Genomic DNA, 57,671 nt, shown 5'->3' with positions numbered 1-57,671 from the left:
TGGACGTATGGGCCGTCAGCTTATTCAGGCGGCACTTCAGATGGATGGCGTCGCGCTTGGCGCGGCCCTGGAGCGTGAAGGTTCTTCACTTCTGGGGACAGATGCCGGTGAGCTGGCGGGCGCAGGCCACACGGGCGTTACCGTGCAAAGCAGCCTGGAGGCGGTAAAAGAGGACTTCGATGTATTCATCGATTTTACCCGCCCGGAAGGAACGCTCTCGCATCTGGCGTTTTGTCGTCAGTACGGCAAAGGGATGGTGATCGGCACCACCGGTTTTGACGATGCGGGTAAGCAGGCTATCCAGGATGCATCAAAAGAGATTGCGATTGTCTTCGCCGCAAATTTCAGCGTGGGCGTTAACGTCATGCTGAAGCTGCTGGAGAAGGCCGCGAAGGTGATGGGCAACTATACCGATATCGAGATCGTAGAAGCTCACCACCGTTACAAAGTTGATGCGCCATCAGGTACGGCGCTGGCGATGGGCGAAGCGATTGCTCATGCACTCGATAAAGACTTAAAAGACTGCGCGGTCTATACCCGCGAAGGTTACACCGGCGAACGCGTGCCTGGCACCATCGGTTTCGCAACCGTGCGAGCGGGCGACATCGTCGGCGAACACACGGCGATGTTCGCCGATATTGGCGAACGTGTAGAAATTACGCATAAAGCCTCAAGCCGAATGACGTTCGCCAACGGCGCCGTGCGTTCCGCTTTGTGGCTTAAAAGCAAGAAATATGGCCTTTTTGATATGAGAGATGTGCTCGATCTCAACAATTTGTAAGCATTATTACCCATCGTGATGTGGTTATTGCAGTCGTAATTGTTTGATTGCATAGGGCAATATTTTATTGCCCTTTTATTTTAACTGTTTCAGTGTAAATAATTTCATAAACCTCTAAAAGAGTACCTATTGTTGAGTTTTATCGTTACTGAAATGTAAATTTTGACCATTTGGTCCACTTTATTGTCCTCTATCGCGTTATTTTTTATTAAACCCGGCGCGCAAGCGTTTTCTGTAGTGATTTACCTGATCTTTTTGTCGCTTAAGCTTCACTCGCCTCGCCAGATACGCAAAAGACTAAACAAAATATCCGTTTTAAGTTGACTTTTACCCACCAAATCTCCAGAATGCCGCCGTTTGCCAAAAATCCGCTGGCAACACATTTGCATTGATCCATGACACGGTTATGAATTAATATGCAAATAAAGTGAGTGAATATTCTCTGGAGGGTGTTTTGATTAAGTCAGCGCTATTGGTTCTGGAAGACGGAACCCAGTTTATCGGTCGGGCCATAGGGGCAACGGGTTCGGCGGTTGGGGAAGTCGTTTTCAATACTTCAATGACCGGTTATCAAGAAATCCTCACTGATCCTTCCTATTCTCGCCAAATCGTTACTCTTACTTATCCTCATATCGGCAATGTCGGCACCAATGCTGCTGACGAAGAATCCTCTCAGGTACATGCGCAAGGCCTGGTCATCCGCGACCTGCCGCTGATTGCCAGCAACTTCCGCAATACCGAAGACCTCTCTTCTTACCTGAAGCGCCATAACATCGTGGCGATTGCCGATATCGATACCCGTAAGTTAACGCGTCTGCTGCGCGAGAAGGGTGCACAGAACGGCTGCATCATCGCGGGGGATAACCTCGATGCGACGCTGGCGCTGGAAAAAGCGAAAGCCTTCCCGGGTCTGAACGGCATGGACCTGGCGAAAGAAGTGACTACTGCTGAAGCCTACAGCTGGACTCAGGGTAGCTGGACGCTGGAAGGCGACCTGCCGGAAGCGAAAAAAGAGAGCGAGCTGCCGTTCCACGTGGTGGCCTACGATTTCGGCGCCAAGCGCAACATCCTGCGCATGCTGGTTGACCGCGGCTGCCGCCTGACGGTGGTTCCGGCACAAACGTCTGCCGAAGACGTGCTGAAGATGAATCCGGACGGTATTTTCCTGTCCAACGGCCCTGGCGACCCGGCGCCGTGCGATTACGCCATCGCTGCCATCAAGTCCTTCCTGGAAACCGACATCCCGGTATTCGGCATCTGTCTCGGCCATCAGCTGCTGGCCCTGGCGAGCGGTGCGAACACCGTCAAGATGAAGTTCGGCCACCACGGTGGTAACCACCCGGTCAAAGACATTGATAACAACACGGTGATGATCACCGCGCAGAACCACGGCTTTGCCGTCGACGAAGCCTCAATGCCGGCTAACCTGCGCGTGACCCATAAGTCGCTGTTCGATGGCACCCTGCAGGGTATCCACCGTACCGATAAGCCAGCGTTCAGCTTCCAGGGCCACCCGGAAGCCAGCCCGGGCCCACACGACGCCGCACCGCTGTTCGATCACTTCATCGAACTTATCGAGCAATACCGTAAGACCGCTAAATAATCAGGAGCCGAGAAGACAATGCCAAAACGTACAGACATAAAAAGCATCCTGATCCTTGGCGCTGGCCCGATCGTGATCGGCCAGGCCTGCGAATTCGACTACTCCGGCGCGCAGGCGTGTAAAGCCCTGCGTGAAGAGGGCTACCGGGTTATCCTGGTGAACTCCAACCCGGCAACCATCATGACCGACCCGGAAATGGCCGATGCAACCTACATCGAGCCGATTCACTGGGAAGTGGTGCGTAAAATCATCGAGAAAGAGCGTCCGGACGCGGTGCTGCCAACCATGGGCGGCCAGACGGCGCTGAACTGTGCGCTGGAACTTGAGCGTCAGGGCGTGCTGGAAGAGTTCGGCGTGACCATGATCGGTGCGACCGCTGACGCGATTGATAAAGCAGAAGACCGTCGCCGCTTTGACGTGGCGATGAAGAAAATCGGCCTCGACACCGCGCGCTCCGGTATCGCACACAATATGGAAGAAGCGCTGGCCGTCGCGGCTGACGTGGGTTATCCGTGCATCATCCGTCCATCGTTCACCATGGGCGGCACCGGCGGCGGTATCGCCTACAACCGCGAAGAGTTCGAAGAGATTTGCGAGCGCGGTCTGGATCTCTCCCCAACCAAAGAGCTGCTGATTGACGAGTCTCTCATTGGCTGGAAAGAGTACGAGATGGAAGTAGTGCGTGATAAAAACGACAACTGCATCATCGTCTGCTCCATCGAAAACTTCGATGCGATGGGTATCCACACCGGCGACTCCATCACCGTTGCGCCAGCCCAGACGCTGACCGATAAAGAGTATCAAATCATGCGTAACGCCTCGATGGCGGTACTGCGTGAAATCGGCGTGGAAACCGGCGGCTCTAACGTGCAGTTCTCGGTGAACCCGAAAACTGGCCGTCTGATTGTTATCGAAATGAACCCGCGCGTGTCTCGTTCCTCCGCGCTGGCCTCTAAAGCGACCGGCTTCCCGATTGCGAAAGTGGCGGCGAAACTGGCGGTGGGTTATACCCTCGACGAGCTGATGAACGACATCACCGGCGGCCGCACCCCTGCGTCCTTCGAGCCGTCCATCGACTACGTTGTCACCAAAATTCCTCGCTTCAACTTCGAGAAATTCGCGGGCGCGAACGACCGTCTGACCACCCAGATGAAATCTGTCGGTGAAGTGATGGCGATTGGCCGCACGCAGCAGGAATCCCTGCAGAAAGCGCTGCGCGGCCTCGAAGTGGGCGCGACCGGCTTCGACCCGAAAGTAAGCCTGGACGATCCGGAAGCGCTGACAAAAATCCGTCGCGAGCTGAAAGACGCGGGCGCAGAACGTATCTGGTACATCGCCGATGCCTTCCGTGCGGGCCTGTCCGTCGACGGCGTGTTCAACCTGACCAACATCGACCGCTGGTTCCTGGTGCAAATTGAAGAGCTGGTGCGTCTGGAAGAGCAGGTTGCTGAGCTGGGCATCAACGGCCTGGACGCTGACTTCCTGCGCGTGCTGAAGCGTAAAGGCTTCGCCGATGCGCGTCTGGCTAAGCTGGCTGGCGTGCGTGAAGCGGAAATCCGCAAGCTGCGCGACCAGTACGACCTGCACCCGGTCTACAAGCGCGTGGATACCTGTGCGGCTGAATTCTCGACCGACACCGCCTACATGTATTCTACCTATGAAGACGAGTGCGAAGCGAACCCGTCCGTCGACCGCGACAAGATTATGGTGCTGGGCGGCGGTCCAAACCGTATCGGCCAGGGCATCGAGTTCGACTACTGCTGCGTACACGCCTCGCTGGCGCTGCGCGAAGACGGTTACGAAACCATCATGGTTAACTGTAACCCTGAAACGGTTTCTACCGACTACGACACCTCTGACCGCCTCTACTTCGAGCCGGTTACCCTGGAAGACTTGCTGGAAATCGTGCGCATCGAGAAGCCAAAAGGCGTTATTGTGCAGTACGGCGGCCAGACCCCGCTGAAGCTGGCGCGCGCGCTGGAAGCGGCAGGCGTGCCGGTTATCGGCACCAGCCCGGACGCGATTGACCGTGCGGAAGACCGCGAGCGTTTCCAGCAGGCGGTTGACCGCCTGAAGCTGAAACAGCCTGCGAATGCCACCGTGACCGCCATTGAACAGGCAGTTGAGAAGGCGAAAGAGATTGGCTACCCGCTGGTGGTGCGTCCTTCCTACGTACTGGGCGGTCGCGCGATGGAAATCGTTTACGACGAAGCCGACCTGCGTCGCTACTTCCAGACTGCGGTGAGCGTTTCCAACGATGCGCCAGTGCTGCTCGACCGCTTCCTCGACGATGCGGTGGAAGTGGACGTTGACGCCATCTGCGACGGCGAAATGGTGCTGATTGGCGGCATCATGGAGCACATCGAGCAGGCAGGCGTTCACTCCGGCGACTCCGCCTGTTCTCTGCCAGCCTACACGCTGAGCCAGGAGATTCAGGACGTGATGCGCCAGCAGGTTCAGAAGCTGGCCTTCGAGCTGCAGGTTCGCGGTCTGATGAACGTCCAGTTCGCAGTGAAAGACAACGAAGTCTACCTGATTGAAGTCAACCCGCGTGCGGCACGTACCGTACCGTTCGTCTCCAAAGCCACCGGTGTTCCGCTGGCGAAAGTGGCGGCGCGCGTGATGGCGGGCCAGACGCTGGCGCAGCAGGGCGTGACCAAAGAGATCATCCCACCGTACTACTCGGTGAAAGAGGTGGTGCTGCCGTTCAACAAATTCCCGGGCGTTGACCCGCTGTTAGGGCCAGAAATGCGCTCTACCGGGGAAGTGATGGGCGTAGGCCGCACCTTCGCAGAAGCGTTCGCGAAGGCGCAGCTGGGCAGTAGCTCCACCATGAAAAAATCAGGCCGTGCGCTGCTCTCCGTTCGTGAAGGCGACAAAGAGCGCGTGGTTGACCTGGCCGCCAAGCTGCTGAAACAGGGCTTCGAGCTGGATGCGACCCACGGTACGGCGATTGTGCTCGGTGAAGCCGGCATCAACCCGCGTCTGGTGAACAAGGTGCATGAAGGTCGTCCACACATTCAGGATCGTATCAAGAATGGCGAATACACCTACATCATTAACACCACCGCAGGCCGCCAGGCGATTGAAGACTCCAAGCTGATTCGCCGCAGCGCGCTGCAGTACAAAGTGCACTACGACACCACCCTGAACGGCGGTTTCGCAACGGCCATGGCGCTGAACGCGGATGCCACCGAGAAGGTGATTTCAGTCCAGGAAATGCACGCGCAGATTAGCAAGTAAGTAAAAATGCCCGGTGCCGTTCGGTTGCCGGGCATTCTCCCCATCTTCAGAACCTTCTGGTTTTTCATCCGCTTTCAGTCAGTTAGCCTAAAATGGTTAGGTCGATAACTAAATTCAACTGAGAGCAGGGGAAAACACCATGCAAAATAAATTACTGATCGCTTCCGTTCTGGCTGCCACGACAATGTTTACCGTTGCGGGCTGTTCGTCTAATCAGGCCGTAAAAACCACCGATGGCAAAACCATCGTCACCGACGGAAAGCCGCAGGTGGATGACGATACCGGTCTGGTGTCTTACAAAAACGCCGAAACCGGTCAAACCGAACAGATCAACCGTGACCAGGTGAAATCCATGGGCGAGCTGGATAACTAATTCAGAATTCTGACGTAAGCCCGTCAATAATATTCACTATTAGCCTGTTGAATTACTGACTACACTCTTTTGTTAAAAGAAAGCAGTAACAACAGGCTAATCAATGATTCTGATAATTTATGCCCATCCTTATCCGCAGCACTCGCATGCGAATAAGCGGATGCTTGAGCAGGTAAGGACGCTTGATAACGTAGAGATACGTTCCCTCTATCAACTCTATCCCGATTTTAATATCGATATCGCCGCCGAGCAGGAGGCGCTTTCCCGTGCCGATCTGATTATCTGGCAGCATCCCATGCAGTGGTACAGCACGCCCCCGCTGCTGAAATTGTGGATTGATAAAGTCTTCTCCCACGGCTGGGCATACGGCCACAACGGCAATGCGCTAAAAGGAAAAAGCCTGATGTGGGCGGTCACCACGGGCGGAGGGGAAAGCCACTTTGATATTGGTTCCTTCCCCGGTTTTGAGGTTCTGGCACAGCCGCTGCAGGCGACCGCGCTCTACTGCGGTCTGAACTGGCTCCCGCCTTTTGCGATGCACTGCACCTTTGTCTGTGATGATGAAACGCTGCAGGCGCAGGCTCGCCATTATAAACAACGCTTACTTGAGTGGCAGGAGGCGCACCATGGATAGCCATACGCTGATACAGGCGCTGATTTACCTCGGCGCGGCGGCGCTGATTGTGCCCGTGGCGGTACGCCTGGGGCTGGGCTCGGTGCTCGGCTACCTGATTGCGGGCTGCGTCATTGGACCGTGGGGCTTTCGACTGGTCACGGATGCCGAGGCGATTCTCCATTTTGCTGAAATCGGCGTAGTGCTGATGCTGTTTGTGATTGGCCTGGAGCTCGACCCGCAGCGGTTATGGAAGCTTCGCGCCTCGGTATTTGGCGGCGGGGCGCTGCAGATGGTGGCCTGCGGCCTGCTGCTGGGCGGGTTCTGCATCCTGCTGGGCATGGACTGGAAAGTGGCAGAGCTTATCGGCATGACGCTGGCGCTCTCCTCAACGGCCATTGCCATGCAGGCGATGAACGAGCGAAATCTGACGGTCTCGCAGATGGGACGCAGCGCGTTCTCGGTGCTGCTGTTCCAGGATATTGCCGCTATCCCGCTGGTGGCGATGATCCCGCTGCTGGCGGCCAGCGGTTCCTCTACCACGCTGGGCGCTTTCGCGCTGTCGGCGCTGAAGGTGGCGGGCGCGCTGGCGCTGGTGGTGCTGCTTGGTCGCTACGTCACCCGCCCGCTGCTGCGGTTCGTTGCCCGCTCGGGCCTGCGCGAAGTGTTCAGCGCCGTGGCGCTGTTCCTGGTGTTTGGCTTCGGTCTGCTGCTGGAAGAGGCCGGGCTGTCGATGGCGATGGGGGCGTTCCTCGCTGGCGTCCTGCTGGCGAGTTCTGAATACCGTCACGCGCTGGAAAGCGATATCGAGCCGTTCAAAGGGTTGCTGCTGGGGCTGTTTTTCATTGGTGTGGGGATGTCCGTCGACTTCGGCACGCTGGTAACGCACCCGCTGCGGATCGTCATCCTGCTGGTCGGCTTCCTGGTCATTAAAATGGCGATGCTGTGGCTGATTGCGCGTCCGCTGAAGGTGCCGAATAAGCAGCGCAGCTGGTTTGCGGTTCTGCTGGGGCAAGGGAGCGAATTTGCATTCGTGGTCTTTGGCGCGGCGCAGATGGCAAACGTCCTCGATCCCGAGTGGGCGAAAGCGCTGACGCTGGCGGTCGCACTGTCGATGGCCGCGACGCCCGTTCTGCTGGTGGTACTGACGCGTCTGGAAAAATCGGGTAGCGAGCAGGAGCGTGAAGCCGATGAAATTGACGAAGAGCAGCCGCGCGTCATCATTGCCGGATTTGGCCGCTACGGGCAGATCGTAGGCCGTCTGCTGCTGTCCAGCGGGGTGAAGATGGTTATCCTCGATCACGACCCCGACCATGTCGACACCCTGCGAAAATTTGATATGAAGGTGTTTTACGGAGATGCAACGCGCGTCGATCTGCTGGAATCCGCCGGGGCGGCAAAAGCCGAAGTATTGATCAACGCGATTGACGATCCGGAGACCAGCCTGCAGATGGTGGAAATGGCGAAAGAACATTTCCCGGCTCTGACCATCATTTCCCGCGCGCGCGATGTGGATCATTATATCCGACTCAGGCAGGCAGGCGTTGAAGCCCCCGAGCGTGAAACCTTCGAAGGCGCGCTGAAATCTGGCCGGATGGCGCTGGAAAATCTGGGGCTCGGCGCGTATGAAGCGCGCGAGCGTGCGGACCTGTTCCGCCGCTTTAACACCGAGATGGTCGAAGAGATGGCGGCGATGGCCGGGAGTACGGCAACGGAGCGTGCGGCGGTGTTTAAACGCACCAGCGCCATGCTGACTGAAATCATTAATGAGGACCGTAACCACCTGTCGCTGATCCAGCGTCACGGCTGGCAGGGCACGGAAGAGGGCAAGCATACCGGCGATCCGTCTGACGAACTGGAGAGTAAACCTTCCGCGTGAAGTGGAGTTGCCAGCAATATTAAAAAATTTCTTTATCTTTACTCTGCCGCCAGTCGACGAAAGATTAAGCTTTCCGTATAGTGGCGGCAATTTTTTGCATCCGGGAAATTTTCAATGATCAGTCTGATTGCAGCGCTGGCGGTGGACCGCGTTATCGGTATGGAAAATGCCATGCCGTGGAACCTGCCTGCCGATCTCGCATGGTTTAAACGTACTACGTTAAACAAGCCGGTAGTGATGGGCCGCCTGACCTGGGAGTCGATTGGTCGCCCATTGCCGGGCCGTAAGAATATCGTTATCAGTAGCCAGCCGGGTACTGACGATCGCGTCGAATGGGTAAAATCAGTCGACGAGGCAATTGCTGCATGCGGCAATGCCGAAGAGATCATGGTGATTGGCGGCGGGCGCGTGTACGAGCAGTTCCTGCCAAAAGCGCAGAAGCTGTATCTGACCCACATTGATGCAGAAGTGGAAGGGGATACCCATTTCCCGGACTACGATCCGGACGAGTGGGAATCGGTATTCAGCGAATTCCACGACGCGGATGCACAGAACTCCCACAGCTACTGCTTCGAGATTCTGGAACGTCGTTAAGTGATTTTCCTACCCCTCTCCCCAAAGGGGAGAGGGGACTGTTCGGTGCGGTCTTTTGGGGAGGGCACTAGTCAGGAGGCAACGGCCTCGCCTTCTCCTAAGTCCAGCTGTCGGTTGGACGGCTGCACAAAGTAAGCTTTATCTTCCCAGCGTAAGCAGGTTAACTCTCCGCCCCAGCAGCATCCGGTATCAAGTCCGTAAATCCCTTCCGGCGTCCCTTTTCCTTCCAGTGCAGCCCAGTGACCAAAAACCACGCTGTATTCGCTTGTCACCGGTCCCGGTATGGCAAACCACGGTTTCAGCGGAGCGGGCGCGCTTTCCGGCGTCTCTTTGGAATACATATCCAGCTGTCCGTTCGGGAAGCAGAAACGCATGCGGGTGAAGGCGTTGGTGATAAAGCGCAGACGGGCCAGACCGCTGAGATCCTCGCTCCAGTGGTTCGGCATATCGCCGTACATGGCATCGAGGAAGAAAGGATACGAGTCGCTCGCCAGCACCGCCTCAACGTCACGCGCGCAGGTTTTCGCCGTCTCAAGATCCCATTGCGGGGTGATCCCGGCATGCGCCATGACCAGCTTTTTCTCTTCGTCGACCTGCAGCAGGGGCTGACGGCGCAGCCAGTTAATCAGATCGTCCGCGTCCGGCGCATCCAGCAGTGGGCTCAGGCGATCTTTAGGTTTGTTACGGCTGATCCCAGCGAAAACCGCCAGCAGATGCAGATCGTGATTGCCCAGAACCATGCGCACGCTGTCGCCCAGTGATTTGACGAAACGTAACACCTCAAGCGAGCCGGGGCCACGTGCGACTAAATCGCCCGTCAGCCAGAGCGTGTCCTGTTCTGGCGTAAAGTCGACCTGTTTTAATAATGCGATCAGTTCATCGTAGCAACCGTGAACGTCGCCAATCAGATATGTAGACATTAGATTAATGAATAAGTGTGGTTACGGCGAGACGGAACACGGGAATGGCAACGCGGAAATCATTGCCATCGACGTCGACCATTTCATAATGGCCTTGCATGGTACCCATCGGCGTTTCAATCACCGCGCCGCTGGTGTACTGGTACTCTTCGCCAGGGGCGATGTGGGGCTGTTCACCGACCACACCTTCGCCCTGAACTTCGATTTCGCGGCCATTGCCGTTGGTGATAAGCCAGTAGCGCCCGCGCAGCTGCACGGGCATCCGCCCCAGATTGCGAATGGTCACGGTGTAAGCGAAAACAAAACGTTCTTCGTCCGGTGAGGACTGTGATTCAACATAGACGCTTTGTACATGGACACATACGCGGGGCGAATCAATCATGGCTTAACTCTCCTTCGGCGGCGCATTATCGCTGATGTAATTAGCCAGCTTGCAGTACTGCTCTACGGAAATGTTCTCCGCACGCATTGCCGGGTCGATCCCCAGCTCGGCTAACACCTCAACGGTAAACGAATTGCTCAGGCTGTTACGGATCGTTTTACGGCGCTGGTTAAAGGCTTCAGTGGTAATGCGGCTCAGAACTCGCAGATCTTTAACCGGATACGGTTTCGTTTTGTGCGGCACAAGGCGCACAACCGCTGAATCCACTTTCGGTGGTGGTGTGAACGCTGACGGCGGTACTTCGAGTACCGGGATCACGTTGCAGTAATATTGCGCCATCACGCTTAAACGACCATACGCTTTACTGTTCGGGCCTGCAACCAGACGGTTAACAACCTCTTTTTGCAACATGAAGTGCATGTCGGCAATGGCATCAGTATAGCTAAAGAGGTGGAACATGAGCGGCGTGGAGATGTTGTACGGCAGGTTGCCGAAGACGCGCAGCGGCTGGCCCATTTTTTCCGAAAGTTCGCCAAAGTTCATGGTCATGGCGTCCTGCTGATAGATGGTCAGCTTCGGCCCGAGGAACGGGTGCGTTTGCAGGCGTGCGGCCAGATCGCGGTCCAGTTCGATGACGGTCAGCTCGTCAAGGCGTTCGCCTACCGGCTCGGTCAGCGCGGCAAGGCCCGGGCCGATTTCGACCATCGCCTGACCTTTTTGCGGATTAATAGCCGAGACAATGCTTTCGATCACGAACTGATCGTTAAGGAAGTTTTGCCCGAAACGTTTACGGGCTAAGTGGCCCTGATGGACTCGATTAGTCATTGAGTATTAACAATCATTTTGATGGCGAGATTAAGCGCCGTAATAAAACTGCCGACATCCGCTTTCCCCTGGCCTGCCAGATCCAGCGCAGTACCGTGGTCAACGGACGTTCGAATAAAGGGTAAACCGAGGGTGATATTCACCCCGCGGCCAAAGCCCTGGTATTTTAGCACGGGCAGGCCCTGATCGTGGTACATCGCGAGCACGGCGTCGGCATTATCCAGGTATTTGGGCTGGAAAAGGGTATCTGCAGGCAGCGGCCCGCTGAGGTTCATCCCCTTCGCCCGCATTTCGTTGAGCACCGGAATGATGGTGTCTATCTCTTCGGTGCCCATATGCCCGCCTTCACCGGCGTGCGGATTGAGACCACAAACCAGCACGTGCGGCTGCGGGATCCCAAATTTTGTCTGCAGATCGTGATGCAAAATCCCGATGATCTCGCGCAGGAGTTCAGGGGTGATCGCATCAGGAATAGCTTTGATCGGCAGATGGGTGGTCACCAGCGCAACGCGCATTTCCTCCGTCGCCAGCATCATCACCACTTTCGGGCTGTGAGAACGCTCTTCGAAGAACTCCGTATGCCCGGTAAACGGTATACCCGCTTCGTTGATGACGCCTTTGTGGACGGGGCCGGTGATCAGGGCGGCAAATTCGCCCTTCAGGCAACCGTCGCAGGCGCGCGCAAGGGTTTCAACAACATAGTGGCCGTTTTCCGTGCTGAGCTGTCCCGGGATGACCGGCGTACGAAGGGGAACAGAAAGAAGGGTGAGCGTACCGGCTTGCTGCGGTGCAGGCTGTTGGCCTTCAACGTAAGGGATGAGCGTTAAAGGCAGACCGAGCAGCGTTGCCCGGTCTTGTAACAGTGTTGCATCGGCGCAGACAACCAGTTCTACCGGCCAGCTGCGCTGGGCGAGTTGGACAACGAGGTCAGGCCCAATCCCGGCGGGTTCGCCGGGCGTGATAACAACACGATGCTGTTTCATCAGTTGCTCAGAACTTTCACATAAGCGCTGGCGCGTTGTTCCTGCATCCAGGTTGCTGCTTCTTCAGAGAACTTACGGTTAAACAGCATGCGATAGGCTCTGTCTTTCTGTGCCGCATCGGTTTTATCAACGTTACGGGTGTCCATCAGCTCGATCAGATGCCAGCCAAATGAAGAGTGGACCGGCGCGCTGATCTGGCCTTTGTTCAGCTTCATCAACGCATCGCGGAAGGCAGGATCGTAAATATCCGCAGTTGCCCAGCCCAGATCGCCACCCTGGTTAGCAGAGCCTGGATCCTGAGAGAACTCTTTTGCTGCCTTCGCAAATGAGGTTTTACCGCTCTTAATGTCAGCTGCGATCTGTTCCAGCTTCGCACGCGCCTGATCGTCAGTCATGATCGGTGACGGTTTCAGAAGAATGTGGCGAGCGTGAACTTCGGTAACGGAGATATTTTGGCTCTGGCCGCGCAGATCGTTCACCTTAAGAATGTGGAAGCCCACGCCTGAACGGATAGGACCAACGATATCCCCTTTCTTCGCCGTACTCAGCGCCTGGGCAAAGATGGATGGCAGCTCCTGAATGCGTCCCCAGCCCATCTGGCCGCCTTTCAGCGCCTGTTGGTCAGCGGAGTAGGTGATTGCCAGCTTGCCAAAGTCGCCGCCGTTACGCGCCTGTTCAACAATAGAACGCGCCTGGCTTTCTGCTTCCGCAGCCTGATCGGACGTTGGGTTTTCTGGCAGTGGGATCAGAATGTGGCTCAGGTTCAGCTCTGTGCTCGCATCGTTCTGGTTACCCACCTGTTTTGCCAGCGCGTCCACTTCCTGAGGCTGGATTGTGACGCGGCGACGCACTTCGTTGTTACGCACTTCCGAAATCAGCATCTCTTTACGGATCTGGTTACGGTAGGTGGCGTAGCTGATGCCGTCATAGGCCAGACGGCTGCGCATCTGATCCAAAGACATATTATTCTGCTTCGCGATGTTAGCGATCGCCTGATCGAGCTGCTCGTCAGTGACCTTCACACCCATTTTCTGCCCCATCTGCAGAACGATCTGATCCATGATCAGACGCTCGAGGATCTGGTGGCGCAGCGTGGCGTCATCCGGAAGCTGTTGACCGGCTTCACCCGAATTGAGCTTCACCGATTTCATCAGACCGTCAACGTCACTTTCAAGCACGACGCCGTTGTTAACTACAGCAGCGACTTTATCAACAACCTGGGGGGCCGCGAAGCTGGTATTCGCAACCATAGCGACACCGAGCAGCAGCGTTTTCCAGTTCTTCATACTTTTTCCATTTCAATTAACCGCAAAGCGGATTACGTTGCAAATCAAGCACATTACAAGGCGCTACTGTACGGCAGAATATTCGAGCGCAGCATTTTCTGCGTACCCAGACCGTAGTTGGAACTCAGGCCGCGTAACTCGAAGTTAAAGCCAATCACGTTATCGTATTTGCTCTGATTGTTTTCACTGTCCCAGCCGTTAAGCTTACGTTCATAGCCGACACGCAGCGCGTAACAGCAGGAGTTATATTGCAGACCCACCATCTGGTCAGCAGCTTTATTGGCGTTAGTGTCGAAGTAGTAAGCGCCTACGATTGACCAGCGGTCGGCGATTGGCCAACTCGCTGCGCCACCCACCTGCGAAATACCGTCTTTATACTGCTCTGCAGTACCATAGTTTGGTAACGTCGCCTGAATATATTCCGGGCTGGCATAACGATAGGTCAACTGCAACATACGATCTTCATCCCGACGATACTCAATGGCCGCCGTACTGTTGGCGATATTGTCGAGACGGGTGTCATATTGCACACCACCGCGCAGACCCCAACGATCGGTCATACGCCAGTAGGTGTCACCAGCCCAAATCAGCGAACCTGTCTTGTTATCTTTCTCCCACTTTATATTGTCATCGCCCGTGCGAGACTCGGTGAAATAGTAGATTTGACCAACAGAAACGTTAAAACGTTCAACGGCAGCATCATCATAAACGCGTGTTGTGACCCCGGTCGTTAACTGGTTCGCTGAGGCGATACGGTCAAGGCCACCGTAGGTACGGTCACGGAACAGGCCGCTGTAGTCAGATTGCAGTAAAGAGGAGTCATAGTTATTGATGTTGCTCTGGTCGCGATAAGGCACGTACAGGTACTGCATACGTGGCTCCAGCGTCTGGGTATAGCCATCCGCCAGAAGTCCCATATTGCGTTCAAAGATCAGCTTACCGTCCATTTTGAACTGCGGAAGCGTGCGGTTTACGCTCTCCTCAAGATGGGCGTTGTTGCTGGTATTGTAATCATCAATATTTTTTTGCTGATAGTGTGTCGCCATCAGCTTGGCTTCCGTGTTCAGACTTGCCCAGTCATTTGACCATGGCAAGTTGATGACGGGCTCCAGGTGAACTCGGGTGGCTTCCGGCATATTGGAATTGGTGTTTACAAAATGCACTGCCTGACCATAAATACGAGTGTCGAACGGACCCACGTCATTCTGGTACCAGTTAACGTCCAGCTGCGGCTCGGCGCCATAGGTGCTCGCCGTCTGGCTGGAGAACACCTGGAACTGCTTGTTGGTTACCGTCGCATCGAAGTTCTGCACCGCATAGCCAACGCTGAAGATCTGTGTGGCGTAACCGTCGGTACTTGAACCGTATTTTGACGAGAAATCGTTGAAGTAGTTAGGGTCACTGACCTTGGTATAGTTGACGTTGAAACGCCACACCTGGTCCATTACCCCGGAATGCTGCCAGAAATACATCCAGCGGTGCTTATTACCTTCGGTCGGATGCTCGTCCTGGAAGACTTTATCCGACGGCAGATAATCCAGCTCCATCAGCCCCGCACCGGCGTGGGTCAGATAGCGGAACTCGTTCTCCCACATGATGTTGCCGCGCTTGTGGATATAGTGCGGCGTGATCGTCGCATCCATATTTGGCGCGATGTTCCAGTAATACGGCAGGTAGAACTCAAAGTAGTTCGACGTACTGTATTTGGCATTCGGGATCAGGAAACCGGAGCGACGTTTGTCACCCACGGGAAGCTGCAGATAAGGGCTGTAGAATATCGGCACCGGACCCAGCTTGAAGCGGGCGTTCCAGATCTCTGCGACCTGTTCTTCGCGGTCATGGATAACCTCGCTCCCGACCACGCTCCAGGTATTTGAACCCGGCAGACATGACGTGAACGTACCGTTTTCCAGGATCGTATAGCGGTTTTCACCGCGCTGTTTCATCAGGTCCGCGTCACCGCGCCCCTGGCGACCCACCATCTGGTAATCACCTTTCCAGACGTTAGTGTCTTTAGTATTCAGATTTGACCAGGCTTTCGGACCTTTCAGGATGACCTGATTGTCGTCATAGTGCACATTACCCAGTGCATCCACCGTTCGCACCGGCTCGACCGCACCTTCCGGTTGCTTCTGGTGCAGCTGCACTTCATCGGCCTGCAGGCGACTGTTGCCCTGATTAATATCTACATTGCCCGTAAACGTGGCATTGTCAGGGTAAGTCCCTTTCGAACTGTCGGCAGTAATGGTTACCGGCAAGCTATTTGTATCGCCACTCACCAGTGGGCGATTATAACTTGGGACGCCAAGCATACACTGCGAGGCGAGATCGGCCGCCAGCCCCTGTTGACTGTACAGGGCGGAGCCAATCATTGTGGCCAGGAGGGTGGGGATACGTTTTTTCATACGTTGTATTTTATTGTTCCGTCATCAGTGGCTACGGCTTACAAACGCTCAGAGACTATCTTACTCATCTGCGCAGTACCAGCGTTAATCCTGCCCGTTTGCGTGCCAGAGTGTTAGGCTCGCTATCGAATGACGAGTATGATAAAGCAAATTATAGGCGATGTCCTTCAATTGACCGTGACTTGAACACAGTGATGATGACGTTGCGTCGGCCAGGAATATGACTATCCGGGGAGTATATGCAGTATTGGGGTAAAATAATCGGCGTTGCGTTCGCCATCATCATGGGTGCCGGGTTCTGGGGGATTGTGCTTGGGCTTATTATCGGCCATATGTTTGATAAGGCGCGCAGCCGCAAAATGGCCTGGTTTGCCAATCAGCGCGAGCGTCAGTCACTCTTTTTCTCCACCACTTTTGAGGTGATGGGGCACTTAACCAAATCCAAAGGGCGCGTCACAGAAGCCGATATTCAGATTGCCAGCGTTTTTATGGATCGCATGAACCTGCACGGCGACTCCCGTCTGGAAGCGCAAAATGCGTTTCGCATCGGTAAATCCGATAACTATCCGCTTCGTGAAAAAATGCGTCAGTTCCGCAGCATCTGTTTTGGACGTTTTGATTTAATTCGGATGTTTCTGGAAATTCAAATCCAGGCGGCCTTCGCGGACGGTTCACTACACCCTAATGAACGTGATGTGCTGTACGTCATTGCGGAAGAGCTGGGTATTTCCCGTATGCAGTTCGACCAGTTCCTGCGCATGATGCAGGGCGGAGCGCAGTTTGGCGGCGGCTATCACCAGCAGTCGTCCGGCGGTGCCTGGCAGCAGGCGCAGCGTGGTCCGACGCTGGAAGATGCCTGCAACGTTCTTGGCGTAAAGCCTTCTGACGATCAGACCACGATCAAACGCGCCTATCGTAAGCTTATGAGCGAGCACCATCCGGACAAGCTGGTCGCGAAAGGCTTACCGCCGGAAATGATGGAGATGGCGAAGCAAAAGGCGCAGGAAATCCAGAAAGCGTACGAGCTCATTAAAGAGAAGAAAGGTTTCAAGTAAGAAAAAGCCCGACGGTGTCGGGCTTTTTTTAGAAGTCCACCGGGGCTTTAAAGGTCATCGCGTTACCGAAGGCCGGATGGGTGATGGTGAGCGTCTGCGCGTGCAGCTGCAGACGTGGCGCTAAGGCCAGCGCTTCAGGCGGCGCGTAGAAGCGGTCACCCAGAATCGGATGACCCAGGGCAAGCATATGCACGCGCAGCTGGTGCGATCGTCCGGTAATCGGCTTAAGCAGGACGCGCGCGGTATTATCCGGCGCGTACTCCAGCACTTCATACTCGGTCTGCGCGGCCTTGCCGGTTTCATAGCACACCTTCTGCTTGGGCCGGTTCGGCCAGTCGCAGATCAGCGGTAAATCCACCAGTCCTTCCGCCTGCGCGGGGTGGCCCCAGACGCGGGCGACATACTGCTTTTTCGGCTCGCGCTCGCGGAACTGGCGCTTCAGCTCGCGTTCCGCCGCTTTATTCAGCGCCACCACAATCACGCCGCTGGTGGCCATATCAAGGCGATGGACGGACTCCGCCTGCGGATAATCGCGCTGAATGCGCGTCATCACGCTGTCTTTGTGCTCGTCCAGACGCCCCGGCACGGACAACAGGCCGCTGGGCTTGTTGACCACCATAATGTGTTCATCCTGATACAGAATGACCAGCCAGGGATCCTGTGGCGGATTGTAAGGCTCCATCACCATCTTGCGCTCCGTTTACTGATGCGTCACAACGATAAGACGCAGGGCATCCAGACGCCAGCCAGCCTGATTCAGGCTTTCCAGCACCTGCTGACGGTTGCTTTCAATCGCCGCCAGCTCGTCGTCACGGATGTTCGGGTTGACTGCTTTTAACGCTTCCAGACGGGACAGCTCCGCGGAGAGTTTCTCGTCGGCTTCGCTGCGCGCGGCGTCAATCAGCGTTCTGGCCGCTTTTTCAATCTGGGTTTCGCCCAGTTGCAGAATAGCGTGCACGTCCTGCTGGACCGCGTTCACCAGCTTGCTGCCCGTATGGCGGTTTACCGCGCTCAGCTGTCGGTTGAAGCTTTCGAACTCGACCTGTCCCGCCAGATTCGTGCCGTTTTTGTCCAGCAGCAGGCGGACGGGCGTTGGCGGCAGGAAGCGGGTGAGCTGCAGCTGTTTCGGCGCCTGCGCCTCCACAACGTAGATCAGCTCCACCAGCAGAGTCCCCACCGGCAGCGCCTTGTTTTTCAACAGGGAGATGGTGCTGCTGCCGGTATCGCCGGAGAGGATCAGGTCCAGACCGTTGCGGATCAGCGGGTGTTCCCAGGTGATAAACTGGGCGTCTTCGCGGGACAGCGCCACATCACGCTCAAAGGTGATGGTACAGCCATCTTCCGGCAGGCCCGGGAAATCCGGAACCAGCATGTGATCGGACGGCGTCAGGACAATCAGGTTCTCGCCACGGTCATCCTGGTTGATGCCGACGATGTCGAACAGGTTCATTGAGAAGCTAATCAGGCTGGTGTCGTCATCCTGCTCTTCAATGCTTTCGGCAAGCGCCTGCGCTTTTTCACCGCCGTTGGAGTGGATCTCCAGCAGGCGGTCGCGCCCTTGCTCCAGCTGCGCTTTCAGCGCGTCGTGCTTCTCGCGGCAGGACTTGATCAGCTCATCAAACCCTTCCGCGTTTTCCGGCGCGGCGAGGTAGCCGATGAGATCGGCATGCACCTGATCGTAAATCGTGCGGCCCGTCGGGCAGGTATGTTCAAACGCGTCCAGACCTTCGTGGAACCAGCGTACCAGCACGGACTGCGCCGTTTTTTCAAGATACGGCACGTGGATCTGAATATCATGCGCCTGACCGATACGATCCAGACGACCAATACGCTGTTCCAGCAGATCCGGGTTGAACGGCAGATCGAACATCACCAGGTTGCTGGCAAACTGGAAGTTACGGCCTTCAGAACCGATTTCGGAACACAGCAGAACCTGTGCGCCGCTGTCCTCTTCCCCGAACCACGCCGCGGCGCGGTCGCGTTCAACGATGGACATGCCTTCGTGGAACACGGCGGCACGAATGCCTTCGCGCTCGCGCAGGACCTGCTCCAGCTGCAGCGCGGTAGCCGCTTTGGCGCAGATCACCAGCACTTTCTGGGAGCGGTGCGCGGTCAGGTAGCCCATCAGCCACTCCACGCGCGGATCGAAGTTCCACCAGGTGCCGGTATCGCCTTCAAACTCCTGGTAGATTTGTTCCGGATAAAGCATATCGCGGGCGCGCTCTTCCTGGGTTTTGCGCGCGCCCATAATGCCGGAGACTTTAATCGCCGTCTGATACTGCGTCGGCAGCGGCAGTTTAATCGTATGCAGCTCGCGTTTCGGGAAGCCTTTGACGCCGTTACGGGTGTTACGGAACAGCACGCGGCTGGTGCCGTGGCGGTCCATCAGCATGTCGATCAGCTCTTTACGCGCGGATTCCGCGTTGTCGTTCTCGCTGTTCGCAGCCTGCAAAAGCGGCTCGATATCCTGCTCGCCAATCAGATCGCTCAGGGTGTTGAGTTCGTCATTTGAAAGACGCTTGCCCGCCAGCAGCAGGGCGACGGCATCCGCCACTGGACGGTAGTTATTCTGTTCTTCCACAAACTGCTCAAAATCGTGGAAACGGTTTGGATCGAGCAGGCGCAGACGGGCGAAGTGGCTTTCGAGACCCAGCTGTTCCGGCGTTGCGGTCAGCAGCAGGACGCCAGGCACGCGCTCGGCAAGCTGCTCGATAGCCATATATTCGCGGCTCGGCGCATCTTCGCTCCAGACCAGGTGGTGCGCTTCGTCGACCACCATCAGGTCCCACTCGGCATCGCACAGATGCTCAAGACGCTGCTTGCTGCGGCGCACGAAGTCCAGAGAGCAAATCACCAGCTGTTCGGTTTCAAACGGGTTGTCCGCATCGTGCTGCGCTTCGGCGTAGCGTTCGTCATCGAACAGAGAGAAACGCAGGTTGAAGCGGCGCAGCATCTCAACCAGCCACTGATGCTGCAGGGTTTCCGGGACCACAATCAGCACGCGCTCGGCTGCGCCTGAAAGCAGCTGTTGATGCAGGATCATACCCGCTTCAATGGTTTTACCCAGGCCTACTTCATCTGCCAGCAGCACGCGCGGCGCGTGGCGACGGCCCACGTCATGGGCGATGTTCAGCTGGTGGGGGATCAGGCTGGTGCGCTGGCCGCGCAGGCCGCTCCACGGCATGCGGTACTGTTCACTCTGGAACTTACGCGCGCGATAGCGCAGCGAGAAGCGATCCATACGGTCGATTTGCCCGGCAAACAGGCGGTCCTGCGGCTTGCTGAACACCAGCTTGCTGTCGAGCAGCACTTCGCGCAGGATGACATTGGTCTCGTCGGTGTCCAGGCGAGTCCCGATATAGGCGAGCAGTCCATTCTCTTCTTTTACGTCTTCAATCTTGAGCTGCCAGCCGTCATGGCTGGTCACGGTGTCACCCGGATTAAACATCACGCGGGTTACAGGGGAGTCATTGCGAGCGTACAGGCGGTTTTCACCAGTGGCAGGGAAGAGGAGGGTAACCATGCGCGCATCAACGGCAACGACGGTTCCTAATCCAAGTTCGCTTTCTGTATCGCTGATCCAGCGTTGACCAAGTGTAAAAGGCATAGTTGTTCGGCTCTAATCTTTAATTGCAGGCAATAGTTCGACCACCGTCAAAAAAGACGGTCATCGAAAAATGGGTCCGGGAATGGAAAGGGCGCTATGGTACTGGATGGCAGCCATTTCGTCACGCGTCAAAATAGGCCAAGTTGCCCTGTAACCAGTGTAGCAAAGTCGTCGTCGATGAAGGGCAAAATTCCGTCAGCAACCGGCTGAAGCTGGCGCGTCAGATAGTGTTCGTAATCCAGAGGCGAGTTCTGATAATCCACCGGTTCCGGACCGTTTATCGTCCAGACGTATTTGATGGTGCCCCGGTTCTGATACTGCGGCGCGCGGCCACGGCGCAGGTTTTCTTCGTCCGCGAGGCGCGCGGCGCGGACGTGCGGAGGAACGTTGCGCTGGTACTCCGCGAGCGGGCGGCGCAGGCGTTTACGATACACCAGCTGCGCGTCAAGCTCGCCCGCCATCAGGCTGGCTATCGTCTCGCGCACGTAGTCCTGATACGGCTCATTGCGAAACACCCGCAGATAGAGCGTTTGCTGGAACTGCTGCGCCAGCGGCGTCCAGTCGGTACGTACCGTCTCGAGCCCTTTAAAAACCATCCGCTGCGCGTCGCCTTCCTGAATCAGCCCGGCGTAGCGCTTCTTGCTGCCCTGATCGGTACCGCGAATGGTGGGCATTAAAAAGCGGGCGAAATGGGTTTCAAATTCCAGCTCCAGCGCGCTGGTTAACCGCTCTTTCTGCAAATGCTCCTGCCACCAGTCGTTCACGAAGGCGACCAGATCTTTGCCGATGCGGGCGGCGTCGTCTTCTGAATGCGTGCCCTTGAGCCATACAAAGGTAGAGTCCGTGTCGCCGTAGATGACGTCATAGCCCTGGGATTCAATCAGCGCTTTGGTCTGACGCATGATCTCGTGCCCGCGCATGGTGATCGACGACGCCAGCCGCGGGTCGAAGAAGCGGCAGGCGCTGGTACCCAGCACGCCGTAGAAGGCGTTCATGATAATTTTCAGCGCCTGTGATAGCGGCTTGTTGCCGTGGCGCTTGGCCTCATCGCGGCCGTGCCAGATGTTTCCCACGATTTCAGGCAGGCAGTGTTTTTCGCGCGAGAAACGTGCGCCGAGGAAGCCTTCGGTGCTGTGTTCATCATCCGGCTGGGCCATGCCCTCAACCAGCCCGACGGGATCGATCAGGAAGGTGCGGATAATCGACGGGTAGAGGCTTTTGTAGTCCAGCACCAGAACGGAGTCATACAATCCTGGCCTGGAGTCCATGACGTAGCCGCCGGGGCTGGCCTGCGGCGGTACGTCCCCGAGGTTAGGGGCGACGTATCCTGCCCGGTGCATCCGCGGAAAATAGAGATGGCTAAAGGCGGCAACCGATCCACCATGCCTGTCGACCGCAAGGCCGTTCACCGTCGCGCGCTCCAGCAGGAACGGCATGATCTCGGTTTTGTGAAATATCTGCGTGACCAGCTCGCAGTCTTTCAGGTTATAGGTGGCGAGCGCCGGTTTGTCTTCGTTAAAGCGCCGGTCGATCTCGTCCATTCTGTCCCAGGGGTTGTCGATGGATTTGCCTTCGCCAAGCAGTTCCTGCGCGACGGCTTCGAGGGCGAATGAAGAAAAGTTCCAGAAGGCGGACTTGAGCGCCTCGATGCCGTCGATAATCAGGCGGCCGTTCGCCTGTGCGAAGAAAACGCCGTTCTTAAAACCGTGCTCGCGCCATTCCAGCTCGCTGTTGCCGCGCCCGAGCATCAGCGGGATGCGGTAGCGCTCGGCGTGCTTTTGCAGCACGCGCAGGTCGAACTGCACCACGTTCCAGCCGATCAGCACGTCAGGATCGTAGTCGGCAAACCACTGGTTAAGCTTCTCCAGCAGCTGCGGGCGGCTGTTGACGTACTCAAGCCGGAAATCCAGCGCGGACGCATCGCCATTCGGCGGCCCGAGCATATAGACAACCCGATCGCCGCAGCCTTCCAGGCCAATGCAGTACAGTTCGCCGTGGCGGGTGGTTTCGATATCCAGGGAGACCCACTTCAGCGGAGGGCGGTAGTGTGGGTTCGGCTTCAGCCGCGCGTTAACGAGGCTGCCGCTATGCGCGGTGCCGTCGACCCAGACGGGTGCGGTAATGAACCGCTCCATCAGAAAGCGCTCCGGTGGGCGGATGTCGGCTTCGTAGAGCGTCACGCCCGCCTCGCGGAGCAGTTTTTCATAGCGCATCAGCTGTCGATGGGCGCGACAGTAGAGGCCGTAAACCGGCTGACGGTGGAAATCTTTCAGTTCAAGCGGGGTTATGCGCCAGCCGTTCTCGCCGCGCAGCAGCTGCTTCACTTTTTCGACGTGGGCTTCAGGAATAAAGGCCACGGATTCCTGCGGGGGCAGAGTAACGTGCAGCGGACCGTTGTCGGTTGCCAGCCAGAACGCGACCTCGGTGCCCTGAGGGGTATCCCGCCAGTGTCGGGTCAGTAAAAAACCTTCTTGCGCCTGCGCCACGCCGTTATCCCAGAAAACAAAACCAGGCCTGATTATAGCCTGGTTGAGGTGGATTTGCTGGGGTTTTATACAGTAATATTTTAACGGTGGCCCCTCACCCCGCCCTCTCCCCGGAGGGGAGAGGGAGAAAACCCAGTTCTGCGCTAACGTTGATTACCGCACCGGCCAGTCCCCTCTCCCCTCGGGGGAGAGGGTCAGGGTGAGGGGATTTACTGCCCGTAATAGGCCTTTGCACCGTGCTTGCGCAGATAATGCTTATCCAGCAGGGTTTGCTGCATATCCGGCAGCTGCGGCGCCAGCTGGCGACAGAAGATCCCCATATAGGCGATCTCTTCGAGCACGATGGCGTTATGCACCGCGTCCTCCGCGTTTTTCCCCCAGGCAAACGGGCCGTGGGAGTGCACCAGCACGCCGGGCATTTGCGCCGCGTCGATTCCCTGTTTTTCGAAGGTCTCAACGATCACGTTACCGGTTTCCCACTCATACTCGCCGTTGATTTCCGCATCGGTCATCAAACGCGTGCAGGGAATCGTGCCGTAAAAATAGTCCGCGTGGGTGGTGCCGGTCGCCGGGATGGACTGGCCCGCCTGCGCCCAGATGGTCGCATGGCGTGAATGGGTATGCACAATGCCGCCGATGGTCGGGAACGATCGGTAGAGCAGGCGGTGAGTCGGCGTATCGGACGACGGCTTTTTGTTCCCTTCCACCACTTCACCCGTTTCGATGCTGACAACGACCATATCGTCCGCCGTCATCACCGCGTAATCGACGCCGGAAGGCTTGATCACGAACACGCCTTTATCGCGGTCAACGGCGCTCACGTTGCCCCAGGTCAGGGTGACCAGATTATGTTTTGGCAGCGCCAGGTTGGCTTCAAGTACCTGCCGTTTGAGCTCATCTAACATTGTTGTCTCCAGTGCCGGATGGCGCTTCGCTTATCCGGCCTACAGGATCGTAGGCCCGGTAAACGCGGCGCCACCGGGCATTTCGTGCTTTAGCGTTTTGAACCGTAATAGACTTCGTTCCAGCGCAGCGCGTCCTTGAAGGCGGGCAGGCGCGTGTCGTTATCAATGACGGTCAGTTCGATATCGTGCAGCTCGGCGAACTGACGCATGTCGTTCAGATCCAGCGCGTGGCTGAAGACGGTATGGTGCGCGCCACCGGCCAGGATCCAGGCTTCTGACGCGGTCGGCAGATCCGGCTGTGCTTTCCACAGGGCGTTGGCGACCGGCAGTTTCGGCAGAGAATGTGGCGTTTCAACCGCATCGACGCAGTTCACCAGCAGGCGGAAACGATCGCCAAGATCGATCAGGCTGGCGTTGATGGCCGGGCCCGTGCGGGTGTTGAAGATCAGACGCGCCGGATCGGCTTTACCGCCGATGCCGAGGTATTGCACGTCGAGGATCGGTTTTTCCTCTACCGCGATGGAAGGACACACTTCCAGCATGTGCGAGCCGAGCACCAGGTCGTTGCCGTTTTCGAAGTGATAGGTGTAGTCCTCCATAAAGGAGGTGCCGCCCTGCAGACCGGTCGACATCACCTTCATGATGCGAAGCAGAGCGGCAGTTTTCCAGTCGCCTTCACCGGCAAAGCCGTAGCCCTGCTGCATCAGACGTTGTACCGCCAGGCCCGGCAGCTGTTTCAGGCCGTGGAGATCCTCAAAGGTGGTGGTAAAGGCGTGGAAACCGCCCTGTTGCAGGAAGCGCTTCATGCCCAGCTCGATGCGCGCCGCGTCCAGCACGTTCTGACGCTTGTCGCCGTTAATTTGTGCCGCAGGCGTCAGGCGGTAGCTGCTTTCGTACTCGTCCACCAGCGCGCTTACGTCTCCATCGCTGATTTCATTCACCACCTGCACCAGGTCGCCCACGGCCCAGGTATTCACGGAGAAGCCGAACTTGATCTGCGCGGCCACTTTGTCGCCGTCGGTGACCGCCACTTCACGCATGTTGTCGCCAAAGCGCACCACTTTCAGGTGGCGGGTATCCTGCTTAGAGACCGCCTGACGCATCCAGGAGCCGATACGCTGTTGCGCTTTGCCATCCTGCCAGTGGCCAGTTACGACCGCGTGCTGCTGACGCATACGCGCGCCAATGAAGCCGAACTCGCGGCCGCCGTGTGCGGTCTGGTTCAGATTCATAAAGTCCATGTCGATGCTGTCCCACGGCAGGGAGGCGTTGAACTGGGTATGGAACTGCAGCAGCGGTTTGTTGAGGATAGACAGACCGTTGATCCACATTTTGGCGGGTGAGAAGGTGTGCAGCCACACCACCAGACCGGCGCATTTATCGTCGTAGTTGGCGTCGCGGCAGATGTGGGTAATTTCGTCCGGCGTGGTGCCCAGCGGTTTCAGCACCAGCTTGCACGGCAGTTTAGCTTCCGCGTTCAGCGCGTTAACGACGTGCTCCGCGTGTTTCGTGACCTGCAGCAGCGCTTCCGGTCCGTACAGATGCTGGCTGCCAATCACAAACCACACTTCATAGTTATTAAAAATGGTCATCATCGTGTCCTTAATGGGTCAGGGTTGCCGTAGTGTCCGCGGTGCTTTTGGCCGGGGCGGCGACAGGGAGATAGTGAAGTTCGGCGCTTTTTGCCCACTGCTGGTAGCGCTGATAAAGCTGTTCAAAGCGTTGTGCCTGCTGGACGCGCGGCTGGAGCGTATTTTCGACGGCGCTCGCCATGTGCTGCTGCGCGGTGGGGATATCCGCATGGACGCCCGCGGCGACGGCGGCGAAAATCGCCGCGCCCAGCGCGCAGCACTGATCGGAGGCCACAATCTGCAGCGGACGGTTCAGCACGTCGCAGCAGGCCTGCACGATCACCGGGTTTTTACGGGCGATGCCGCCCAGCGCCATCACGTTGTTCACGTCGATGCCCTGGTCGGTGAAGCACTCCATAATGGCGCGGGCACCGAAGGCCGTTGCGGCAATCAGACCGCCGAACAGCGCGGGCGCGTCGGTCGCCAGGTTGAGATCCGCGATCACCCCTTTCAGGCGCTGGTTGGCAAACGGCGTGCGGCGACCGTTAAACCAGTCCAGCACCACCGGGAGGTGATCGAGAGACGGATTTTTGGCCCAGGCTTCGGTGAGCTGCGGCAGAAGCTGCTTTTTACTCTCCGCTATCTGGGTTTTCAGTTCAGGATGCGCCGCCGCCAGCTGGTCCAGCGGCCAGCCGAGCACGCGACCAAACCAGGCGTAGATATCGCCAAACGCGGACTGACCGGCTTCCAGACCGATGAAGTCCGGCACCACGCTGCCGTCCACCTGGCCGCAGATGCCTTTTACCGCGCGGTCGCCGACGGTGGCTTTATCCGCCGTCAGGATGTCGCAGGTGGAAGTCCCGATGACTTTGACCAGCGTGTTTGGCTGTGCGCCCGCGCCTACGGCGCCCATATGGCAGTCAAAGGCGCCGCCTGAGATCGCCACGTTCTGCGGCAGACCGAGGCGCGTTGCCCACTCTTCGCAGAGGGTACCGACGGGAACATCGGCGGTGAAAGTGTCGGTAAACAGCGGATATGTCAGGCTCTTGTTGATAATCGGGTCGAGTTCATCGAAGAACGCGGCCGGAGGCAGGCCGCCCCAGCTTTCATGCCAAAGGGATTTATGCCCGGCGCTGCAGCGGCCGCGGCGGATATCCTGCGGGCGGGTGGTGCCGGAGAGCAGGGCAGGCACCCAGTCGCACAGCTCAACCCATGACGCCGCAGCCTGTGCGACGGAGGCATCGGCACGGGTGACGTGGAGGATCTTGGCCCAGAACCATTCGCTGGAATAAATCCCGCCGATGTAGCGCGAGTAGTCTGTTTTGCCCGGCTGATGGCACAGGCGGGTGATGGCTTCGGCCTCTTCCACGGCGGTATGGTCTTTCCACAGCACGAACATGGCGTTCGGGTTGTCGGCGAACTCCGGGCGCAGCGCCAGCACGCGGCCTTCGGCATCCACAGGGGCAGGCGTGGAGCCGGTGCTGTCGACGCCAATCCCAACAATATCCGCCCGCTGGGCGTCGGTCAGTTCGGCCAGGACGGTTTTGATCGCCGCTTCCATCGACTCGATATAGTCACGCGGGTGGTGGCGAAACTGGTTATTCGGCGCATCACAGTAGCGCCCCTCTTGCCAGCGCGGGTACCACTCAACGCTGGTTGCTATCTCCTGGCCGGACGTACAGTCCACTGCCAGCGCGCGAACCGAATCGCTGCCAAAATCGAGGCCAATCGCAATTGCCATGGTGTTGCTCCATCGAAAAAACAGGTATGGAAGAACATTAGAGACTGGGGACAAAAGCCGTCAGGCAGGATCCGCTAATCTTATGGACTAAATTGCTGTTACAACGGAAAGTGTGACGCCGTGCAAATATTCAATGTGGACATTTCTGCCGCACTTATAGACACTTTTGTTACTGCTTATCTGCCTGCTCTGGCGGAGAAATCAGGGGGAAAGGCTGAAACATGGCGGACGTAAAAGCGGCATGATGCTTTTTGGATCTTTTCGCGGGCCATTTTTAACCTGCTTTTAGTGATATGGACAATTGGTTTCCTTCAGGACCCTTGGGAGAACTGAATCTATGGCCGAAACGCAAAACGATCCCCTGCTGCCGGGATACTCGTTTAACGCGCACCTTGTGGCGGGACTGACCCCTATCGAGGCTGAGGGATATCTCGACTTTTACGTCGACCGACCGCTCGGGATGAAAGGGTATATCCTCAACCTGACAGTGCGAGGGGAAGGGATCATCAAGAACGGCGACCAGCAGTTCGTCTGCCGCCCGGGAGATATCCTGCTGTTCCCGCCGGGGGAGATCCACCACTATGGCCGTCATCCGGATGCCAAAGAGTGGTATCACCAGTGGGTCTACTTCCGTCCACGCGCCTACTGGCAGGAGTGGCTTTCCTGGCCGGCGATTTTTGCGCACACCGGTTTTTATCGCCCGGATGAGGTTCATCTGGCGCTGTTTCGCGAGCTTTTTGCGCAGATTATTGAGGCGGGACAGGCCGGAGGTCGCTACGCTGAACTGCTGGCGATTAACCTGCTTGAACAGCTCCTGCTGCGACGGATGGAGGCGATTAACGAGTCGCTTAACCCACCGCTGGATAATCGCGTGCGCGACGCCTGCCAGTACATCAGCGACCACCTGGCCGATAGCCAGTTTGATATCGCCAGCGTTGCTCAGCACGTCTGCCTGTCGCCGTCGCGGCTGTCGCATCTGTTCCGCCAGCAGCTGGGCGTCAGCGTATTAAGCTGGCGCGAGGATCAGCGCATCAGCCAGGCGAAGCTGCTGCTTAGCACCACCAGGATGCCGATCGCAACCGTGGGGCGCAACGTGGGCTTTGAGGATCAGCTCTATTTCTCCCGCGTATTTAAAAAATGTACCGGTGCCAGCCCGAGTGAATTTCGCGCGGGATGTGAATAAACGGTAAAAAAAGATAAACAAACAGGTGAATGCGGGAAGCAACCTGTAAACTATTCAGACAATTGTTGCCTTGACGCGGTGCGGGGCGCTAAGCAGAATCGCTGATTCGTTTTCTGACCGGAATAGTTATGCAGGCATTGCTGGAACACTTTATTACCCAGTCCGTTATGTACTCGCTCATCGCCGTGGCGCTGGTGGCGTTTCTGGAATCGCTGGCGCTCGTCGGGTTAATCCTGCCCGGTACCGTGATGATGGCCGGGCTTGGGGCCCTGATCGGCAGCGGTGAGGTCAATTTCTGGCAGGCGTGGCTGGCCGGGATTATCGGCTGCCTGCTCGGCGACTGGATCTCCTTCTGGCTGGGCTGGCGCTTTAAGAAGCCGCTGCATCGCTGGTCGTTCATGAAAAAGAACAAAGCCTTGCTGGATAAGACCGAGCATGCGCTGCACCAGCACAGCATGTTTACCATTCTCGTCGGCCGCTTCGTAGGGCCAACGCGTCCGCTGGTGCCGATGGTGGCCGGGATGCTGGATCTGCCCGTTGCGAAATTCGTGGTGCCAAATATTATCGGCTGCGTCTTCTGGCCGCCGTTCTACTTCCTGCCGGGGATCCTCGCGGGTGCTGCCATTGATATTCCTGACGGTATGCAAAGCGGTGAGTTTAAGTGGCTGCTGCTGGGCACGGCGCTGCTGCTGTGGCTGGCGGCATGGCTCTGCTGGCGACTGTGGCGCAGCGCGAAAGCCAGTGTCGATCGCCTGACGCGCTATCTCCCACGAACTCGCCTGCTCTGGCTGGCTCCGCTGACGCTGGGCGTTGCGGTTGTGGCGCTGGTGGTATTGATTCGCCACCCAATGATGCCGGTGTACGGTGAGATTTTATTAAAAGTGGTCAGTCGTTAAGGACTATTTCCCTCTCTCCGTGGGAGAGGGTCAGGGTGAGGGCATCAGGCCGCACAAGGTAAAAGCAAAACGGCAACTCTGGTTGCCGTTTTTAATGTTTGTACCCTCTCCCCATGGGAGAGGGGCAGGGTGAGGGCATCAGGCCGCACAAGGTAAAAGCAAAACGGCAACTCTGGTTGCCGTTTTTAATGTTTGTACCCTCTCCCCGTGGGAGAGGGTCAGGGTGAGGGCATCAGGCCGGACTAATCCCCAACAAATAAGACGCCCTCGCTTGACCACTGAGCAGCTCTTCCGTCTTCCCATCCCACGCAATTCGTCCTTCAGCAACCACTACCGTTCGCGGCGCAATCCGTGCGGCATCCTCAATACTGTGCGAAACCATCAGCATCGTCAGCTGCTGGCTCTGACAGACCTCCTGCACCAGGGCCAGCATCTCCTGACGCAGCGCGGGATCGAGCGCCGAGAACGGCTCATCCAGCAGCAGTATCGGCTGCTCGCGCACCAGACAACGCGCCAGCGCCACGCGCTGACGCTGGCCGCCGGAAAGCTCGCCCGGCAGCCTGTCGATAAACCCGGTGATCCCCATCTGCGCGGCAATGACCTCCAGCTTATGGCGCTGGTCATCGTTCAGCCTGAGTCCCGGGTGCATTCCCAGCGCGATGTTTTGCCGCACCGTCAGGTGGGTAAACAGGTTGTTTTCCTGAAACAGCATTGAGACAGGACGTTTTGCGGGCGGCGTGTGGGTATGATCCCGGTTATCTATGACGATCGATCCGCTTGCCGGCTGCAGAAAACCCGCAATCAGATTAAGCAGCGTGCTTTTTCCCGCGCCGCTTGGGCCAAGCACGGCGATCGTCTCCCCCTGACGCACGGAGAGCGTGAAGCGCATCGGCAGATGCTGGTAAAGCCAGGTTACATCAGTCAGTTTTAACATCACGCCCCGGAAGTTTCTCGATAACGGTAAATAAGGCAAAGCACAGCAGCAGCAGTAACAGCGCGGTGACCGCGCCGTCCTGACTGCGGTAAGAGCCGATCTGCTGATAGAGCCAGTATGGCAGCGTGCGGAAATCGTCATTGCCGAACAGCGCCACGACCCCAAAATCCCCAATAGAGAGCACGCAGGCAAACGCCAGCGCCTGTGCCAGCGGACGCTTTAGCGCGCGCAGTTCGACCACCTTGAGCCGCTGCCAGCCCTGCATGCCCAGCGACTGGCACAGCAAACCGTAGCGGCTGTTGACGTCGCGCATCGGGTTTTCCAGCACCTTGAGCGCATAAGGGATGGCCATTAAGGCGTTGGTAAAGATCACAATACCGTCGGCGCTTTCCGGCAGGCCGATGGTGCTGTTAAACAGTAAAAAGAAGCCCGTTGCCAGCACGATCCCCGGCATTGCCAGAATCAGCATGCCCGTCAGCTCCAGCATTTGTCCGGCTTTTTGCGCCCGGCGGGCGTAAAGCTCACGGCTGCTCCACAGCAGCATCATGGTCAGGATGACGCACAGTAACCCTGCCGCCAGCGCGATACGCAGCGAGGTCCAGGTGGCTTGCCAGAGGACGGGCTGTTGCAGGACTGACATGAGATTGAGGTTCAGCCCGTCAACGATAACGGCCAGCAGCGGCGGCAACAGCAGCAGGAGCGCCAGCCCGATCAGGACAAAATCGCTGACGCGGCTGTGCAGGCTGTCCTGCGGATCGCGCCAGCCGGTTATTTGATGACTACCAGCGGGAATGGCTTTACTCAGCCGCTGGCTCAACAGCACCAGTGCAAGACAGCACGCCATCTGCACCATCGCCAGCAGCGCGGCACGACCGGGATCGTAGTCGTAACTCAGCGCCTGGTAAATCGCCAGCTCAATGGTGGTGGCCTGCGGCCCGCCGCCGAGCGACAGCACGGTGGCAAAGCTGGCAAAGCAGAGCATGAAGATTAATGCCGCCACGGGCGGAAGCTGGCGGCGCAGCCACGGCCATTCAACAAAGCGGAAGAACGACACGCCGCGCATGCCGAGCTGGGCGGCAACCTGGCGCTGCTCGCCGGGAATGTTCTCCAGCGCCTGCAAAAAGAGGCGCGTTGCCATCGGCATATTGAAAAAGACGTGCGCCAGCAGAATGCCCTGCAGTCCGTAAGGCGAGAATGACCATTCCAGACCAAGCTCGGCGAACAGCGATGCCAGCCAGCCCTGGCGACCGTAAACGCTCAGAATGCCAAATACCGCTACCAGCACGGGCAGTATCAGCGTCATGGCGCACAGGCGCAGCAGGGCCTGCCTGCCGGGGAAACGCCGCCGATACAGCGCGCGTGCCAAAAAAATAGCCGGGATCACCGACATCAGGGCAGAAAGAAACGCCTGCCAGAAAGAGAACCGAATGACGTGCCAAAGGTAGCTGTCGTGCCAGAGGGCGAGCAGGTCGCTCTCTGGCGCGTTAAACCACAATGCAAGAAAAGCCCCCAGGCTGACTGCCACCATTACGACGGCGGCGAGCAGCCCGGGCAGTAACCCGCCGGGAATTAACGGCTGACGGCGCGTTGCCATTCACTTACCCATGCGGCACGCTGCGCGGCGACCTGTTGCGGCGTAAACTCCAGCGAGGTTTTCGGTTTGGTCAACTGTTCAAAACCTGCAGGCAGCGCAACGTTAGTGACCGGATACATCCAGTTGCCTGCGGGAATCGCGTTCTGGAATGCCGGTGAAACCATAAATTTCAGGAACTTCTCGGCCAGTTCGGGCTGTTTGCTGGCAGCGGTACGCGCCGCCACTTCTACCTGCAGATAGTGCCCTTCCGCAAAATCTGCGGCAGCATAGTTGTCTTTCTTCTCGGCGATAATGTGGTAAGCCGGGGAGGTGGTGTAGCTCAGCACCAGGTCGCTTTCACCTTTGAGGAACAGGCCATAGGCTTCGCTCCAGCCTTTGGTCACGGTGACGGTTTTGGCGGCCAGCTTCTGCCACGCTTCCGGCGCCTTATCCCCGTAGACCTTTTGCATCCACAGCAGCAGGCCCAGGCCCGGCGTGCTGGTCCGCGGATCTTCATAAATCACGCGCCACTTCTGGTCACTTTCCACCAGCTCTTTCAGGCTCTTCGGCGGGGTTTTCAGCTTGTTTTTGTCGTAAACAAAAGCAAAGTAGCCATAGTCGAACGGCACAAAAGTGTCGTTCTTCCAGCCGCCCGGCACGTTAACGGCATCTGCCGCTACGCCGCTTTTGGCAAACAGTTTGGTTTGCGAGGCGGCTTCCAGCAGGTTGTTATCCAGCCCGAGCACGACGTCGGCCTTGCTGTTTTTTCCTTCCATGCGCAGGCGGTTGAGCAGCGAAACGCCATCTTCCAGCGCCACGAACTTCAGCTCGCAGTTGCAGTCAGCTTCAAAGGCTTTTTTGACGACCGGGCCAGGGCCCCAGTCGGCGGAGAACGAGTCGTAGGTGTAGACCGTCAGGACGGGTTTGGCAAAAGCAGGCAGCGCGAACAGCGCCAGCAGGGGGAGAACTTTTTTTAACACTTTGCACCTCAGGGTTGAGTGGCAAAGGATTTTGAGCGACAGCCTCAAATCCCTTCGCCGGCGTTATCCGGATCAGGTTCGACGGGTATTATCTCAGCGCACATCTGTGATGCAGCACCCCGTTGAGAACGGCGCTATTGTAATGATTTGGTGAATATTACGAAAGCGTTATGGCTCCGGGGGCGCAAACCAGGCGGATTTAAAATCAAACCAGCCCAGGGTATTCATCCGCAGACCGCGCATGCTGCGCTGGCCCTGGATCATCAGCCAGTGGTGGATCAGCGGGACGATTGCCTGCTCGGCCAGCAGCTGCTGGCACCACACGGCAAGATTCATTTCTCCCGCACGCCACTGGGCGGCATCCTGCTGCCAGTCCCGGTCGATGCAGTGCTGGATCAGCGGGACTTCATACAGGTGTGAGAATAATGAAAAATCGAGCGGCAGGGTGAAGTTGGCGCTGTTCAGCCAGATATCGCTGGTAAGCTCACCCTGATGCCATTCGTCATAGTCCACTTCCCTGACCTCTAACTTGACCCCCTCGGCTGCCAGCAGTCGGGTCATGATCCGCGCGATAAAACGATGCTCGACATGCTCGCGGTAGTAAGTCAGGGTGATGGACTCCAGCCCCGCGGGTTTGTCGCAGCGCGTTGGGCGGGCGTGGTGCCAGCGCGGAAGCAGGCCGTAGGCCGGGAACCAGTATGTCTGGTACTGCGCTTCCGCATGGTAGATCAGATTGGAAGGGGACAACACGTGGCTGATCCACTTGCGGACGGCCTGGTTTGCCCCACGGTGGGTGCGGCGGTCAAAGAGGAGATAGTAACATCCCTCCTCCAGGCGACTCTCCACGGCTTTTTCTCCCGTGGTGGGGCCTTCCAGCGTCAGCCCGCAGCTCAGGTCTTCATTGAGATCCGGCAATACCCACACGTTCACTTCGTCGATCAGCGCCCGGTAGCCAAAGTAGTCATCGAACGCGCGGATTTTCAGCTGGTTGCTGTTATTGCGGGACACGGAGTAGGGCCCGGTGCCAATCGGCAGGCTGGCAAAATTGTTCATCGATTCCCACTCGCCGGGCAAAATCATCGACGGTACATAGCCCAGAAGCCAGGGAAGCCACTTGTCCTGCTGCGACAGTTCAATATCCAGCGTCCAGGCCGTGGGGGAGTGGACGCGCGATATATGCGAGTAGAGCGGGAGCTTGCGGGCGCGTTCCAGAGAGGCGATGACGTCGTGCATCTCAAGCTCGCGGCCATGGTGAAAGTGGATGCCGGGGCGTAAGAAAAAGCGCCAGTGGTGCGGGGAAAGCTGCTGCCAGTGGTGCGCGATATCCGCTTCTAGTTCCCCATTTTCCTCATTTATCCGCGTCAGGCCGCTGAAGATTTGTCGGGCCATGTGGGTTTCTGAGCGGCGTAAGGCCGTGCCGGGCAACAGATTTTTCATTGGGCGATAGTAGAGCACCCGCAGGATGTGTCGGCCCTGACGAAAACTGCGTCCGAGATGGGAAACCAGCATTTGGCGCACGGCGGCCTTGTCGCCCACCAGCTGGACCAGCTGATCGATGCGGTCCTGCTCCAGCAGGTCTTCTGCGCGCTGCTGCTGTAGCGCCAGCCCGGTATAGAGAAAGGTCAGTCGCGAGCGTTTGCCGCGTCCCGCCTCCGCTTCCCAGCTTAACCAACCCTGCTGCTGCATGGTGTTGAGCAGCGTGCGCATATGGCGGCGGGAACAGCTAAGCAGGTCAGCCAGCTCGTTGAGCGTGGTCTCCTGCGATTGCCCCTCGCAGCACTGCCAGAGGCGGATAAACTGTTGTTGCAGACGACCGGAAGGCATAAAAGGGGAACTCCTGACAAAAAACCAGCAATTTATTTATCCCTATATTAGGCCAATAATTCTCCTCGATGAAGTGAGGAGGTAAATTATGAAGAGGTCTACCGCACGTCAGTTTTATCAGCAGTACTTTTCAGCGACAAAAGGATCGTCCTGGCTGGCCCGCCGGTGTGCAGAGCAACGGCTGAAAACGTTAGAAGAATTGATGCAGTGGGACGTTACGAAACCGACCTCTTCCCGCTAACTCGCCTCGATCATGTGTGACTGAGTATTGGTGCTTATCACCCGCCAGCAAAATGTTTTTGCTGGCTTTTTTCGTTTACTATTCACCCAATTTCGATTCGCTTTCACAAGGACTTGCGCATGCTGTGGTTGATGACGATGGGGCGACGCCTGAACGGCGTGTATGCCGCTTTTATGCTGGTGGCCTTTATGATGGGCGTGGCGGGGGCGCTTCAGGCGCCAACGCTGAGCCTGTTTCTCAGCCGCGAGGTGGGGGCGCAGCCGTTTTGGGTCGGCCTGTTTTATACCGTCAACGCCATAGCCGGGATTCTGGTCAGCCTCGCGCTGGCTAAACGATCGGACAGCCGGGGCGATCGCCGCAGGCTGATCCTCTTTTGCTGCGCCATGGCCGTGGGCAACGCGCTGCTCTTTGCCTTTAACCGCCACTACCTGACGCTCATTACCTGTGGCGTGCTGCTGGCGTCGCTGGCGAACACCGCCATGCCGCAGCTGTTCGCGCTGGCCCGTGAATATGCGGATAGCTCGGCGCGGGAAGTGGTGATGTTCAGCTCGGTGATGCGTGCCCAGCTCTCGCTGGCGTGGGTCATTGGCCCGCCGCTGGCCTTTATGCTGGCGTTGAACTACGGCTTTACCACCATGTTCTCCATCGCCGCCGGGATTTTTGTCATCAGCCTGGCATTGATTGCCTTCGCGCTGCCGTCCGTGGCGCGCGTCGAACAGACAACGGATAAACCTCTCACCCAGGTGAGCGGCTGGCAGGACAAGAACGTCCGCATGCTGTTTATTGCCTCGACGCTGATGTGGACCTGCAACACCATGTACATCATTGATATGCCGCTGTGGATCAGCAGCGATCTGGGCTTACCGGACAAGCTCGCGGGGATCTTAATGGGAACCGCTGCCGGGCTGGAAATTCCGGCGATGATTCTGGCGGGATATTACGTAAAGCGTTTCGGTAAGCGCAAAATGATGGTAGTTGCGGTTGCAGCCGGTGTGTTGTTTTATCTTGGGCTGATCTTATTCCACTCGCGCGAAGCGCTGCTGGCGCTGCAGCTGTTTAATGCCGTGTTCATTGGGATCGTCGCCGGAATCGGCATGCTCTGGTTTCAGGATCTGATGCCCGGACGCGCGGGATCGGCCACGACGCTCTTTACGAACAGTATTTCAACCGGCGTGATTCTTGCCGGTGTGATCCAGGGCGCGCTGGCGCAAAGCTATGGGCATGCTTCTGTTTACTGGATGATTGCGGCGATATCCGTTGTGACGCTCCTGCTTACCTGCCGGGTAAAAGACGTCTGATTCTGGAAGACGGCTTCACAAAATGGAACGACATTCTGACAGAGATCGCGAAGAGGAATAGAGTGCGTGGCGGGTGCTTGCGGCTGTTTGCCTCAGGCTTTCGCAAGAGGCAAACAGTGGAGAGTCCCACATCAAAAGATTGATGGGGAGACCAACTTCACAACCATCATGGCCATTAGCCCATAAACGCAGGCTGTTTGTTCTCGTACGCTGAGATGGCGTCTTCGTGCTGCAGCGTCAGGCCAATGCTGTCCAGACCGTTCAGCATGCAGTGGCGGCGGAACGCATCAATGCTGAAGCTGTAGGTCTTATCCCCGGCTTTCACCACTTCCGCTTCCAGATCAACTTCAAACGACATGCCCGGATTCGCCTTAACCAGCGCGAACAATTCATCGACCTGCTCATCGCTCAGCGTTACCGGCAGAAGCTGGTTGTTGAAGCTGTTGCCGTAGAAGATATCCGCGAAGCTCGGGGCAATGACCACCTTAAAGCCGTAGTCGGTCAACGCCCATGGCGCATGCTCACGCGACGAGCCGCAGCCAAAGTTTTCCCGCGCCAGCAAAATTGAGGCGCCTTTGTATTCCGGGAAGTTCAGAACGAATTCCGGATTAGGCACTTCACCCTTATCGTCCAGGAATCGCCAGTCGTTGAACAGATGAGCGCCGAAACCGGTACGCGTCACCTTTTGCAGAAACTGTTTCGGAATAATAGCGTCAGTATCGACGTTAGCGGCGTCCAGCGGGACAACCCGGCCCGTATGTTGGGTAAATTTCTCTGCCATGATTGTCTCCTTATTTCAGGCTGCGAATGTCGGCGAAATGGCCGGTGACTGCCGCAGCGGCGGCCATTGCCGGGCTGACCAGGTGGGTGCGCCCACCGCGGCCCTGACGGCCTTCAAAGTTACGGTTGCTGGTGGAGGCACAGCGCTCACCCGGATTCAGGCGATCGTTGTTCATGGCCAGACACATGGAACAGCCCGGCAGACGCCACTCGAAGCCTGCTTCGATAAAGATCTTATCCAGACCTTCGGCTTCCGCCTGGGCCTTCACCGGACCGGAGCCTGGAACCACCAGCGCCTGCACGCCCGGCGCGACTTTACGGCCTTTGGCGATCTCTGCCGCCGCACGCAAATCTTCGATACGGGAGTTGGTGCATGAGCCGATAAACACTTTATCAATGGTCACGTCGGTCAGCGGTACGCCGGGCTTCAGCCCCATATAGGCCAGCGCTTTTTCCGCACTGGCGCGCTCGACCGGATCGGCGAAGGAGGCAGGATCGGGAATGGCGTCATTGACGGAAATCACCTGACCCGGGTTGGTGCCCCAGGTCACCTGAGGCGCAATCTCTTCAGCCTGCAGCGTGACAACGGTATCAAACGTTGCCCCGTCGTCGGTTTTCAGGGTTTTCCAGTAGGCTACCGCGTCGTCATAATTCTGACCTTTCGGCGCGTGCAGACGACCCTTCACATAGTTAAAGGTGGTTTCGTCCGGCGCGACCAGACCGGCTTTGGCACCCATCTCAATGGCCATGTTGCAGAGAGTCATGCGACCCTCCATGCTCAGCGCCTGAATAGCGTCGCCGCAGAACTCAACGACGTGGCCGGTACCGCCTGCGCTGCCGGTTTTACCGATAATCGCCAGCACGATATCTTTCGCGGTAATGCCAGGTGCAGCTTTGCCCTTCACTTCAATCTTCATCGTTTTGGCGCGGCCCTGCTTCAGGGTCTGCGTCGCCAGAACGTGTTCAACTTCAGAGGTGCCAATCCCGAACGCCAGGGCGCCAAACGCGCCGTGGGTTGCGGTATGGGAGTCGCCGCAGACGATGGTCATGCCCGGCAGTGTGATTCCCTGCTCAGGCCCCATCACGTGGACGATGCCCTGATAAGGGTGGTTCAGGTCGTACAGCTCAACGCCAAATTCATTGCAGTTCTTAATCAACTCCTGCATCTGGATACGCGCCATCTCACCCGAGGCATTAATGTCTTTGGTCTGCGTGGAGACGTTGTGATCCATCGTCGCGAAGGTTTTTCCCGGCTGACGTACCGGACGCTTGTGCGCGCGCAGGCCGTCAAATGCCTGAGGTGAGGTCACTTCGTGTACCAGATGACGATCAATGTACAGCAGGGGGGTTTCGTTTGGTGCCTCGTAAACAACGTGCGCATCAAACAACTTTTCATATAACGTCTTAGCCATGATTACACCCCTTCAGCGACATAGCGGGCAATAATGTCGCCCATTTCATCGGTACTAACTGCCGCCGTGCCGCGTGCTAAATCGCCGGTACGGACGCCTTCTTCTAACGCCCGGTTAATGGCGTTCTCAATTGCGGTTGCCGCATCGCCTGCATCCAGGCTGTAGCGCAGCAGCAGGGCCAGGGACAGGATCTGCGCAATCGGGTTGGCAATGTTTTTGCCGGCGATATCCGGCGCAGAGCCGCCCGCAGGCTCGTACAGGCCAAAGCCTTCTTCATTCAGGCTTGCGGATGGCAGCATCCCCATGGAGCCGGTGATCATCGCACACTCGTCAGAGAGGATATCGCCGAACAGGTTGGAGCACAGCAGCACGTCAAACTGGGACGGATCCTTAATCAGCTGCATGGTCGCGTTGTCGATGTACATGTGCGACAGCTCAACGTCCGGGTACTGTTTAGCGACTTCGCTGACGATCTCGCGCCACAAAATAGAAGACTGCAGCACGTTCGCTTTATCAATAGAGGTCACCTTGTGGCGGCGTTTGCGCGCCGACTCAAACGCAATATGGGCGATACGTTCGATTTCGAAACGGTGATACACCTCGGTGTCGAACGCTTTCTCGTGCTGGCCGCTGCCTTCGCGCCCCTTTGGCTGACCGAAATAGATCCCGCCGGTCAGTTCACGCACGCACAGAATGTCGAAACCGTTGGCGGCGATATCCGCGCGCAGCGGGCAGAACTCTTCCAGACCCTGGTACAGCTTCGCCGGACGCAGGTTGCTGAACAGTTTGAAATGTTTACGCAGCGGCAGCAGCGCACCGCGCTCTGGCTGCTCTGCTGGCGGCAGGTGTTCCCATTTCGGGCCACCGACGGAACCAAACAGCACGGCGTCGGCATTTTCGCAGCCTTCCACGGTCGCTTTTGGCAGTGGCGTACCGTGGTTATCAATCGCAATACCGCCCACATCGTAGTGGCTGGTGGTGATTTTCATCGCAAAACGCGCGCGAACGGCTTCCAGTACTTTCAACGCCTGTGCCATCACTTCCGGACCAATACCGTCGCCCGGTAACACAGCAATATGGTAATTCTTCGACATTACACGGTTTCCTTGTTGTTCTCTTTATTCTGAGCTTTGCGTTGCAACTCTTTTTCGACCTCGGCGGCGCGCCAGATGTTGTTCAGCACATGCACCATCGCTTTTGCGGAGGATTCAACGATATCGGTCGCCAGGCCCACGCCATGGAAGCGGCGGCCATTGTGGGTAACAACAATGTCGACCTGACCCAGTGCATCTTTACCGTGGCCTTTGGCCGTCAGGTCATACTTCACCAGCTCAACGTCGTACTCTGTGACGCGGTTAATCGCCTGGTAGATGGCATCGACAGGGCCGTTACCGTTCGCGGCCTCTGCTTTAATTTCATCACCGCAGGCCAGTTTGACCGAGGCGGTGGCGATGTTGCTGGAGCCGGACTGCACGTTGAAGTAATCCAGACGGAAGTGCTCTGGCTCTTCCTGCTGCTTGTTAATAAAGGCCAGCGCTTCCAGGTCATAGTCGAACACCTGACCTTTTTTGTCTGCCAGTTTCAGGAACGCGTCATACAGCTGATCCATGTTGTAATCGCTGTCCTTGTAACCCATCTCTTCCATACGGTGCTTAACCGCCGCGCGGCCGGAACGGGAGGTCAGGTTCAACTGCACCTGATTCAGGCCGATGGATTCCGGGGTCATGATTTCGTAGTTTTCACGGTTCTTCAGGACGCCATCCTGATGAATACCGGAGGAGTGTGCGAAAGCGCCAGTCCCGACAATCGCTTTGTTAGCCGGAATGGGCATGTTGCAAATCTGGCTGACGGTCTGGCTGGTGCGCCAGATTTCGTTGTGATTGATGCGGGTGTGCACGTCCATGATGTCTTTGCGCACTTTGATCGCCATGATCACTTCTTCCAGCGAACAGTTGCCCGCGCGTTCGCCGATACCGTTCATCGCGCCTTCTACCTGGCGCGCCCCGGCGTGGACGGCGGCGATTGCGTTGCCCACGGCCAGACCCAAATCATCGTGGGTGTGGACGGAAATAATTGCCTTATCAATATTCGGTACGCGGTCATACAGGCCGGTGATGATGTTGGAGAACTCAAACGGCATGGTGTAGCCAACGGTGTCCGGGATATTGATGGTTTTCGCGCCCGCGTTGATGGCGGCTTCCACAACGCGCGCCAGGTCTTCGATTGGCGTTCGGCCCGCATCTTCACAGGAGAATTCAACGTCATCGGTATAGTTGCGTGCGCGCTTAACCATGTAGACCGCGCGCTCAATCACCTCATCCAGCGTGCTGCGCAGCTTGGTTGCAATGTGCATGGGCGAGGTCGCAATAAAGGTGTGGATACGGAACGCTTCGGCGACTTTCAATGACTCGGCGGCAACGTCGATGTCTTTCTCTACGCAGCGCGCCAGGGCACATACGCGGCTGTTTTTAATCGTGCGAGCGATAGTCTGGACGGATTCGAAATCACCCGGAGACGAAACCGGGAAACCGACCTCCATCACGTCGACACCCATACGTTCGAGAGCCAGCGCGATCTGCAGTTTCTCTTTTACACTCAGGCTTGCCTGTAATGCCTGTTCACCGTCACGTAAAGTAGTATCGAAAATAATGACTTGCTGGCTCATGGGTTAGGTCCTTGTCTGTCTTAGGGCGCCTTGCTACGAGCATAAAAAAACCCGCGCAGTGGCGCGGGTTTTTAGTCTTACTGGTGACGATTCAACGCTGAATTTCGCCCGCCAGTCTACCGCGCACAGTGAATGCGTTTAGTAGTAGTAGACCGGTGAAACGAATGGTGCGAATCATGAATCGTGCTCCGTTAAATTCAATATGCTTTTAGTGGTACTGGATACGGCTGTTCATGTCAACCCCTGAGGATGAAAACGGGCCCGAATGACAGAATTTACAGTATATTCGCTTTAGCTAATTGTGCTGGTTTTAGCTTGCGTAGCCCGTTAAATTGTCTAATTTTGGACTTAATAAAAGAATTGCAGAAACAAATAAATATAATTGTTTAAAATGAGTAAAATGTGTTGAAGAGGATGCTTTGTGCTTAAAGAGTTTGGATATCATTAAGTTATAAATACAGTGAATCTATTCCAGCACGCTGAAAAACGAAAAGAGATATCAGGTTGTTAACTAACTGTAGGTCGATAGCATTAATAGTTTAATAATGCTTAAGTCAACGTTGGCCTGATGGTAATTGTATATTTGCATGGTTTATGGTTTCATTCAGATCCTAAAGTCAAACATATCATTTGCGCTCATTAGTTTTCGTTTATATAGAGTCTTTATATATTCCGAATTTTAAATAATTCTCTTTCGCTGATCGTATTTGCATGATAAATCATATTTTTCGAGATTATTACCGTACGATGGCAAAGGGAGTGTAGCGTGACAGTGGAGTCAGAAGTGCCAGAAAATAATATTAAACAACCTCAAGCTACTGATGGGATTAAACCGCAGTTACGCACGGTGGATCTTAATCTTCTGACGGTGTTTGATGCTGTCATGCAGGAACAGAATATCACCCGAGCGGCCCAAACGTTGGGGATGTCACAACCTGCCGTGAGTAATGCCGTTTCCAGACTTAAAGTCATGTTTAACGACGAATTATTTGTTCGGTACGGGAGAGGGATCCAGCCTACGGCGCGCGCATTCCAGCTGTTTGGCTCCATTCGCCAGGCGTTGCAACTGGTTCAAAATGAGCTGCCGGGTTCGGGCTTTGAACCCTTAAGCAGTGAGCGCGTATTCCATCTTTGTGTCTGTAGCCCATTAGATAATTATCTAACGTCGATTATATATAATAAAGTTGAAGAGATCGCACCAAATATCAATCTTATTTTTAAATCATCTCTGAATCAAAACACAGAACATCAGTTGCGCTATCAGGAGATCGAATTTGTTCTGGGATATGAAGAGTTCCGTCGTCCGGAATTTTCCTGCGTGCCGCTGTTTAAAGATGAAATGGTTCTGGTCGCCAGTAAAAAGCATCCACGTATGAATTCTCCGCTGCGAGAAAACGATGTTTATAACGAGCAGCACGCCGTTGTGGCACTCGACAGATATGCGTCCTTTAGCCTGCCGTGGTATGACACTGCGGATAAGCAGGCGAGCGTGGCTTATCAGGGCATGGCCATGGTCAGCGTATTAAACGTGGTATCCCAGACGCAGCTGGTGGCGATTGCGCCGCGCTGGCTGGCAGAAGAGTTTTCTGACCCTTTAAATCTGCAAGTTTTGCCTCTGCCGCTCAAGCTAAATAGCCGTACCTGTTATCTTTCCTGGCATGAAGCAGCGGGCCGGGATAAAGGACATCAGTGGATGGAAGAGTTGCTGGTTGGCATCTGCCGCCGGTAAACGCATCAGGATAAATCGCATGGCCTTATGTGATTTATCCTGATTTTTTTTAGAAAATTGCTATTTTGTTCTGCGATGCTTTTTTTCGGGCTGCTCTCCGGCACGCAAAAATAGATGATTTCCTGCATTGTCGCGCTTTCCAGCGATGATTTATCACACCGCCCTCTATTCTCAGAGGAATTAACTATATCTCCCGTTAACTGCTGCTTTTTCTGCTTTACGCACCGTTTATCTCCCCGGGTTTGCTAATTGCCTGCCTCATAACGAGCGGTTAAGGTAAAGAACACTCTGCAAAATATAAGATTGGTTTATCCCAATCGTAAGACGGTGCGGAAATGAATTCGGCAGTCCGTCTATAACAAAATGCCTGGAGGCAAAGCATGGAGATGTTGTCTGGCGCGGAAATGGTCGTTCGGTCGCTGATCGATCAGGGCGTAAAGCAAGTGTTCGGCTACCCTGGCGGTGCGGTCCTCGATATTTATGATGCGCTGCATACGGTTGGGGGCATTGACCATGTTCTTGTACGTCACGAGCAGGCGGCGGTACACATGGCTGACGGCCTGGCACGCGCGACGGGTGAAGTAGGCGTAGTGTTAGTCACGTCAGGCCCCGGCGCGACAAACGCCATTACCGGCATTGCGACAGCCTATATGGACTCCATCCCGCTGGTGATCCTCTCCGGGCAGGTGGCAACCTCACTGATTGGCTACGATGCGTTTCAGGAGTGCGACATGGTTGGGATTTCACGTCCCGTTGTAAAGCACAGCTTCCTGGTCAAGCAAACTGAAGACATTCCCGCCGTACTGAAAAAAGCCTTCTGGCTGGCGGCGAGCGGGCGCCCGGGACCGGTGGTGGTCGATCTGCCTAAAGATATCCTCAACCCGGCAAACAAGCTGCCTTATGTCTGGCCGGAATCGGTCAGCATGCGTTCTTACAATCCGACAACGCAGGGGCATAAAGGACAAATCAAGCGGGCGTTGCAAACGCTTCTGGCAGCCAAAAAACCGGTCGTCTATGTCGGCGGCGGGGCGATCAACGCTGCCTGTGAAGCCCAGCTTCGCGAGCTGGTTGAAAAACTCAACCTTCCCGTTGCGTCGTCGCTGATGGGGCTGGGGGCGTTTCCTGCCAGCCATCGTCAGGCGCTGGGGATGCTGGGTATGCACGGTACCTATGAAGCCAACATGACGATGCACCATTCCGATGTGATCTTTGCCGTCGGCGTGCGGTTTGACGATCGCACCACCAACAACCTGGCGAAGTATTGCCCGAACGCCACCGTGCTGCACATTGATATCGATCCGACGTCAATTTCAAAAACGGTGTCGGCTGATGTGCCGATCGTCGGCGATGCCCGTCAGGTTCTGGAGCAAATGCTGGATCTGCTGGCCCAGGAGAGCGCTACCCAGCCGCTGGATGAGATCCGCGACTGGTGGCAGCAGATTGAAAATTGGCGGGCGCGTCAGTGCCTGAAATATGACACGCAAAGCGAAAACATTAAGCCGCAGGCGGTCATTGAAGCGGTGTGGCGACTGACGAAAGGCGAGGCTTACGTGACCTCAGACGTGGGGCAGCACCAGATGTTTGCCGCCCTGTATTACCCGTTTGATAAACCGCGACACTGGATCAACTCCGGTGGTTTAGGAACCATGGGCTTTGGTCTGCCTGCCGCGCTGGGCGTGAAGCTGGCTCTGCCGAATGAAACCGTCGTCTGCGTGACGGGGGACGGCAGTATTCAGATGAACATTCAGGAACTGTCTACCGCGCTGCAGTATGAACTGCCGGTACTGGTGCTGAACCTGAATAACGGGTATCTCGGTATGGTGAAGCAGTGGCAGGATATGATCTACTCTGGCCGTCATTCTCAGTCCTACATGAAATCGCTGCCTGATTTTGTTCGTCTTGCTGAAGCTTACGGCCACGTAGGCATGCGGGTGACCGATCCGGCCGAGCTGGAGACGAAGCTTGCACAAGCGCTTGAGCACGTTAAAAACAACCGCCTCGTCTTTATGGATGTGATTGTTGATGGAACCGAGCACGTTTATCCGATGCATATTCGTGGTGGTGGTATGGATGAAATGTGGTTAAGCAAAACGGAGAGAACCTGATATGCGCCGGATATTATCTGTTTTACTGGAAAACGAGTCTGGCGCACTGTCGCGCGTCATTGGCCTTTTTGCGCAGCGCGGCTATAACATTGAAAGCCTGACCGTTGCCCCGACGGAAGACCCGACGCTGTCGCGCATGACGATCCAAACCGTCGGCGATGCAAAAGTGCTTGAGCAAATTGAAAAACAGCTGCATAAGCTGGTCGACGTACTGCGCGTGAGCGAGCTGGGGCAGGGGGCCTACGTTGAACGTGAGGTTATGCTGGTGAAAATCCAGGCCAGTGGCTACGGGCGTGATGAAGTCAAACGCAATGCGGATATTTTCCGCGGGCAGATTATCGACGTCACGCCTTCTCTTTATACGGTTCAGCTGGTCGGGACAAGCGACAAGCTGGATGCTTTCCTGGCGTCCGTGCGGGACGTCGCAAAAATTGTCGAGGTGGCGAGATCGGGTGTAGTGGGTCTGTCACGCGGCGAGAAAATCATGCGTTAGTTGTCAAAAAGGTTCGCCTCTTTCTGCCCGGTCACCAAAGCCGGGCTTTTTTTTGCGTAATCAGCCGACAACGCAGATAAAAGCGGTTGCCGCGAAGGCTTTTCTGCGATTAGATGTTAAAAGATTTAACCATAACCTTGACAGGGCCATGGACTCTTTTCTTTTTTTAAGGGGCAATTGTGAAACTGGATGAAATCGCCCGGCTAGCCGGCGTGTCACGAACAACGGCCAGCTATGTGATTAACGGTAAAGCAAAGCAGTACCGTGTCAGCGACAAGACCGTTGAAAAAGTTATGGCGGTGGTTCGTGAGCATAACTACCATCCGAATGCTGTCGCAGCCGGTCTGCGTGCCGGACGTACCCGCTCTATTGGTCTGGTTATCCCTGACCTGGAAAACACCAGCTATACCCGTATCGCCAACTATCTTGAACGTCAGGCGCGCCAGCGCGGCTATCAATTGCTGATTGCCTGCTCGGAAGACCAGCCTGACAACGAGATGCGCTGCATTGAGCACCTTCTCCAGCGCCAGGTGGATGCCATCATCGTGTCGACCTCCTTGCCGCCGGAGCATCCGTTCTACCAGCGCTGGGCGAACGACCCGTTCCCAATCGTTGCGCTGGATCGCGCGCTCGATCGCGAGCATTTCACCAGCGTCGTGGGTGCGGATCAGGATGATGCCGAAATGCTGGCCGCAGAGCTGAGAACATTCCCCGCTGAAACGGTGCTGTATCTTGGCGCGTTGCCCGAGCTTTCGGTGAGCTTCCTGCGTGAGCAGGGGTTCAGAACTGCCTGGAAGGACGATCCGCGCGAGGTTCACTACCTTTATGCTAACAGCTACGAGCGTGAAGCCGCCGCGCAGCTGTTCGAGAAATGGCTGGAAACGCATCCGATGCCTCAGGCATTGTTCACCACGTCGTTCGCGCTGTTGCAGGGCGTCATGGATGTGACCTTACGCCGCGAAGGTAAGCTGCCCTCCGACCTGGCGATAGCCACGTTCGGGGATAACGAGCTGCTCGACTTCCTCCAGTGCCCTGTGCTGGCGGTAGCACAGCGTCACCGCGATGTGGCTGAGCGCGTGCTTGAGATTGTGCTTGCAAGCCTGGATGAGCCGCGCAAGCCGAAGCCGGGCCTGACGCGTATCAAACGTAATCTCTACCATCGCGGAATTTTAAGCCGCCAAAAATGAAATGACCGGGGCGGCGAAATCTGCCCCATTTTGTTGCGATAATTCGTGCAGATAATTCCCGGAGAGAAATTAGGATAATTCTTGAGGGATCCTAATCACCTATTTTCTTAATTCATCCTACCTTTTAAATTGTCCTTTTAAAGAATGCCCTGGCGATTTTAAACGACATTCTTTGTATTATTTTGTTACAAACCCTCTTCGGCCGATGAATATTCAGACGTTTTTCCTCCTCCTTTGCCAGCTTACGTGGCAACCGCCGCGGTTACCGGGTGCCTGGGTGAATCTGGCGCTGTTATCCCCTGAGAATCTGTCATAAAATGCTGCCCGCGTCGCAAACTGACACTTTATATTTATCTGCGATGATATTGAGTGAGCTTTAACGCTAGTGTGCATATTCGGTTTTTTTCTTACAAATATTCATAACGTTAATTTTGCCTCGCCAGTTGTGCAGTTATTAACCAGGACTGTTTATCTCTGTAAATAGAGGGCTTTCGAGTCCTTATAGGGAGAGTCCCGGCTTGACAAGCTTTTCCCTCGCTCCGTAAACTCCTTTAGGTGGGAATTTGTGGGTTAAAGTGGTGAGGAGGGGTGAGACTGGCATGTTCCGTGGAGCTACGTTAGTCAATCTCGACAGCAAAGGGCGTTTATCGGTACCAACCCGATACCGCGACCAGCTGATTGAGAACGCTGCGGGTCAAATGGTTTGCACCATTGACATTAACTCCCCCTGCCTGCTGCTTTACCCCTTGCCTGAATGGGAAATTATTGAGCAAAAGCTGTCGCGACTGTCGAGCATGAACCCGCAGGAACGCCGCGTACAGCGGCTTTTATTGGGACATGCCAGTGAATGTCAGATGGATAACGCAGGGCGATTACTGATTGCCCCTGTGTTGCGGCAACATGCCGGTCTGACCAAAGAAGTGATGCTGGTCGGGCAGTTCAACAAGTTTGAACTGTGGGATGAAACGACCTGGTATCAACAGGTCAAGGAAGATATCGACGCTGAGCAGTCTGATTCCGCGACATTATCGGAACGGCTGCAGGACTTGTCTCTATAAATATGATGGAAAATTATAAACATAAAACGGTGTTACTGGACGAGGCCGTTAACGGCCTGAATATTCGTCCGGATGGCATCTACATTGATGGCACGTTTGGTCGCGGTGGTCACTCGCGTTTGATTCTCTCCCAGCTTGGAGAGGAAGGACGTCTGTTGGCAATCGATCGCGATCCGCAGGCTATTGCCGTTGCACAGACCATCAATGACCCACGCTTTTCCATCGTGCATGGACCTTTCTCTGCGCTCGCGGATTATGTCGCTGAGCGCGGCCTGACGGGCAAGATCGACGGGATTCTTCTCGATCTTGGCGTATCTTCACCGCAACTTGACGACGCTGAACGCGGTTTCTCCTTTATGCGTGATGGCCCGCTGGACATGCGGATGGACCCGACGCGTGGTCAGTCTGCCGCTGAGTGGTTACAGACCGCTGACGAAGCCGATATTGCATGGGTCATCAAAACGTTCGGCGAGGAGCGCTTTGGCAAACGTATTGCGCGCGCCATCGTTGAGCGCAATCGCATTGAGCCAATGACCCGCACCAAAGAGTTGGCCGAAGTGATCGCGGCGGCGACACCGGTGAAGGATAAGCACAAACATCCCGCGACCCGTACCTTCCAGGCGGTTCGCATCTGGGTAAACAGTGAACTGGAGGAAATAGAGCTGGCGCTAAAAAGCTCGCTCGACGTGCTGGCCCCGGGTGGGCGGTTATCCATCATCAGCTTCCATTCGCTGGAAGACCGTATTGTGAAACGCTTTATGCGTGAACAAAGCCGCGGTCCTCAGGTACCAGCGGGGCTGCCGATGACGGAAGAACAACTCAGGAAGCTGGGTGGCCGTCAGTTGCGAGCATTAGGCAAGTTGATGCCGGGCGAAGAAGAAGTGGCAGAGAATCCACGCGCCCGTAGTTCAGTGCTGCGTGTTGCAGAGAGGACGAACGCATGATCGGCAGAGTGACAGAGACCCTAAGCAAAGTTAAGGATTCGTTAGGAAGCAACGAGCGCCATGCCTTGCCTGGCGTGATCGGCGACGATCTTTTGCGGTTTGGGAAACTGCCACTCTGTCTGTTCATTTGCATCATTGTCACGGCAGTTACGGTGGTGACCACCGCCCACCATACACGTTTATTGACTGCGCAACGCGAGCAGATGGTACTGGAACGCGATGCGCTGGATATTGAATGGCGAAATCTGATCCTTGAAGAAAACGCGCTCGGCGATCACAGCCGGGTTGAACGGATCGCAACGGAAAAGCTGCAGCTGCAGCATGTTGATCCTTCGCAGGAAAATATCGTAGTACAAAAATAAGGGAAAACGCGACGCATGAAAGCAGCGGCAAAAACGCTAAAACCAAAACGTCAGGAAGAACAGGCCAACTTTATCAGTTGGCGTTTTGCGTTGCTTTGCGGCTGCATTTTACTGGCGCTGGGTTTCCTGCTGGGACGCGTGGCCTGGTTACAAATCGTCGCCCCTGACATGTTGGTACGCCAGGGCGATATGCGCTCCCTGCGCGTCCAGGAAGTGTCGACGTCCCGTGGGATGATCACCGACCGCTCGGGTCGTCCGCTGGCGGTGAGCGTGCCGGTGAAGGCAATCTGGGCCGATCCTAAAGAACTGCATGATGCTGGCGGTATCACGCTTGATAACCGCTGGAAGGCCCTTGCGGATGCGCTGAAGATGCCGCTGGACCAGTTATCTTCACGCGTGAATACCAACCCGAGAGGGCGTTTTATCTATCTGGCGCGTCAGGTGAACCCTGACATGGCGGACTACATCAAAAAATTGAAGCTGCCGGGGATTCATCTGCGTGAGGAATCACGTCGTTACTATCCATCCGGTGAAGTAACCGCTCACCTCATCGGTTTCACCAACGTTGATAGCCAGGGGATTGAGGGCGTTGAAAAAAGCTTTGATAAATGGCTCACCGGCCAGCCCGGCGAGCGCATTGTGCGTAAAGACCGCTACGGTCGCGTAATTGAAGATATTTCCTCAACGGACAGCCAGGCCGCACACAACCTTGCGCTGAGCATCGATGAGCGATTACAGGCGCTGGTTTACCGCGAGCTGAACAACGCCGTGGCCTTTAACAAAGCGGAATCGGGCAGTGCCGTGTTAGTTGATGTCAACACGGGTGAAGTGCTGGCGATGGCCAATAGCCCGTCCTACAACCCTAACAATCTTACCGGCACGCAGAAGGATGTTATGCGTAACCGTACCATCACCGACGTGTTCGAACCGGGTTCGACCGTTAAGCCGATGGTGGTCATGACTGCACTTCAGCGCGGTATCGTTAATGAAAATACCGTACTGAATACCATTCCTTACCGAATTAACGGTCACGAAATCAAAGACGTGGCGCGCTACAGCGAATTGACCCTGACCGGGGTGTTACAGAAGTCGAGTAACGTCGGTGTTTCAAAGCTGGCGTTAGCGATGCCGTCCTCAGCGTTAGTAGAGACTTACTCACGTTTTGGGCTTGGAAAGGCGACCAATTTGGGGTTGGTCGGAGAACGCAGTGGCTTATATCCTCAAAAACAACGGTGGTCTGACATAGAGAGGGCCACCTTCTCTTTCGGCTACGGGCTAATGGTAACACCGTTACAGTTAGCGCGAGTCTACGCAACGATCGGCAGCTATGGCGTTTATCGTCCGCTGTCGATTACCAAAGTTGATCCACCGGTTCCCGGTGAGCGTATCTTCCCGGAATCAACCGTCCGTACTGTTGTTCATATGATGGAAAGCGTGGCGCTGCCCGGCGGCGGCGGCGTGAAGGCGGCAATCAAAGGTTATCGTATCGCCATCAAGACCGGTACGGCGAAAAAAGTCGGGCCGGACGGCCGCTATATCAACAAATACATTGCCTATACCGCAGGCGTTGCGCCTGCAAGCAATCCGCGTTTTGCGCTGGTGGTCGTGATAAACGATCCACAGGCGGGTAAATACTACGGCGGCGCCGTCTCCGCGCCTGTGTTCGGGGCCATCATGGGCGGCGTGTTACGCACCATGAACATTGAACCGGATGCGCTGGCGACGGGCGAAAAAAGTGAATTTGTAATTAATCAAGGCGAGGGTACAGGTGGCAGATCGTAATTTGCGCGACCTTCTCGCTCCGTGGGTGCCAAATGCACCGGAGCGAGCACTGCGAGAGATGGTACTGGACAGCCGTGTGGCTGCTTCTGGCGATCTTTTTGTGGCGGTGGTCGGTCATCAGGCGGACGGGCGTCGTTATATCCCGCAGGCGATTGCGCAAGGTGTGGCTGCCATTATTGCTGAGGCTAAAGATGAGGCAACCGACGGTGAGATCCGTGAAATGCACGGGGTGCCGGTTATCTATCTCAGCCAGTTAAACGAGCGTCTTTCCGCGCTGGCGGGACGTTTTTATCACGAACCTTCCGACCAGCTGCGTCTGGTTGGCGTAACGGGTACCAACGGAAAAACCACCACCACGCAGCTGATGGCGCAGTGGGCCCAGCTGCTGGGTGAAACAAGCGCTGTGATGGGGACCGTGGGTAACGGTCTGCTGGGCAAAGTGAGCCCGACGGAAAACACCACCGGCTCCGCGGTTGACGTACAGCACGTGCTTGCCGGTCTGGCAGGGCAGGGCGCAACCTTTGCGGCGATGGAAGTCTCTTCGCACGGTCTGGTACAGCACCGCGTCGCGGCGCTGAAATTTGCCGCTTCAGTGTTTACCAACCTGAGCCGCGATCATCTTGATTATCATGGTGATATGGAGCACTACGAAGCCGCGAAATGGCTGCTCTATTCCACTCACCACTGTGGTCAGGCGATCATCAATGCCGACGATGAAGTCGGCCGCCGCTGGCTGGCGAAGCTGCCGGATGCGGTTGCCGTATCGATGGAAGACCATATCAATCCGAACTGCCACGGCCGCTGGCTGAAGGCGGTTGAGGTGAAATATCACGACAGCGGGGCGACCATCCGCTTTGCCTCTTCCTGGGGTGAAGGCGAAATTGAAAGCCGCCTGATGGGCGCGTTTAACGTCAGCAACCTGCTGCTGGCGCTGGCGACGCTGCTGGCGCTGGGTTATCCAATGGCTGAACTGCTGAAAACCTCAGCGCGTCTGCAGCCGGTTTGCGGCCGTATGGAAGTGTTCAGCGCGCCGGGCAAGCCGACCGTTGTGGTTGATTATGCCCACACGCCGGATGCGCTGGAAAAAGCGCTGGAAGCGGCGCGCCTGCATTGTACCGGTAAGCTCTGGTGCGTGTTTGGCTGCGGCGGCGATCGCGACAAAGGCAAGCGCCCGCTGATGGGCGCTATTGCGGAACAGTTCGCAGATATCCCGGTTGTCACCGATGACAACCCGCGTACGGAAGAGCCGCGCGCCATCATTAATGACATTCTGGCGGGCATGCTGGATGCGGGGCGCGCGCGCGTCGTGGAAGGCCGCGCGGAAGCCGTAACGAACGCCATCATGCAGGCACAGGAGAATGATGTTGTTCTGCTGGCGGGTAAAGGCCATGAAGATTATCAGATCGTTGGCAACCGCCGTCTGGATTACTCGGATCGCGTAACGGCAGCTCGCCTGCTGGGAGTCGTCGCATGATTAGCCTCTCGTTAAGCCAGGCCGCTTCGGTACTGCACGGCGACCTTCACGGGCAAGACTTGACCATTGATGCCGTAACGACGGACACCCGCAAAATCACCGCTGGCTGTCTGTTCGTGGCGCTGAAAGGCGAGCGTTTTGACGCGCATGATTTTGCCGGGCAGGCCAAAGAGAACGGCGCCGGTGCGCTGCTGGTCAGCCGCAGGCTTGATATCGATCTGCCGCAGGTTGTGGTGAAAGATACGCGTCTCGCGTTCGGTGAGCTGGCTGCCTGGGTTCGTCAGCAGGTGCCGGCTCGCGTCGTCGCCTTGACAGGATCATCAGGCAAAACGTCAGTGAAAGAGATGACGGCGGCCATCCTCAGCCAGTGCGGCAATACGCTTTATACCGCGGGCAACCTCAATAATGACATCGGCGTGCCGATGACATTACTTCGCCTGACCAAAGAGCACGACTATGCGGTGATCGAGTTAGGTGCAAACCACCAGGGGGAAATCGCCTGGACCGTGAGCCTGACTCGCCCGGAAGCGGCGCTGGTGAATAACCTCGCGGCTGCGCATCTGGAGGGCTTTGGCTCGCTGGAAGGCGTGGCGAAAGCGAAAGGCGAGATTTATACCGGCCTGCCGGAAAACGGTATCGCTATTCTGAACGCCGATAACAACGACTGGCTGAACTGGCAGAGCATCATTGGTGCGCGTAAAACCTGGCGCTTCTCGCCAAATGCGGCCAACAGTGATTTTACGGCGACCAATATCCATGTGACGTCGCACGGCACCGAGTTCACCCTCACGACACCAACGGGTGGCGTGGATGTGCTGCTGCCGCTGCCGGGTCGCCATAACATCGCCAATGCCCTTGCGGCGGCGGCGCTGTCAACGGCGGTAGGCGCTTCACATGAGGCGATCAAAGCCGGGCTGGCGAACCTGAAAGCCGTGCCGGGTCGTCTGTTCCCAATCCAGCTGGCGGAAAACAAGCTGCTGCTGGATGACTCCTATAACGCGAACGTTGGCTCGATGACGGCGGCGGTGCAGGTGTTATCTGAAATGCCGGGCTACCGCATCATGGTGGTTGGCGATATGGCAGAGCTTGGCGACGAAAGCGAAGCCTGTCATACCCAGGTCGGTGAAGCGGCGAAAGCGGCGGGGCTGGACTGCGTGCTGAGCGCAGGAAAACTGAGCCAGGCGATTAGCCAGGCCAGCGGCGTTGGCGAGCATTTTGCTGAAAAAACCGCGTTGATTGAGCGCCTTAAGGCGTTGATTGCAGAAAAACAAATTGTGACTGTATTAGTTAAAGGTTCACGTAGTGCCGCCATGGAAGAGGTTGTGCACGCATTACAGGAGAACGGGACATGTTAGTTTGGCTGGCCGAACATTTGGTCAAATATTATTCAGGCTTTAACGTCTTTTCATATCTGACGTTTCGCGCCATCGTCAGCCTGCTGACTGCGCTGTTCATCTCTTTGTGGATGGGCCCGCGCATGATTGCCCGTCTGCAAAAACTCTCTTTCGGCCAGGTTGTGCGTAACGACGGTCCGGAATCGCACTTCAGCAAGCGCGGTACCCCGACCATGGGCGGGATCATGATCCTGACTGCCATCGTTGTTTCCGTACTGCTGTGGGCGTACCCGTCCAACCCGTATGTCTGGTGTGTGCTGACGGTGCTGGTGGGTTACGGGATCATCGGTTTTGTTGATGATTATCGCAAAGTCGTCCGCAAAGATACTAAGGGCCTGATCGCGCGCTGGAAATATTTCTGGATGTCGGTGATCGCGCTGGGCGTAGCCTTCGCGCTGTATCTGGCTGGAAAAGACACGCCAGCCACCGAGCTGGTCGTGCCGTTCTTTAAGGACGTGATGCCGCAGCTGGGGCTGTTCTACATCCTGCTGGCCTACTTTGTGATTGTCGGTACCGGCAACGCCGTTAACCTGACCGACGGTCTGGATGGCCTGGCCATTATGCCAACCGTCTTTGTGGCCGCCGGTTTTGCGCTGGTGGCGTGGGCGACCGGTAACATGAACTTTGCGAACTACCTGCACATCCCTTATCTGCGCCATGCAGGTGAACTGGTGATCGTCTGTACGGCGATTGTCGGCGCGGGGCTGGGCTTCCTGTGGTTCAACACCTATCCGGCGCAGGTCTTTATGGGTGACGTCGGTTCTCTGGCTTTGGGCGGTGCGCTCGGCATTATCGCCGTACTGCTGCGTCAGGAGTTCCTGCTGGTGATCATGGGCGGCGTGTTTGTGGTTGAAACTCTGTCGGTGATTTTGCAGGTCGGTTCCTTCAAGCTGCGCGGTCAGCGCATCTTCCGTATGGCGCCGATTCACCACCACTATGAACTGAAAGGCTGGCCGGAGCCGCGCGTGATTGTGCGCTTCTGGATTATTTCGCTGATGCTGGTGCTGATTGGCCTGGCAACGCTGAAGGTACGTTAATCATGGCAGATTACCAGGGCAAAAAAGTCGTTATCATCGGGTTGGGCCTCACGGGGCTCTCCTGCGTGGACTTTTTCCTCGCACGCGGCGTGACGCCACGCGTGATGGATACGCGTGTCTCTCCGCCGGGTCTGGACAAACTGCCGGAACAGGTTGAACGCCACCTTGGTGGTCTGAATGATGACTGGCTGCTGGCAGCCGATCTGATTGTCGCCAGCCCGGGTATGGCGCTGGCGCACCCTTCTCTGAGCGCTGCCGCGGATGCGGGCGTTGAGATTGTCGGCGATATCGAGCTGTTCTGCCGCGAAGCGCAGGCGCCCGTTATCGCTATTACCGGTTCTAACGGTAAAAGCACCGTCACCACCCTAGTGGGGGAAATGGCGAAAGCGGCGGGCATGAACGTCGGCGTTGGCGGTAACATTGGTTTACCCGCTCTGATGCTGCTGGACAAAGGCTGCGAGCTGTATGTTCTCGAACTTTCCAGCTTCCAGCTGGAAACTACCTCCAGCCTGCATGCTGCGGCTGCGACGATCCTCAACGTGACAGAAGATCATATGGACCGGTATCCATTTGGCCTGCAGCAGTACCGTGCCGCCAAGCTCCGCGTTTATGAAAATGCCAAAGTCTGCGTTGTTAACGCCGATGATGCGCTGACCATGCCGGTGCGTGGCGCAGACGATCGCTGTATTAGCTTTGGTATCACGATGGGGGATTACCACCTGAACCGTCAGCTGGGCGAAACATGGCTGCGCGTTAAGGGTGAGAAAGTGCTGAACGTGAAAGAGATGAAGCTCTCTGGTCAGCACAACTATACCAATGCCCTGGCGGCGCTGGCTCTGGCGGATGCAGTAGGGCTGCCACGCTCCTCCAGCCTGAAAGCATTAACCACGTTTTCTGGTCTGGCACACCGTTTCCAGCTGGCGCTGGAGCACAACGGGGTACGCTGGATCAACGACTCCAAAGCCACCAATGTGGGAAGCACGGAGGCCGCGCTGAACGGCCTGCACGTTGACGGCACCCTGCATTTACTGCTGGGCGGCGACGGTAAATCAGCTGATTTCTCCTCACTGAAGCCGTATCTCGGCGGAGATAACATCCGCTTGTACTGCTTTGGCCGTGACGGCAGCGAGCTTGCTGAACTGCGCCCTGAAGTTGCTGAGCAAACTGAAACTATGGAACAGGCGATGCGGCTCATTGCCCCTCGTGTGAAGCCAGGCGATATGGTGCTGCTCTCTCCGGCCTGTGCCAGCCTCGATCAGTTCAAGAATTTCGAACAGCGTGGTGATGTCTTTACACGCCTGGCGAAGGAGTTAGGCTGATGCGTTTATCTCTCCCTCGCCTGAAAATGCCGCGCCTGCCAGGATTTGGGATCCTGGCATGGCTGTTTGCGGCGCTCAAAGGCTGGGTGATGGGCTCTCGTCAAAAAGATAACGACAGCCTGATCATGTACGACCGCACGCTGTTCTGGCTCACGATGGGGCTGGCGGCGGTAGGCTTTATTATGGTCACGTCAGCTTCAATGCCCGTCGGGCAGCGTCTGGCGAACGATCCTTTCCTGTTTGCCAAACGTGATGGTCTGTACATCATCCTGGCGTTCTGTCTGTCGCTGGTGACCTTGCGTCTGCCGATGGAGTTCTGGCAGCGGCACAGCACGGCGATGCTGATCGCCTCGATTATTATGCTGCTGATCGTACTGGTGGTGGGGAGTTCTGTTAACGGGGCATCGCGCTGGATCGCCTTTGGCCCGCTGCGCATTCAGCCTGCGGAATTTACCAAGCTCTCCCTGTTCTGCTACCTGGCTAACTACCTGGTGCGTAAGGTAGATGAAGTACGTAACAACCTGCGCGGCTTCTTAAAACCGATGGGCGTGATTCTGGTGCTGGCGGTATTACTGCTGGCGCAGCCTGACCTCGGTACCGTTGTTGTGCTGTTCGTTACCACCCTGGCGATGCTGTTCCTGGCGGGCGCGAAGCTGTGGCAGTTCATCGCTATCATCGGGATGGGGATTTCGGCGGTTGTGCTGCTGATCCTCGCCGAGCCTTACCGTATTCGCCGTGTGACCTCGTTCTGGAACCCGTGGGAAGATCCGTTCGGCAGCGGTTATCAGCTGACGCAGTCGCTGATGGCCTTTGGTCGCGGTGAAGTCTGGGGACAGGGTCTGGGTAACTCGGTACAGAAACTGGAGTATTTACCGGAAGCGCATACCGACTTCATCTTCTCCATTATTGCGGAAGAACTGGGTTATATCGGTGTGGTGTTAGCGCTATTAATGGTATTCTTCGTCGCTTTCCGTGCTATGTCCATCGGCAGGAAAGCGCTGGAGATCGATCACCGCTTCTCAGGCTTCTTAGCCTGTTCAATTGGTATCTGGTTTAGCTTCCAGGCATTGGTTAACGTCGGGGCCGCAGCGGGTATGCTGCCGACCAAAGGTCTGACGTTGCCGTTGATCAGTTATGGTGGTTCCAGTCTGTTGATTATGTCGACGGCCATCATGCTGTTGTTGCGCATAGATTATGAAACGCGTCTGGAAAAAGCCCAGGCGTTTACACGAGGTTCACGATGAATCAACCGAAGCGGTTAATGGTGATGGCAGGCGGTACCGGCGGACACGTGTTCCCGGGACTGGCGGTTGCGCACCATTTAATGGATCAGGGCTGGCAGGTACGCTGGCTGGGAACCGCAGACCGCATGGAAGCCGACCTGGTGCCGAAGCACGGTATCGAGATCGACTTTATTCGTATTTCCGGCCTTCGGGGTAAAGGCCTCAAGGCAATGCTGCTGGCACCGGTGCGTATTTTTAACGCCTGGCGTCAGGCGCGCACCATCATGAAGCGCTTTAAGCCAGATGTGGTGTTGGGCATGGGCGGCTATGTCTCTGGTCCTGGCGGGCTGGCGGCGTGGTCGTTAGGCATTCCCGTTGTGCTGCATGAACAGAACGGTATTGCCGGTCTGACCAACAAGTGGCTGGCGAAAATCGCCACCAAAGTTATGCAGGCGTTTCCCGGCGCGTTCCCGAAAGCGGACGTGGTGGGTAACCCGGTGCGCGTAGACGTGCTGGCACTGCCGCT

General features: G+C 56.5%; 47 protein-coding genes and 1 riboswitch (2 of these 48 only partly in view). Of the genes, 26 read left to right on the top strand and 21 right to left on the bottom strand.

Features of this window, described 5'->3' with window-relative positions:
* From dapB to folA, 7 genes are all read left to right on the top strand, one after another.
* Positions 1-781, top strand: the 3' portion of a protein-coding gene (gene dapB / locus RVY89_RS15590; protein ID WP_484825809.1) for a 4-hydroxy-tetrahydrodipicolinate reductase. 41 nt of this gene lie to the left of the window's left edge; the window shows 781 of its 822 coding nt (coding positions 42-822); its start codon lies beyond the left edge, outside the window; it ends in the stop codon at positions 779-781.
* Between the two features lie 454 nt (positions 782-1,235).
* Positions 1,236-2,384 carry a glutamine-hydrolyzing carbamoyl-phosphate synthase small subunit gene (gene carA / locus RVY89_RS15585; RefSeq protein WP_010427050.1) on the top strand — a complete coding sequence of 383 codons (1,149 nt, stop codon included), beginning with the start codon at positions 1,236-1,238 and terminating at the stop codon, positions 2,382-2,384.
* A gap of 18 nt (positions 2,385-2,402) precedes the next feature.
* Positions 2,403-5,627 (top strand): carbamoyl-phosphate synthase large subunit, encoded by a 3,225-nt coding sequence (gene carB / locus RVY89_RS15580; protein ID WP_484825808.1) that lies wholly within the window; start codon positions 2,403-2,405, stop codon positions 5,625-5,627.
* A 139-nt stretch (positions 5,628-5,766) separates the two neighbouring features.
* Positions 5,767-6,000, top strand: a complete 234-nt coding sequence (locus RVY89_RS15575) for a YgdI/YgdR family lipoprotein (RefSeq protein WP_023310357.1) — start codon at positions 5,767-5,769, stop codon at positions 5,998-6,000.
* A 103-nt stretch (positions 6,001-6,103) separates the two neighbouring features.
* Positions 6,104-6,634, top strand: a complete 531-nt coding sequence (gene kefF / locus RVY89_RS15570) for a glutathione-regulated potassium-efflux system oxidoreductase KefF (protein WP_032649856.1) — start codon at positions 6,104-6,106, stop codon at positions 6,632-6,634.
* Positions 6,627-8,492, top strand: a complete 1,866-nt coding sequence (kefC, locus tag RVY89_RS15565) for a glutathione-regulated potassium-efflux system protein KefC (RefSeq protein WP_484825807.1) — start codon at positions 6,627-6,629, stop codon at positions 8,490-8,492. The genes kefF and kefC overlap by 8 nt, the downstream gene beginning before the upstream one ends.
* A 114-nt stretch (positions 8,493-8,606) precedes the next feature.
* On the top strand, positions 8,607-9,086 hold the full coding sequence (gene folA / locus RVY89_RS15560) for a type 3 dihydrofolate reductase (protein WP_008502023.1): 480 nt from the start codon (positions 8,607-8,609) through the stop codon (positions 9,084-9,086).
* Between the two features lie 71 nt (positions 9,087-9,157).
* Here the strand turns inward: folA and apaH are convergent, their stop codons facing one another.
* From apaH to lptD, 6 genes are read right to left on the bottom strand one after another with little or no spacing between them, the layout of a single operon-like run.
* Positions 9,158-10,006, bottom strand: coding sequence for a bis(5'-nucleosyl)-tetraphosphatase (symmetrical) ApaH (gene apaH, locus RVY89_RS15555; RefSeq protein ID WP_371899509.1), 849 nt, complete (start codon positions 10,004-10,006; stop codon positions 9,158-9,160).
* Positions 10,007-10,010: 4 nt separating this feature from the next.
* Entirely contained in the window at positions 10,011-10,388 is a 378-nt protein-coding gene (apaG, locus tag RVY89_RS15550; RefSeq protein WP_023310361.1) for a Co2+/Mg2+ efflux protein ApaG, read from the bottom strand.
* A gap of 3 nt (positions 10,389-10,391) precedes the next feature.
* Entirely contained in the window at positions 10,392-11,213 is an 822-nt protein-coding gene (gene rsmA, locus RVY89_RS15545) for a 16S rRNA (adenine(1518)-N(6)/adenine(1519)-N(6))-dimethyltransferase RsmA (protein ID WP_023310362.1), read from the bottom strand.
* The gene (gene pdxA / locus RVY89_RS15540) at positions 11,210-12,199 is read right to left on the bottom strand and encodes a 4-hydroxythreonine-4-phosphate dehydrogenase PdxA (protein WP_484827943.1); all 990 of its coding nucleotides are present in this window, start codon (positions 12,197-12,199) and stop codon (positions 11,210-11,212) included. The genes rsmA and pdxA overlap by 4 nt, the downstream gene beginning before the upstream one ends.
* Positions 12,196-13,482: a peptidylprolyl isomerase SurA gene (surA, locus tag RVY89_RS15535; protein ID WP_484825806.1), complete on the bottom strand. Its 1,287-nt coding sequence runs from the start codon at positions 13,480-13,482 to the stop codon at positions 12,196-12,198. Before surA ends, pdxA begins: the two co-directional genes overlap by 4 nt.
* Positions 13,483-13,535: 53 nt before the next feature.
* Complete coding sequence (gene lptD / locus RVY89_RS15530; protein ID WP_484825805.1) at positions 13,536-15,887, bottom strand: LPS assembly protein LptD; 2,352 nt, start codon at positions 15,885-15,887, stop codon at positions 13,536-13,538.
* A gap of 239 nt (positions 15,888-16,126) precedes the next feature.
* Between lptD and djlA the strand changes: the two genes are divergently transcribed.
* Positions 16,127-16,942, top strand: coding sequence for a co-chaperone DjlA (gene djlA, locus RVY89_RS15525; RefSeq protein WP_008502016.1), 816 nt, complete (start codon positions 16,127-16,129; stop codon positions 16,940-16,942).
* A 28-nt stretch (positions 16,943-16,970) separates the two neighbouring features.
* Here djlA and rluA read toward each other — a convergent pair whose 3' ends face one another.
* The 6 genes from rluA to araB all read right to left on the bottom strand — a co-directional run bounded on the left by rluA (position 16,971) and on the right by araB (position 27,252).
* Positions 16,971-17,630, bottom strand: a complete 660-nt coding sequence (rluA, locus tag RVY89_RS15520; RefSeq protein WP_008502014.1) for a bifunctional tRNA pseudouridine(32) synthase/23S rRNA pseudouridine(746) synthase RluA — start codon at positions 17,628-17,630, stop codon at positions 16,971-16,973.
* 12 nt (positions 17,631-17,642) lie between these two features.
* A complete protein-coding gene (gene rapA, locus RVY89_RS15515; protein ID WP_484825804.1) occupies positions 17,643-20,549 on the bottom strand; it encodes an RNA polymerase-associated protein RapA in 2,907 nt (968 codons plus the stop codon).
* Positions 20,550-20,677: 128 nt separating this feature from the next.
* On the bottom strand, positions 20,678-23,035 hold the full coding sequence (gene polB / locus RVY89_RS15510; RefSeq protein ID WP_484825803.1) for a DNA polymerase II: 2,358 nt from the start codon (positions 23,033-23,035) through the stop codon (positions 20,678-20,680).
* A 209-nt stretch (positions 23,036-23,244) separates the two neighbouring features.
* Complete coding sequence (gene araD, locus RVY89_RS15505) at positions 23,245-23,940, bottom strand: L-ribulose-5-phosphate 4-epimerase (RefSeq protein ID WP_371899514.1); 696 nt, start codon at positions 23,938-23,940, stop codon at positions 23,245-23,247.
* A gap of 89 nt (positions 23,941-24,029) precedes the next feature.
* Positions 24,030-25,532: an L-arabinose isomerase gene (araA, locus tag RVY89_RS15500; RefSeq protein WP_484827942.1), complete on the bottom strand. Its 1,503-nt coding sequence runs from the start codon at positions 25,530-25,532 to the stop codon at positions 24,030-24,032.
* A gap of 10 nt (positions 25,533-25,542) precedes the next feature.
* Complete coding sequence (araB, locus tag RVY89_RS15495) at positions 25,543-27,252, bottom strand: ribulokinase (RefSeq protein ID WP_484825802.1); 1,710 nt, start codon at positions 27,250-27,252, stop codon at positions 25,543-25,545.
* Positions 27,253-27,589: 337 nt separating this feature from the next.
* Between araB and araC the strand changes: the two genes are divergently transcribed.
* Both araC and RVY89_RS15485 read left to right on the top strand, forming a co-directional pair.
* A complete protein-coding gene (gene araC, locus RVY89_RS15490; protein ID WP_484825801.1) occupies positions 27,590-28,435 on the top strand; it encodes an arabinose operon transcriptional regulator AraC in 846 nt (281 codons plus the stop codon).
* Between the two features lie 128 nt (positions 28,436-28,563).
* A complete protein-coding gene (locus RVY89_RS15485; RefSeq protein ID WP_484825800.1) occupies positions 28,564-29,331 on the top strand; it encodes a DedA family protein in 768 nt (255 codons plus the stop codon).
* A gap of 232 nt (positions 29,332-29,563) precedes the next feature.
* Here the strand turns inward: RVY89_RS15485 and thiQ are convergent, their stop codons facing one another.
* The 4 genes from thiQ to sgrR form a co-directional block, all read right to left on the bottom strand.
* Entirely contained in the window at positions 29,564-30,265 is a 702-nt protein-coding gene (gene thiQ / locus RVY89_RS15480; protein WP_484825799.1) for a thiamine ABC transporter ATP-binding protein ThiQ, read from the bottom strand.
* On the bottom strand, positions 30,249-31,859 hold the full coding sequence (thiP, locus tag RVY89_RS15475) for a thiamine/thiamine pyrophosphate ABC transporter permease ThiP (RefSeq protein ID WP_484825798.1): 1,611 nt from the start codon (positions 31,857-31,859) through the stop codon (positions 30,249-30,251). The genes thiQ and thiP overlap by 17 nt, the downstream gene beginning before the upstream one ends.
* Positions 31,835-32,818 carry a thiamine ABC transporter substrate binding subunit gene (thiB, locus tag RVY89_RS15470; RefSeq protein ID WP_484825797.1) on the bottom strand — a complete coding sequence of 328 codons (984 nt, stop codon included), beginning with the start codon at positions 32,816-32,818 and terminating at the stop codon, positions 31,835-31,837. The genes thiP and thiB overlap by 25 nt, the downstream gene beginning before the upstream one ends.
* A 31-nt stretch (positions 32,819-32,849) precedes the next feature.
* A riboswitch (TPP riboswitch) is annotated at positions 32,850-32,950 on the bottom strand.
* A 36-nt stretch (positions 32,951-32,986) separates the two neighbouring features.
* A complete protein-coding gene (gene sgrR / locus RVY89_RS15465) occupies positions 32,987-34,642 on the bottom strand; it encodes an HTH-type transcriptional regulator SgrR (protein WP_484825796.1) in 1,656 nt (551 codons plus the stop codon).
* Positions 34,643-34,730: 88 nt separating this feature from the next.
* On the opposite strand from sgrR, the gene sgrT reads away from it, so the two are divergent.
* Both sgrT and RVY89_RS15455 read left to right on the top strand, forming a co-directional pair.
* Positions 34,731-34,883, top strand: a complete 153-nt coding sequence (gene sgrT / locus RVY89_RS15460; protein WP_371899287.1) for a glucose uptake inhibitor SgrT — start codon at positions 34,731-34,733, stop codon at positions 34,881-34,883.
* 119 nt (positions 34,884-35,002) lie between these two features.
* Complete coding sequence (locus tag RVY89_RS15455) at positions 35,003-36,181, top strand: sugar efflux transporter (RefSeq protein WP_484825795.1); 1,179 nt, start codon at positions 35,003-35,005, stop codon at positions 36,179-36,181.
* Positions 36,182-36,356: 175 nt separating this feature from the next.
* Here the strand turns inward: RVY89_RS15455 and leuD are convergent, their stop codons facing one another.
* The 5 genes from leuD to leuL all read right to left on the bottom strand — a co-directional run bounded on the left by leuD (position 36,357) and on the right by leuL (position 41,216).
* Positions 36,357-36,962 (bottom strand): 3-isopropylmalate dehydratase small subunit, encoded by a 606-nt coding sequence (leuD, locus tag RVY89_RS15450; RefSeq protein WP_371899285.1) that lies wholly within the window; start codon positions 36,960-36,962, stop codon positions 36,357-36,359.
* A gap of 10 nt (positions 36,963-36,972) precedes the next feature.
* The gene (leuC, locus tag RVY89_RS15445) at positions 36,973-38,373 is read right to left on the bottom strand and encodes a 3-isopropylmalate dehydratase large subunit (protein WP_484825794.1); all 1,401 of its coding nucleotides are present in this window, start codon (positions 38,371-38,373) and stop codon (positions 36,973-36,975) included.
* Between the two features lie 2 nt (positions 38,374-38,375).
* The gene (gene leuB, locus RVY89_RS15440) at positions 38,376-39,467 is read right to left on the bottom strand and encodes a 3-isopropylmalate dehydrogenase (protein ID WP_089599190.1); all 1,092 of its coding nucleotides are present in this window, start codon (positions 39,465-39,467) and stop codon (positions 38,376-38,378) included.
* Positions 39,467-41,038 carry a 2-isopropylmalate synthase gene (gene leuA / locus RVY89_RS15435; protein WP_024907451.1) on the bottom strand — a complete coding sequence of 524 codons (1,572 nt, stop codon included), beginning with the start codon at positions 41,036-41,038 and terminating at the stop codon, positions 39,467-39,469. Before leuA ends, leuB begins: the two co-directional genes overlap by 1 nt.
* A gap of 91 nt (positions 41,039-41,129) precedes the next feature.
* Positions 41,130-41,216: a leu operon leader peptide gene (leuL, locus tag RVY89_RS15430; protein ID WP_071787438.1), complete on the bottom strand. Its 87-nt coding sequence runs from the start codon at positions 41,214-41,216 to the stop codon at positions 41,130-41,132.
* Positions 41,217-41,804: 588 nt separating this feature from the next.
* Here leuL and leuO point away from each other — a divergent pair.
* From leuO to murG, 14 genes are all read left to right on the top strand, one after another.
* Positions 41,805-42,767, top strand: a complete 963-nt coding sequence (gene leuO / locus RVY89_RS15425; protein WP_371899283.1) for a transcriptional regulator LeuO — start codon at positions 41,805-41,807, stop codon at positions 42,765-42,767.
* A gap of 380 nt (positions 42,768-43,147) precedes the next feature.
* Positions 43,148-44,872, top strand: coding sequence for an acetolactate synthase 3 large subunit (ilvI, locus tag RVY89_RS15420; RefSeq protein WP_484825793.1), 1,725 nt, complete (start codon positions 43,148-43,150; stop codon positions 44,870-44,872).
* 1 nt (position 44,873) lies between these two features.
* A complete protein-coding gene (ilvN, locus tag RVY89_RS15415) occupies positions 44,874-45,365 on the top strand; it encodes an acetolactate synthase small subunit (protein ID WP_023310389.1) in 492 nt (163 codons plus the stop codon).
* A 179-nt stretch (positions 45,366-45,544) separates the two neighbouring features.
* On the top strand, positions 45,545-46,552 hold the full coding sequence (cra, locus tag RVY89_RS15410; RefSeq protein WP_008501993.1) for a catabolite repressor/activator: 1,008 nt from the start codon (positions 45,545-45,547) through the stop codon (positions 46,550-46,552).
* 599 nt (positions 46,553-47,151) lie between these two features.
* Positions 47,152-47,610 (top strand): division/cell wall cluster transcriptional repressor MraZ, encoded by a 459-nt coding sequence (mraZ, locus tag RVY89_RS15405; protein WP_021240528.1) that lies wholly within the window; start codon positions 47,152-47,154, stop codon positions 47,608-47,610.
* Between the two features lie 2 nt (positions 47,611-47,612).
* Entirely contained in the window at positions 47,613-48,554 is a 942-nt protein-coding gene (gene rsmH / locus RVY89_RS15400) for a 16S rRNA (cytosine(1402)-N(4))-methyltransferase RsmH (protein WP_021240527.1), read from the top strand.
* Complete coding sequence (ftsL, locus tag RVY89_RS15395) at positions 48,551-48,916, top strand: cell division protein FtsL (protein ID WP_008501989.1); 366 nt, start codon at positions 48,551-48,553, stop codon at positions 48,914-48,916. The genes rsmH and ftsL overlap by 4 nt, the downstream gene beginning before the upstream one ends.
* A 15-nt stretch (positions 48,917-48,931) precedes the next feature.
* Positions 48,932-50,698 (top strand): peptidoglycan glycosyltransferase FtsI, encoded by a 1,767-nt coding sequence (locus RVY89_RS15390; protein WP_484825792.1) that lies wholly within the window; start codon positions 48,932-48,934, stop codon positions 50,696-50,698.
* Positions 50,685-52,172 (top strand): UDP-N-acetylmuramoyl-L-alanyl-D-glutamate--2,6-diaminopimelate ligase, encoded by a 1,488-nt coding sequence (murE, locus tag RVY89_RS15385; protein WP_484825791.1) that lies wholly within the window; start codon positions 50,685-50,687, stop codon positions 52,170-52,172. The genes RVY89_RS15390 and murE overlap by 14 nt, the downstream gene beginning before the upstream one ends.
* Positions 52,169-53,527 carry a UDP-N-acetylmuramoyl-tripeptide--D-alanyl-D-alanine ligase gene (murF, locus tag RVY89_RS15380; RefSeq protein WP_484825790.1) on the top strand — a complete coding sequence of 453 codons (1,359 nt, stop codon included), beginning with the start codon at positions 52,169-52,171 and terminating at the stop codon, positions 53,525-53,527. The genes murE and murF overlap by 4 nt, the downstream gene beginning before the upstream one ends.
* Positions 53,521-54,603, top strand: coding sequence for a phospho-N-acetylmuramoyl-pentapeptide-transferase (gene mraY, locus RVY89_RS15375; RefSeq protein WP_008501985.1), 1,083 nt, complete (start codon positions 53,521-53,523; stop codon positions 54,601-54,603). Before murF ends, mraY begins: the two co-directional genes overlap by 7 nt.
* Positions 54,604-54,605: 2 nt before the next feature.
* On the top strand, positions 54,606-55,922 hold the full coding sequence (murD, locus tag RVY89_RS15370; protein WP_484825789.1) for a UDP-N-acetylmuramoyl-L-alanine--D-glutamate ligase: 1,317 nt from the start codon (positions 54,606-54,608) through the stop codon (positions 55,920-55,922).
* Positions 55,922-57,166 carry a cell division protein FtsW gene (ftsW, locus tag RVY89_RS15365; RefSeq protein ID WP_014068899.1) on the top strand — a complete coding sequence of 415 codons (1,245 nt, stop codon included), beginning with the start codon at positions 55,922-55,924 and terminating at the stop codon, positions 57,164-57,166. Before murD ends, ftsW begins: the two co-directional genes overlap by 1 nt.
* On the top strand, positions 57,163-57,671 hold the start of the coding sequence (gene murG, locus RVY89_RS15360) for an undecaprenyldiphospho-muramoylpentapeptide beta-N-acetylglucosaminyltransferase (RefSeq protein WP_484825788.1). It continues 556 nt past the right edge of the window; the window shows 509 of its 1,065 coding nt (coding positions 1-509); its start codon is at positions 57,163-57,165; its stop codon lies beyond the right edge, outside the window. The genes ftsW and murG overlap by 4 nt, the downstream gene beginning before the upstream one ends.

This window comes from Enterobacter sp. 3U4 (assembly GCF_057224565.1).
This window is presented reverse-complemented; position numbering and strand designations above follow the sequence as displayed.

Bases quoted from the DNA above. Each gene is read 5' to 3' on its own strand.
- RVY89_RS15455 (WP_484825795.1), top strand. From the start codon at position 35,003: ATGCTGTGGTTGATGACGATGGGGCGACGCCTGAACGGCGTGTATGCC.
- ftsL (WP_008501989.1), top strand. From the start codon at position 48,551: ATGATCGGCAGAGTGACAGAGACCCTAAGCAAAGTTAAGGATTCGTTA.
- ilvN (WP_023310389.1), top strand. From the start codon at position 44,874: ATGCGCCGGATATTATCTGTTTTACTGGAAAACGAGTCTGGCGCACTG.
- RVY89_RS15575 (WP_023310357.1), top strand. From the start codon at position 5,767: ATGCAAAATAAATTACTGATCGCTTCCGTTCTGGCTGCCACGACAATG.
- leuA (WP_024907451.1), bottom strand. From the start codon at position 41,038: ATGAGCCAGCAAGTCATTATTTTCGATACTACTTTACGTGACGGTGAA.
- araA (WP_484827942.1), bottom strand. From the start codon at position 25,532: ATGACCATTTTTAATAACTATGAAGTGTGGTTTGTGATTGGCAGCCAG.
- murF (WP_484825790.1), top strand. From the start codon at position 52,169: ATGATTAGCCTCTCGTTAAGCCAGGCCGCTTCGGTACTGCACGGCGAC.
- apaH (WP_371899509.1), bottom strand. From the start codon at position 10,006: ATGTCTACATATCTGATTGGCGACGTTCACGGTTGCTACGATGAACTG.
- apaG (WP_023310361.1), bottom strand. From the start codon at position 10,388: ATGATTGATTCGCCCCGCGTATGTGTCCATGTACAAAGCGTCTATGTT.
- araC (WP_484825801.1), top strand. From the start codon at position 27,590: ATGGCCGAAACGCAAAACGATCCCCTGCTGCCGGGATACTCGTTTAAC.
- RVY89_RS15390 (WP_484825792.1), top strand. From the start codon at position 48,932: ATGAAAGCAGCGGCAAAAACGCTAAAACCAAAACGTCAGGAAGAACAG.
- leuB (WP_089599190.1), bottom strand. From the start codon at position 39,467: ATGTCGAAGAATTACCATATTGCTGTGTTACCGGGCGACGGTATTGGT.
- ilvI (WP_484825793.1), top strand. From the start codon at position 43,148: ATGGAGATGTTGTCTGGCGCGGAAATGGTCGTTCGGTCGCTGATCGAT.
- rsmA (WP_023310362.1), bottom strand. From the start codon at position 11,213: ATGACTAATCGAGTCCATCAGGGCCACTTAGCCCGTAAACGTTTCGGG.
- sgrT (WP_371899287.1), top strand. From the start codon at position 34,731: ATGAAGAGGTCTACCGCACGTCAGTTTTATCAGCAGTACTTTTCAGCG.
- rluA (WP_008502014.1), bottom strand. From the start codon at position 17,630: ATGGTGATGGAGCCTTACAATCCGCCACAGGATCCCTGGCTGGTCATT.
- mraY (WP_008501985.1), top strand. From the start codon at position 53,521: ATGTTAGTTTGGCTGGCCGAACATTTGGTCAAATATTATTCAGGCTTT.
- carB (WP_484825808.1), top strand. From the start codon at position 2,403: ATGCCAAAACGTACAGACATAAAAAGCATCCTGATCCTTGGCGCTGGC.
- kefC (WP_484825807.1), top strand. From the start codon at position 6,627: ATGGATAGCCATACGCTGATACAGGCGCTGATTTACCTCGGCGCGGCG.
- sgrR (WP_484825796.1), bottom strand. From the start codon at position 34,642: ATGCCTTCCGGTCGTCTGCAACAACAGTTTATCCGCCTCTGGCAGTGC.
- ftsW (WP_014068899.1), top strand. From the start codon at position 55,922: ATGCGTTTATCTCTCCCTCGCCTGAAAATGCCGCGCCTGCCAGGATTT.
- surA (WP_484825806.1), bottom strand. From the start codon at position 13,482: ATGAAGAACTGGAAAACGCTGCTGCTCGGTGTCGCTATGGTTGCGAAT.
- araD (WP_371899514.1), bottom strand. From the start codon at position 23,940: ATGTTAGATGAGCTCAAACGGCAGGTACTTGAAGCCAACCTGGCGCTG.
- thiP (WP_484825798.1), bottom strand. From the start codon at position 31,859: ATGGCAACGCGCCGTCAGCCGTTAATTCCCGGCGGGTTACTGCCCGGG.
- rapA (WP_484825804.1), bottom strand. From the start codon at position 20,549: ATGCCTTTTACACTTGGTCAACGCTGGATCAGCGATACAGAAAGCGAA.
- leuC (WP_484825794.1), bottom strand. From the start codon at position 38,373: ATGGCTAAGACGTTATATGAAAAGTTGTTTGATGCGCACGTTGTTTAC.
- rsmH (WP_021240527.1), top strand. From the start codon at position 47,613: ATGATGGAAAATTATAAACATAAAACGGTGTTACTGGACGAGGCCGTT.
- RVY89_RS15485 (WP_484825800.1), top strand. From the start codon at position 28,564: ATGCAGGCATTGCTGGAACACTTTATTACCCAGTCCGTTATGTACTCG.
- folA (WP_008502023.1), top strand. From the start codon at position 8,607: ATGATCAGTCTGATTGCAGCGCTGGCGGTGGACCGCGTTATCGGTATG.
- djlA (WP_008502016.1), top strand. From the start codon at position 16,127: ATGCAGTATTGGGGTAAAATAATCGGCGTTGCGTTCGCCATCATCATG.
- leuL (WP_071787438.1), bottom strand. From the start codon at position 41,216: ATGATTCGCACCATTCGTTTCACCGGTCTACTACTACTAAACGCATTC.
- araB (WP_484825802.1), bottom strand. From the start codon at position 27,252: ATGGCAATTGCGATTGGCCTCGATTTTGGCAGCGATTCGGTTCGCGCG.
- thiQ (WP_484825799.1), bottom strand. From the start codon at position 30,265: ATGTTAAAACTGACTGATGTAACCTGGCTTTACCAGCATCTGCCGATG.
- murD (WP_484825789.1), top strand. From the start codon at position 54,606: ATGGCAGATTACCAGGGCAAAAAAGTCGTTATCATCGGGTTGGGCCTC.
- lptD (WP_484825805.1), bottom strand. From the start codon at position 15,887: ATGAAAAAACGTATCCCCACCCTCCTGGCCACAATGATTGGCTCCGCC.
- mraZ (WP_021240528.1), top strand. From the start codon at position 47,152: ATGTTCCGTGGAGCTACGTTAGTCAATCTCGACAGCAAAGGGCGTTTA.
- kefF (WP_032649856.1), top strand. From the start codon at position 6,104: ATGATTCTGATAATTTATGCCCATCCTTATCCGCAGCACTCGCATGCG.
- leuD (WP_371899285.1), bottom strand. From the start codon at position 36,962: ATGGCAGAGAAATTTACCCAACATACGGGCCGGGTTGTCCCGCTGGAC.